50 protein-coding genes and 1 pseudogene (2 of these 51 running past the window's edge) are annotated in these 57,215 nt (G+C 65.2%); 23 read left to right on the top strand and 28 right to left on the bottom strand.

Going from position 1 to position 57,215, the window contains the following annotated elements:
* On the bottom strand, positions 1 to 686 hold the 5' end (the start) of the coding sequence (lepA, locus tag HZZ13_RS13735; RefSeq protein ID WP_036014191.1) for a translation elongation factor 4. The gene continues 1,126 nt to the left of window position 1, outside the view; 686 of the gene's 1,812 nt are visible here — the first part of the coding sequence; it begins with the start codon at positions 684 to 686; the stop codon falls past the left edge of the window.
* A gap of 132 nt (positions 687 to 818) precedes the next feature.
* On the opposite strand from lepA, the gene HZZ13_RS13730 reads away from it, so the two are divergent.
* From HZZ13_RS13730 to HZZ13_RS13720, 3 genes are all read left to right on the top strand, one after another.
* Positions 819 to 2,177, top strand: coding sequence for a caspase family protein (locus tag HZZ13_RS13730; protein ID WP_197960101.1), 1,359 nt, complete (start codon positions 819 to 821; stop codon positions 2,175 to 2,177).
* The gene (locus HZZ13_RS13725) at positions 2,087 to 2,944 is read left to right on the top strand and encodes a M15 family metallopeptidase (protein ID WP_311972635.1); all 858 of its coding nucleotides are present in this window, start codon (positions 2,087 to 2,089) and stop codon (positions 2,942 to 2,944) included. Before HZZ13_RS13730 ends, HZZ13_RS13725 begins: the two co-directional genes overlap by 91 nt.
* An 85-nt stretch (positions 2,945 to 3,029) precedes the next feature.
* Positions 3,030 to 4,655 (top strand): glycosyltransferase family 39 protein, encoded by a 1,626-nt coding sequence (locus tag HZZ13_RS13720; RefSeq protein WP_197960100.1) that lies wholly within the window; start codon positions 3,030 to 3,032, stop codon positions 4,653 to 4,655.
* 145 nt (positions 4,656 to 4,800) lie between these two features.
* Here the strand turns inward: HZZ13_RS13720 and HZZ13_RS13715 are convergent, their stop codons facing one another.
* From HZZ13_RS13715 to HZZ13_RS13695, 5 genes are all read right to left on the bottom strand, one after another.
* A complete protein-coding gene (locus HZZ13_RS13715) occupies positions 4,801 to 5,118 on the bottom strand; it encodes an HPr family phosphocarrier protein (RefSeq protein WP_025032552.1) in 318 nt (105 codons plus the stop codon).
* Positions 5,115 to 5,516: a PTS sugar transporter subunit IIA gene (locus HZZ13_RS13710; protein WP_024339151.1), complete on the bottom strand. Its 402-nt coding sequence runs from the start codon at positions 5,514 to 5,516 to the stop codon at positions 5,115 to 5,117. The genes HZZ13_RS13715 and HZZ13_RS13710 overlap by 4 nt, the downstream gene beginning before the upstream one ends.
* Positions 5,517 to 5,693: 177 nt before the next feature.
* Positions 5,694 to 6,188 carry an HPr kinase/phosphorylase gene (locus HZZ13_RS13705; RefSeq protein ID WP_246504403.1) on the bottom strand — a complete coding sequence of 165 codons (495 nt, stop codon included), beginning with the start codon at positions 6,186 to 6,188 and terminating at the stop codon, positions 5,694 to 5,696.
* Positions 6,185 to 7,981, bottom strand: a complete 1,797-nt coding sequence (locus HZZ13_RS13700; RefSeq protein ID WP_197960099.1) for a sensor histidine kinase — start codon at positions 7,979 to 7,981, stop codon at positions 6,185 to 6,187. The genes HZZ13_RS13705 and HZZ13_RS13700 overlap by 4 nt, the downstream gene beginning before the upstream one ends.
* Positions 7,982 to 8,093: 112 nt before the next feature.
* Positions 8,094 to 8,795, bottom strand: a complete 702-nt coding sequence (locus HZZ13_RS13695; protein ID WP_008542552.1) for a response regulator transcription factor — start codon at positions 8,793 to 8,795, stop codon at positions 8,094 to 8,096.
* A 240-nt stretch (positions 8,796 to 9,035) separates the two neighbouring features.
* On the opposite strand from HZZ13_RS13695, the gene HZZ13_RS13690 reads away from it, so the two are divergent.
* From HZZ13_RS13690 to HZZ13_RS13680, 3 genes are all read left to right on the top strand, one after another.
* Positions 9,036 to 9,785, top strand: coding sequence for a HugZ family pyridoxamine 5'-phosphate oxidase (locus HZZ13_RS13690; RefSeq protein WP_197960098.1), 750 nt, complete (start codon positions 9,036 to 9,038; stop codon positions 9,783 to 9,785).
* A 63-nt stretch (positions 9,786 to 9,848) separates the two neighbouring features.
* Positions 9,849 to 12,443 carry a CHAT domain-containing tetratricopeptide repeat protein gene (locus HZZ13_RS13685; RefSeq protein ID WP_197960097.1) on the top strand — a complete coding sequence of 865 codons (2,595 nt, stop codon included), beginning with the start codon at positions 9,849 to 9,851 and terminating at the stop codon, positions 12,441 to 12,443.
* Between the two features lie 284 nt (positions 12,444 to 12,727).
* Positions 12,728 to 14,344 carry a phosphoenolpyruvate carboxykinase gene (locus HZZ13_RS13680; protein ID WP_197960096.1) on the top strand — a complete coding sequence of 539 codons (1,617 nt, stop codon included), beginning with the start codon at positions 12,728 to 12,730 and terminating at the stop codon, positions 14,342 to 14,344.
* Positions 14,345 to 14,606: 262 nt separating this feature from the next.
* Here HZZ13_RS13680 and HZZ13_RS13675 read toward each other — a convergent pair whose 3' ends face one another.
* Positions 14,607 to 15,422, bottom strand: a complete 816-nt coding sequence (locus HZZ13_RS13675; protein WP_197960095.1) for an acyl-CoA thioesterase — start codon at positions 15,420 to 15,422, stop codon at positions 14,607 to 14,609.
* A 190-nt stretch (positions 15,423 to 15,612) separates the two neighbouring features.
* A complete protein-coding gene (locus HZZ13_RS13670) occupies positions 15,613 to 18,129 on the bottom strand; it encodes a glycogen/starch/alpha-glucan phosphorylase (RefSeq protein WP_197960094.1) in 2,517 nt (838 codons plus the stop codon).
* Positions 18,130 to 18,334: 205 nt separating this feature from the next.
* Between HZZ13_RS13670 and HZZ13_RS13665 the strand changes: the two genes are divergently transcribed.
* On the top strand, positions 18,335 to 18,568 hold the full coding sequence (locus tag HZZ13_RS13665; protein ID WP_197960093.1) for a hypothetical protein: 234 nt from the start codon (positions 18,335 to 18,337) through the stop codon (positions 18,566 to 18,568).
* Between the two features lie 23 nt (positions 18,569 to 18,591).
* On the opposite strand, the gene HZZ13_RS13660 is transcribed toward HZZ13_RS13665, so the two are convergent.
* The gene (locus tag HZZ13_RS13660; protein ID WP_197960092.1) at positions 18,592 to 19,455 is read right to left on the bottom strand and encodes a LysR family transcriptional regulator; all 864 of its coding nucleotides are present in this window, start codon (positions 19,453 to 19,455) and stop codon (positions 18,592 to 18,594) included.
* A 112-nt stretch (positions 19,456 to 19,567) separates the two neighbouring features.
* On the opposite strand from HZZ13_RS13660, the gene HZZ13_RS13655 reads away from it, so the two are divergent.
* Entirely contained in the window at positions 19,568 to 20,479 is a 912-nt protein-coding gene (locus tag HZZ13_RS13655; protein ID WP_197960091.1) for a DMT family transporter, read from the top strand.
* A gap of 12 nt (positions 20,480 to 20,491) precedes the next feature.
* A complete protein-coding gene (locus tag HZZ13_RS13650) occupies positions 20,492 to 21,265 on the top strand; it encodes an MBL fold metallo-hydrolase (RefSeq protein WP_197960090.1) in 774 nt (257 codons plus the stop codon).
* A 114-nt stretch (positions 21,266 to 21,379) separates the two neighbouring features.
* Here the strand turns inward: HZZ13_RS13650 and HZZ13_RS13645 are convergent, their stop codons facing one another.
* From HZZ13_RS13645 to HZZ13_RS13620, 6 genes are all read right to left on the bottom strand, one after another.
* The gene (locus HZZ13_RS13645; RefSeq protein ID WP_197960089.1) at positions 21,380 to 22,150 is read right to left on the bottom strand and encodes a TIGR02186 family protein; all 771 of its coding nucleotides are present in this window, start codon (positions 22,148 to 22,150) and stop codon (positions 21,380 to 21,382) included.
* Entirely contained in the window at positions 22,147 to 23,064 is a 918-nt protein-coding gene (locus HZZ13_RS13640) for a sulfite exporter TauE/SafE family protein (RefSeq protein WP_197960088.1), read from the bottom strand. Before HZZ13_RS13640 ends, HZZ13_RS13645 begins: the two co-directional genes overlap by 4 nt.
* A 180-nt stretch (positions 23,065 to 23,244) precedes the next feature.
* The gene (locus HZZ13_RS13635; RefSeq protein ID WP_197960087.1) at positions 23,245 to 24,180 is read right to left on the bottom strand and encodes an ABC transporter substrate-binding protein; all 936 of its coding nucleotides are present in this window, start codon (positions 24,178 to 24,180) and stop codon (positions 23,245 to 23,247) included.
* 208 nt (positions 24,181 to 24,388) lie between these two features.
* The gene (locus tag HZZ13_RS13630) at positions 24,389 to 24,979 is read right to left on the bottom strand and encodes an SCO family protein (RefSeq protein WP_197960086.1); all 591 of its coding nucleotides are present in this window, start codon (positions 24,977 to 24,979) and stop codon (positions 24,389 to 24,391) included.
* Between the two features lie 24 nt (positions 24,980 to 25,003).
* On the bottom strand, positions 25,004 to 25,198 hold the full coding sequence (locus tag HZZ13_RS13625) for a hypothetical protein (protein WP_197960085.1): 195 nt from the start codon (positions 25,196 to 25,198) through the stop codon (positions 25,004 to 25,006).
* Positions 25,199 to 25,307: 109 nt separating this feature from the next.
* Complete coding sequence (locus tag HZZ13_RS13620; RefSeq protein ID WP_197960084.1) at positions 25,308 to 25,829, bottom strand: Clp protease/crotonase-like domain-containing protein; 522 nt, start codon at positions 25,827 to 25,829, stop codon at positions 25,308 to 25,310.
* Between the two features lie 264 nt (positions 25,830 to 26,093).
* On the opposite strand from HZZ13_RS13620, the gene HZZ13_RS13615 reads away from it, so the two are divergent.
* Positions 26,094 to 27,752 carry an FAD-binding dehydrogenase gene (locus HZZ13_RS13615; RefSeq protein WP_197960083.1) on the top strand — a complete coding sequence of 553 codons (1,659 nt, stop codon included), beginning with the start codon at positions 26,094 to 26,096 and terminating at the stop codon, positions 27,750 to 27,752.
* A gap of 37 nt (positions 27,753 to 27,789) precedes the next feature.
* On the opposite strand, the gene HZZ13_RS13610 is transcribed toward HZZ13_RS13615, so the two are convergent.
* On the bottom strand, positions 27,790 to 29,895 hold the full coding sequence (locus HZZ13_RS13610; protein WP_197960082.1) for a HAMP domain-containing methyl-accepting chemotaxis protein: 2,106 nt from the start codon (positions 29,893 to 29,895) through the stop codon (positions 27,790 to 27,792).
* 429 nt (positions 29,896 to 30,324) lie between these two features.
* Positions 30,325 to 31,332: a PAS domain-containing protein gene (locus HZZ13_RS13600; protein WP_197960080.1), complete on the bottom strand. Its 1,008-nt coding sequence runs from the start codon at positions 31,330 to 31,332 to the stop codon at positions 30,325 to 30,327.
* Here HZZ13_RS13600 and HZZ13_RS13595 point away from each other — a divergent pair.
* The 6 genes and pseudogenes from HZZ13_RS13595 to HZZ13_RS13570 all read left to right on the top strand — a co-directional run bounded on the left by HZZ13_RS13595 (position 31,318) and on the right by HZZ13_RS13570 (position 36,967).
* Entirely contained in the window at positions 31,318 to 31,503 is a 186-nt protein-coding gene (locus HZZ13_RS13595; protein WP_197960079.1) for a hypothetical protein, read from the top strand. The genes HZZ13_RS13600 and HZZ13_RS13595 overlap by 15 nt on opposite strands.
* A gap of 325 nt (positions 31,504 to 31,828) precedes the next feature.
* A complete protein-coding gene (locus tag HZZ13_RS13590; protein ID WP_197960078.1) occupies positions 31,829 to 32,179 on the top strand; it encodes a RidA family protein in 351 nt (116 codons plus the stop codon).
* Positions 32,180 to 32,334: 155 nt separating this feature from the next.
* Positions 32,335 to 32,701, top strand: a pseudogene (locus tag HZZ13_RS13585) (nuclear transport factor 2 family protein).
* 313 nt (positions 32,702 to 33,014) lie between these two features.
* Positions 33,015 to 35,603, top strand: coding sequence for a ligase-associated DNA damage response DEXH box helicase (locus HZZ13_RS13580; RefSeq protein WP_197960077.1), 2,589 nt, complete (start codon positions 33,015 to 33,017; stop codon positions 35,601 to 35,603).
* Between the two features lie 116 nt (positions 35,604 to 35,719).
* Entirely contained in the window at positions 35,720 to 36,418 is a 699-nt protein-coding gene (gene pdeM, locus HZZ13_RS13575) for a ligase-associated DNA damage response endonuclease PdeM (protein WP_197960076.1), read from the top strand.
* A 117-nt stretch (positions 36,419 to 36,535) separates the two neighbouring features.
* Positions 36,536 to 36,967, top strand: coding sequence for a hypothetical protein (locus tag HZZ13_RS13570; RefSeq protein ID WP_197960075.1), 432 nt, complete (start codon positions 36,536 to 36,538; stop codon positions 36,965 to 36,967).
* Between the two features lie 130 nt (positions 36,968 to 37,097).
* Here HZZ13_RS13570 and HZZ13_RS13565 read toward each other — a convergent pair whose 3' ends face one another.
* Together HZZ13_RS13565 and pyrE are read right to left on the bottom strand one after the other, a co-directional pair.
* Positions 37,098 to 37,874, bottom strand: coding sequence for a DUF2865 domain-containing protein (locus HZZ13_RS13565; RefSeq protein ID WP_197960074.1), 777 nt, complete (start codon positions 37,872 to 37,874; stop codon positions 37,098 to 37,100).
* Between the two features lie 248 nt (positions 37,875 to 38,122).
* Positions 38,123 to 38,686, bottom strand: a complete 564-nt coding sequence (gene pyrE / locus HZZ13_RS13560; RefSeq protein ID WP_036014130.1) for an orotate phosphoribosyltransferase — start codon at positions 38,684 to 38,686, stop codon at positions 38,123 to 38,125.
* Between the two features lie 172 nt (positions 38,687 to 38,858).
* Between pyrE and HZZ13_RS13555 the strand changes: the two genes are divergently transcribed.
* Entirely contained in the window at positions 38,859 to 39,485 is a 627-nt protein-coding gene (locus HZZ13_RS13555; RefSeq protein ID WP_197960073.1) for a glutathione S-transferase family protein, read from the top strand.
* A 177-nt stretch (positions 39,486 to 39,662) separates the two neighbouring features.
* Here the strand turns inward: HZZ13_RS13555 and HZZ13_RS13550 are convergent, their stop codons facing one another.
* The 3 genes from HZZ13_RS13550 to HZZ13_RS13540 all read right to left on the bottom strand — a co-directional run bounded on the left by HZZ13_RS13550 (position 39,663) and on the right by HZZ13_RS13540 (position 44,952).
* Positions 39,663 to 40,298, bottom strand: coding sequence for a LysE family translocator (locus HZZ13_RS13550; RefSeq protein WP_197960072.1), 636 nt, complete (start codon positions 40,296 to 40,298; stop codon positions 39,663 to 39,665).
* A gap of 246 nt (positions 40,299 to 40,544) precedes the next feature.
* The gene (polA, locus tag HZZ13_RS13545; protein WP_197960071.1) at positions 40,545 to 43,637 is read right to left on the bottom strand and encodes a DNA polymerase I; all 3,093 of its coding nucleotides are present in this window, start codon (positions 43,635 to 43,637) and stop codon (positions 40,545 to 40,547) included.
* Positions 43,638 to 43,884: 247 nt separating this feature from the next.
* The gene (locus HZZ13_RS13540) at positions 43,885 to 44,952 is read right to left on the bottom strand and encodes an acyltransferase family protein (protein WP_197960070.1); all 1,068 of its coding nucleotides are present in this window, start codon (positions 44,950 to 44,952) and stop codon (positions 43,885 to 43,887) included.
* Between the two features lie 203 nt (positions 44,953 to 45,155).
* On the opposite strand from HZZ13_RS13540, the gene HZZ13_RS13535 reads away from it, so the two are divergent.
* From HZZ13_RS13535 to HZZ13_RS13520, 4 genes are all read left to right on the top strand, one after another.
* Positions 45,156 to 46,472 (top strand): UDP-glucose dehydrogenase family protein, encoded by a 1,317-nt coding sequence (locus HZZ13_RS13535; RefSeq protein ID WP_197960069.1) that lies wholly within the window; start codon positions 45,156 to 45,158, stop codon positions 46,470 to 46,472.
* A 168-nt stretch (positions 46,473 to 46,640) separates the two neighbouring features.
* Positions 46,641 to 49,115, top strand: a complete 2,475-nt coding sequence (hrpB, locus tag HZZ13_RS13530) for an ATP-dependent helicase HrpB (RefSeq protein ID WP_197960068.1) — start codon at positions 46,641 to 46,643, stop codon at positions 49,113 to 49,115.
* 127 nt (positions 49,116 to 49,242) lie between these two features.
* A complete protein-coding gene (locus HZZ13_RS13525; RefSeq protein ID WP_197960067.1) occupies positions 49,243 to 49,752 on the top strand; it encodes a TIGR02281 family clan AA aspartic protease in 510 nt (169 codons plus the stop codon).
* 195 nt (positions 49,753 to 49,947) lie between these two features.
* The gene (locus HZZ13_RS13520; protein WP_197960066.1) at positions 49,948 to 51,447 is read left to right on the top strand and encodes a phosphomannomutase/phosphoglucomutase; all 1,500 of its coding nucleotides are present in this window, start codon (positions 49,948 to 49,950) and stop codon (positions 51,445 to 51,447) included.
* Positions 51,448 to 51,459: 12 nt separating this feature from the next.
* Here HZZ13_RS13520 and HZZ13_RS13515 read toward each other — a convergent pair whose 3' ends face one another.
* The 3 genes from HZZ13_RS13515 to HZZ13_RS13505 form a co-directional block, all read right to left on the bottom strand.
* Positions 51,460 to 52,299, bottom strand: a complete 840-nt coding sequence (locus HZZ13_RS13515; protein WP_197960065.1) for a sterol desaturase family protein — start codon at positions 52,297 to 52,299, stop codon at positions 51,460 to 51,462.
* A gap of 9 nt (positions 52,300 to 52,308) precedes the next feature.
* On the bottom strand, positions 52,309 to 52,614 hold the full coding sequence (locus HZZ13_RS13510; RefSeq protein ID WP_197960064.1) for a cysteine rich repeat-containing protein: 306 nt from the start codon (positions 52,612 to 52,614) through the stop codon (positions 52,309 to 52,311).
* A 69-nt stretch (positions 52,615 to 52,683) separates the two neighbouring features.
* Positions 52,684 to 52,905 carry a hypothetical protein gene (locus HZZ13_RS13505; protein ID WP_197960063.1) on the bottom strand — a complete coding sequence of 74 codons (222 nt, stop codon included), beginning with the start codon at positions 52,903 to 52,905 and terminating at the stop codon, positions 52,684 to 52,686.
* 183 nt (positions 52,906 to 53,088) lie between these two features.
* Between HZZ13_RS13505 and HZZ13_RS13500 the strand changes: the two genes are divergently transcribed.
* Both HZZ13_RS13500 and HZZ13_RS13495 read left to right on the top strand, forming a co-directional pair.
* Complete coding sequence (locus tag HZZ13_RS13500) at positions 53,089 to 53,811, top strand: response regulator (RefSeq protein ID WP_197960062.1); 723 nt, start codon at positions 53,089 to 53,091, stop codon at positions 53,809 to 53,811.
* Positions 53,811 to 55,160 carry a sensor histidine kinase gene (locus tag HZZ13_RS13495; protein ID WP_197960061.1) on the top strand — a complete coding sequence of 450 codons (1,350 nt, stop codon included), beginning with the start codon at positions 53,811 to 53,813 and terminating at the stop codon, positions 55,158 to 55,160. The genes HZZ13_RS13500 and HZZ13_RS13495 overlap by 1 nt, the downstream gene beginning before the upstream one ends.
* 64 nt (positions 55,161 to 55,224) lie before the next feature.
* Here the strand turns inward: HZZ13_RS13495 and HZZ13_RS13490 are convergent, their stop codons facing one another.
* The 3 genes from HZZ13_RS13490 to nudC form a co-directional block, all read right to left on the bottom strand.
* On the bottom strand, positions 55,225 to 55,734 hold the full coding sequence (locus HZZ13_RS13490) for an Lrp/AsnC family transcriptional regulator (protein ID WP_197960060.1): 510 nt from the start codon (positions 55,732 to 55,734) through the stop codon (positions 55,225 to 55,227).
* Between the two features lie 97 nt (positions 55,735 to 55,831).
* Positions 55,832 to 56,749, bottom strand: coding sequence for a sugar kinase (locus tag HZZ13_RS13485; RefSeq protein WP_197960059.1), 918 nt, complete (start codon positions 56,747 to 56,749; stop codon positions 55,832 to 55,834).
* Between the two features lie 13 nt (positions 56,750 to 56,762).
* Positions 56,763 to 57,215, bottom strand: the final stretch of a protein-coding gene (nudC, locus tag HZZ13_RS13480; protein WP_197960058.1) for an NAD(+) diphosphatase. The gene runs 492 nt beyond the window's last position; the window shows 453 of its 945 coding nt (coding positions 493-945); its start codon lies beyond the right edge, outside the window — the gene reads right to left on this strand; the stop codon is at positions 56,763 to 56,765.

Genomic DNA, 57,215 nt, shown 5'->3' with positions numbered 1-57,215 from the left:
CGCTGGCCCTTCTTCATGGTGCCGTCGACGATGCGCACCAGCACGACGACGCCGAGATAGACGTCGTACCAGCTATCGACCAAGAGCGCCTTCAGCGTCGCATCGCGATCGCCCTTCGGCGGCGGCAGGCGGGTGACGATGGCCTCCAGCACGTCCGGCACCCCGAGACCGGTCTTGGCCGAGATCATCACCGCGTCGGAGGCGTCGATGCCGATGACGTCCTCGATCTGCTGCTTGACCTTCTCGGGCTCGGCCGCGGGCAGGTCGACCTTGTTCAGGACCGGGACGATCTCGTGATTGTTGTCAAGCGCCTGATAGACGTTGGCGAGCGTCTGCGCCTCGACGCCCTGGCTGGCATCGACCACCAGCAGGGAACCTTCGCAGGCCGCCAGCGACCGCGACACTTCGTAGGCGAAGTCGACATGGCCGGGCGTGTCCATCAGGTTGAAGATGTAGTCCTTGCCGTCCTTGGCGCGGTAGGCGAGGCGCACCGTCTGCGCCTTGATCGTGATGCCGCGCTCGCGCTCGATGTCCATGGAATCGAGCACCTGCTCCTTGCCCGCCATCTCGCGGTCGGAGAGGCCGCCGGTCATCTGGATCAGGCGGTCGGCCAGCGTCGATTTGCCATGGTCGATATGGGCGACGATGGAGAAATTGCGGATGTTGGAAATGGGGACGGTCGTCATGGGCGCGGGATACCACTCACGCCGCGGTGCGGCAACCATTCCCTTACCCTCCCACGTGGACAGGGGGCTCCCGCCATCGATTTCGGAGAGGGCCTCTGCTAGTTTTCCGGTTTTCTGTCATGGAAACGGGCGATGCGCTGGAAGCTTCTTTCCGCCTTGTTGTTTGCAGCATGTTTTGCCTTCCCGGCAGCCGCCGAGAGGCGCATCGCGCTCGTCATCGGCAATTCCGCCTACCAGAGCGTCTCTCGGCTGGAAAATCCCCGGAATGACGCGCTGCTGGTGGCCGAGACGTTGCAGAAGCTCGGCTTCACGCTGGTCGGTGGCGGCGCCCAGGTCGAGCTGGACAAGGCGAGCTTCGACGCCGCGGTCCAGCGCTTCGGCAACCAGTTGATCGGCGCGGACGTCGCCCTGTTCTATTACGCCGGCCACGGCATCCAGGTCCGCGGCACCAATTACCTCGTGCCGATCAGCGCGAACCCGACGCGCGAGACCGACGTCGATTTCCAGATGGTCGATGCCGCTTTGGTGCTTCGGCAGATGGACGGTGCAGGAACCAAGCTGAACATCGTCATTCTCGATGCGTGCAGGAACAACCCGTTTGGCGGACGGGGGTTGCGCGCCTCCGATGGCGGCCTGGCGCAGATCCGGGCGCCAGAGGGAACGCTGCTCTCCTATGCCACGCAGCCCGGCAACGTCGCGCTCGACGGGGCCGACGGTCATAGTCCTTACACGAGGGCACTGGTCGAGACGATGCAGCGCCCCGGTCTGGACGTGCTCCAGACGTTCAATCAGGTGGGACTCGCCGTCAAGCGCGCGACCGGTAGCAACCAGCAGCCCTGGGTTTCCAGTTCACCTATCGATGGATCGTTCTACTTTGCAGGCGCGCCAGCAGGGCAGGTCGCGACAGTCAACGTGCCCGCACCGGTCACGGCGCCTCCTGCGAATCTGCCGCCACCCGCAGCTCCGGTTGCGAGAACCCAATCGGACTTCCTGTTTCCGGATTCGGATAGCCGGCTGCTTGCCGATGCTGATCTGAGGGCGCTGGGCAAAGACGATCTGCGCCTTGCGCGCAACGAGATCTTTGCGCGGCGAGGGCGCTACTTCAACTCGCCCGATCTGACCGCGAGGTTCAGCAAGTTCGCCTGGTACGCGCCCCACACCTGGGACCCCCAGCTGAACGCCGTCGAGAAGGCGAATGTCGCCTTGATCGATCGTTATGAAGCCGGCGGGCCGGCGCAAAGCGGCTTCATCTTTCCCGATTCGGATCGGCGGCTGCTGACGATCGCAGACCTGCGCGGGCTTTCCAAAGACGATCTCCGTATCGCGCGGAACGAGATATTCGCGCGGCGCGGACGATATTTCGAGGCGGCGGATCTCAAGGCCCGTTTCGAACGTTTCTCGTGGTATTCGCCGAATTCATGGAATCCAAAGCTCAATTCGATCGAGGAGGCGAACGTCGCGCTGCTCGATCAGGCTGGCAAGCGTCGATGACGATTGCGTCGCGGGCAGCACAAGCTATCGTCGTTTTAGTGGCTGTGTCCGTCCCGGCGGGCGCCCAGACCCGGACCGAGCTTCTCGACCGGCTGGTACGTGCCTATCCCGATTTCCTCTCAAGCCACGACGGCAAGCAGATCTTTTGGCGCGACGGCACCGCGATGCCGGTAGATGATGGCATCGACGACAAATCGTTTGATCAGCGGCTGCGCGATGCCTCGATTCTCGACCAGCTCCGCTTGCCCTATTCTGTCGGCGCCTCCGCGCCGCCCGCAGTGAACGCCGATCCCGGAAGATTCCGGAACGAAGCGTTCTTCAAGAAGATGTATGGCGACTGCCGCAACGGAGCGGTACAGCGCAATCTCGTGACCATCACCTGGCTGCCGCGGTCATGGGGGAAGGCGGTCCAGGTGACGCGGACCAATGGTGTGGCCGACCGGCTCAAGGAGGTGTCCGCGGAGATCGACAAGCTCGATCCGGCGTTGAGGGCCGCGGCCTTTCCGATCGCCGGTGTGCTGTCGTGCCGGCCTGTTGCGGATACCGGCAAGATGAGCATGCATGGCTATGCCGCCGCGATCGACCTGAACCTGAAATATTCCGACTATTGGCTATGGGCGGGCCGCGGAAAATCCATCCCCTACAAGAACAGGATGCCGCAGGAGATCGTCGACATCTTCGAGCGCCACGGCTTCATCTGGGGTGGGAAATGGTATCACTACGACACGATGCATTTTGAATATCGCCCGGAACTGCTGATCCGGTGATCCGCATTGTTTCCGTGCGCTGGGCGGTCACTCATTCACGCCAAGCTGATTTCACTCAGGCACAAAACGCGCTACGCAAGCGCCCATGTCCACGCCTTCGATCTCTTCTTCCCGACCGCGCGCAAAGACCCGCCTGAGCTTTGACCGCTTCCGGGCCTTCCTGGTTGCCTGCGCGACCCGCCCCGAGGCACGATTGTGGCTGGTGATCCAATTCGCCATCCTGCACGCGGTGCTGTGGACCTTCATCCTGATCAATCTGAAGGCGGCGCAGGACGTTCACATGGACGTCGCAGAAGCCTGGGGCTGGGGCCAGAAATTCCTCTGGGGCTATGGCAAGCACCCGCCGCTGTCGGGCTGGGTGGCCGGCCTCTGGTTCAAGGCGTTCCCGGCCGCGGACTGGGCGACCTATGCGCTGGCGATGGCAATCGTGAGCGTCGGCATGGTGATCTGCTGGCTGATCGCCTTGCGCGTGGTCGATGCACGCCGCGCGTTCCTGGTCGTGGTGATGATCGCGCTCTACCCGATCTTCAATTTCAAGGGCTTCAAGTACAACCCGGACCTCCTCCAGCTCGTCACGCTGCCGCTCCTGGTGCTCGCTTATCTCAACGCCTTCGAGAAGCGGAGCTGGCAATCCGGAATCCTGCTCGGGCTTGCCGGCGCGCTGGCGCTGATGACCAAGTATTGGGTGCTCACCATGATCGGTGCGATTGGCCTCGCCGCGCTGATCCATCCCGACCGGTTGCGATTCCTGTCGTCGCCGGCGCCATGGGTGGCGATCGCTACGATGGTCGCGGCGATGATCCCACACCTCGTCTGGCTGGCGGATGCGCATTTCGTGCCGCTGACTTATGCCGGCGATACCTACAGCCTTCAGGACAAGGCCCAGCTGCATCAGCTCGTCGCGGGCTATGTGCTGCATAATTTCGCGCTGCTGGCCTTGCCGGTGGCGCTCGCGGCGCTGGCCATGGCGCTGGTACCGCCATGGGTCAAATTGCTGCTAAGTGCGCCGTTGCGCATCGTCACGCGCGCCTGGGCGCGCGGCGCCAATGCAGGGGTCAATGTCTCGCAGGCGCTGAATGTCTGGATCGTCCAGGTCATCGTCGCAGTCGGCCCGCCGCTCGGCGCGCTCGCCTTCAGCATCTACATGAAAACGGATTGGGGCATCTCGCTGTTCTTCCTGGTGCCGCTCGCACTGGTCGCGATCCCGACGCTGCGCGTGCAGAACGCCGCGCTGTTCAACATCGCCGCGATCTGGCTCGTGCTCAGCGCCGCGACCCTCGCCGCTTCGCCCTGGATCGCTGCGCGCGAGATGGCGGCCAATGCCGGCAATGCACAGATCTATGGCGCGCGCTCGGAGCTCGCGCGCGAATTGACCAAGGCCTGGCACACCCGCTTCGGCTCGCGCTGGGCCGTCGTTGCCGGCACGATGGAGCAGATCCAGCCGCTGGTGTTCTACAGCCCGGATCATCCGGCCGCGCTGCTGCCGCTGGAGGCCTGGGATTCCGGACTGACCTCGCGCGACGACGCCAAGGCGTACGGTTTCATCGGCGTGTTCGATCCGACCGACGAACGCCTGCCCAAGTTCGAGAGGTGGGTGTCTGAGGTCGCGCCCAACGCCGAGCGCATCGTGATGACCACGCGCCGCTTCACCAACGGCAAGGCCGGCCCGTCGATGAGCTGGAACATCTACATCGCGCCGCCGGGGAAGTAGTGGTTCAACCTTGCGAGCGTTCCACGGACAAAGCGCATCGCGTAGCGGTGCGCTGCTGATCCGGGGTCCAGTTCGGTGATGTATGGGTCCCGGCTCGGCGGCGCATCGCTACGCGCTGCACTGCGTCCGGGACACGAGAGAAGGCCTAAACCCCTTCCTCGTTGAACTTGCTCTCCACGAGCTCCGTAATTGCCGCCAGCGCGGCTTCGGCGTCGGTCCCTGCCGCCGCTACCGTGATCGTCGTGCCGGGCCCCGCGGCGAGCATCATCAGGCCCATGATCGAAGTGCCGCCGACGGTCTCGCCGCCGCGCGTCACCCACACCTGCGCGTCGAAGCGCTCGACCGCCTGGACGAATTTCGCCGAGGCGCGCGCATGCAGGCCGCGCTTGTTGATGATCAGAAGATCCTTGGAGATCGCGCCCGCGGGCACGCCGGTCCCGGCTTGGGGCGCCTCCTCGCTCATTTGCCGGCGAGCACGCGGCTGGCGATGGTGACGTATTTGCGGCCGGCTTCCTGCGCCATCGCGATCGCGTCGGGCAGCGATCGCTCCTCGCGCACCTTGGCGAGCTTGACCAGCATGGGCAGGTTAATGCCCGCGAGCACTTCGACCTTGGGCCGGCTCATGCAGGATATCGCGAGGTTCGACGGCGTGCCGCCGAACATGTCGGTGAGGATCGCAACGCCGTCGCCGGAATCGACGCGGTTGACCGCTTCGATGATGTCGCTTCGGCAGAGATCGGAATCATCCTCGGCGCCGATCGTGATCGCTTCGATTTGCTTTTGTGGGCCCATGACATGCTCAAGCGCCGCCTTGAATTCGTCGGCAAGGCGCCCGTGGGTCACAAGTACTAGACCAATCATCGGAAAACTCCTCGCGGGCGCTTTTGGTGCACCGCACGAACGCGCCACTTTGACCATCCAGAGCCCCCGCGCAAGAGGGGATGTTGCGTATCTCCCTGAATCTAGACGGATGGATGAGGGGAGCTGCGCCGGTCTATTCGGTCGCGATAGTGGGGTTCATATGGTTACCATTTCCCTTCAAACAATCGCCGAAGAGTTAACGGAAGGTGAACTCTTGGTAGTGGTCAAGGCCGCAACAACCAAGGGGAGGGGCGAATAGTCGCGGGGGACCGGGATTCGCGGTATTTCGACACCAGAAATGCTGGTTTTTAGGGATTCCGCCGCAGGCAGGCGCTCCGCATCCGCGGCGTGCAGATCGACCACGAGGCCGACGGTCGCATGCTCCACGAAGTCGCAGCGGCGGATTCCGAGGCCCCGGATCTCGATCAGCCCCGCCAGGCGAGGCGCGGGGCGGACCTCAATTTCATCGCCGAGTGTCGCCAGATGGACACGGTCATCACCGACCAGAACGGCCCTTTCCACAACGCCCGAGCGTCCCGCCATGATCAAATCAAAGGCAAGGCGCGACTTGCCGGAGCCCGAGGGCCCGCGGATCAGCACAGCAAAAGTCCCGACCTTGACGGCGGAGGCGTGAGCGCTGGACCCACCTTCGTTCAAACTACCTTGGCTCATAGCGCCGGCAGCCTCACCACGAAGCGCGCACCGGCAATCGTCGGAGCGCCGTCGGCGTCCGGCGGGCCTGGACGGTTCTCCGCCCAGATCCGTCCGCCATGGGCGTCGACGATCTGCTTGGAGATCGACAGGCCGAGGCCGGAGTTCTGGCCAAAGCCCTGATGCGGACGGTCGGTGTAGAAGCGCTCGAAGATGCGCTCCAGCGCGTCCTCGCGAATGCCGGGCCCGTCGTCGTCGACCACGATCTCGATTTCGGAGCGGATGCGGCGGCAGGTGAGACGCACCTTGCTGCCGCGTTCGGAGAAGGATTGCGCGTTGGAGAGCAGGTTGGAGATGACCTGTCCGAGCCGGGAATCGTGGCCGCTCACGGCGAATGTGTCGGTCGGGCTGCGGCCCTCGAAGCGCGTCTCGACCGCGACGTCGTGACCGAGCTTGGTTTCGTTGGCGACGGAGGCCAGCGTCGTCAGCAGCCGGCGCAAATCGACCGGGATCGCATCCTGGCGCTGCAGTTCGGCATCGAGGCGGCTGGCATCGGAGATGTCGGAGATCAGCCGGTCGAGCCGCTTGACGTCGTGCTCGATCACCTCGAGCAGGCGCGCGCGGCTGTTCTCGTTGCGCGCCAGCGGCAGCGTCTCGACCGCCGAGCGCAGCGAGGTCAGCGGGTTCTTCAATTCATGGGCAACGTCGGCGGCGAACATCTCGATCGCCTCGATGCGGCTGTAGAGCGCGCTGGTCATGTCGCGCAGCGCGCCGGAGAGGTGGCCGATCTCGTCGCGGCGGCGGGTGAAATCGGGAATCTCGATGCGGGCCTTGATGCGGCGGCGGACGCGTTCGGCGCTGTCGGCGAGCCGGCGCACCGGACCTGCGATCGTGCTCGCCAGCAGCAGTGACAGCATGATCATGACGGCGGCGGCGACGCCGCCGACCTTCAGGATGGCGAGGCGCTCGGCAGTGACCATCTGGTCGATGTCGTCGCCTTGCGTCGACAGCATCAAGGCCCCGTGGATCGCGCGCGAGCGCAGCACGGGGACCGCGACCGAGACGATCACCTCGCCGCGTGCATTGACCCGCACCATCGAGCGTTTCTGGCCCTGGAGGGCGTCGCCCACTTCGGCATAGCCGTTGCCGTTCTCGGGCCCGAGCTCGCGATAGAGCGGCAGGTCGCCGCGGTTCAGCCAGGTGCGCACCGCGACCTTGCCGCGCTCGATGATGCCGGGTTTCTCGGCCGGCGGCGGCAGCGGAAAGCGCAGCACGTTTTCGAGGTTGCGGCTGTCGAGCAGCAGGCTGCCGTTCGGATCGTAGATTCGGGCGCGCGTCTTGGTCGGCGAGATCAAGGTGCGCAGCACCGGCGCGACGCGCTCCGGATTGATCGGGAAGTCCAGCGGCGAATACTCGTCCGAGCCGCCATAGGTCTCGCCCGGCTTGAGGTCGAGCAGCCGCTCGGGATCGATGGTGATGGCGTTGGTCTGCACCGTGGCAGAGGCCGCGATCGCGCCGGCGATGATCTCGGCCTGCACCAGCAGGCTCTGAGCGCGGGCGTCGATCAGGCCGGCGCGGAATTGCGACAGGTACAGGATGCTCGCCACCAGCGCGACGAGGCCGGCTAGGTTGAGCGAGACGATGCGGCGGGTCAGGCTCGAGAAGGACAGCGCGAAGAAGAACTGCCCGGCGCGTTTCAGCCAGTTCAGCGGCCGGAAGCCCTGCGGCTTGTCGTCGGCAACGTGCTCCCGAACGCCGTCGGATGCGAGATCCCCGGCGTTCTGGTTAGGGTCAGGCTGCGTTCGGTCAAGCAATGCTTACGCCCGCGTTAGGACGGCCCGTGCGAAGGTTCCCCGCATCCTAGAGCGATCCTCGTCCCGATGGAACGAGAACCGGAGATGCTCTCGATCGCCGTGGAGGAGCGCCTCAGGCTTCCTTGAAACGGTAGCCCACGCCGTAGAGCGTCTCGATCATCTCGAACTCGTTGTCGACCACCTTGAACTTCTTGCGCAGCCGCTTGATGTGGCTGTCGATAGTGCGGTCGTCGACGTAGACCTGGTCGTCATAGGCGGCGTCCATCAGCGCGTTGCGGCTCTTCACCACGCCGGGCCGGGTCGCGAGCGCCTGCAGGATCAGGAATTCGGTCACGGTGAGCGTCACCGGCTCGTTCTTCCAGGTGCAGGTATGGCGCTCGGGGTCCATGCGCAGCAGGCCGCGGTCCAGCGCCTTGGCGTCGTTCTCCTTCGGCGCGACGGTCGGGTCCTTCGGCGCCGAGCGCCGCAGCACCGCCTTGACGCGCTCGACCAGCAGACGCTGCGAGAACGGTTTGCGGATGAAGTCGTCGGCGCCCATCTTGAGGCCGAACAGCTCGTCGATCTCCTCGTCCTTGGAGGTCAGGAAAATCACCGGCAGGTCGGACTTCTGCCGCAGACGGCGCAGCGTCTCCATGCCGTCCATGCGCGGCATCTTGATGTCGAGGATGGCGAGATCGGGCTGGGTGGTGCGGAAACCGTCAAGCGCGGAGGCACCGTCGGTGTACGTCATGATACGGTAGCCTTCGGCTTCCAGCGCGATCGAGACGGATGTGAGAATGTTGCGGTCGTCGTCGACCAAAGCGATTGTGGGCATGAGCCTCTCTGCTTTCTGCTTTCCGTTTGGGTCGTGGCTTGAAACGGCGAGCAATCAGTGATGCGCCGCATACATGGGTGCCGACGTGGCGTTCGAACCTTGTCACCGAGCAATGCAAGCTGGGCTGAAGTGTGACCAAGTTCCACGAAACACGGCAGATTCGCCGCGTCTCGACCCATAACCGGGCCCCGTTTACCCGAAAAAAGGCCCTCCTTGCAACCGCCTGAGCCGAGAAAGCCGATGCAACCGACCCCCGATTTCGACCCCGCAAAGCTCGCCAAATCACTGCTGAGGCGCTCCCGACAAGGGGCCCTGGCGACGCTGATGGCCGGCAGCGGCGATCCCTATTGTTCCCTGGTTAATCTGGCCAGCCATCCCGACGGCTCGCCGATCCTGTTGATCTCGCGCCTTGCCGTGCACACAAGGAACATCCTCGCGGACAGCCGGGTCTCGCTGATGCTGGACGAGCGGGCGGCGGGCGATCCGCTGGAAGGCGCCCGGATCATGCTGTCCGGCCGGGCCGAGGAGGCCGATTCCGAGAAGGATCTGCTCCAGCGACGGTATCTCAGTGCCCATCCCTCAGCAGAGGGCTTTGTTTCCTTTAAGGATTTCTCCTTCTTCCGGATCCAGCCCACGGGAACCCATCTGGTCGCCGGCTTCGGCCGGATCGTCGACCTCAAGCCCGAGCAATTCCTGACGGATCTCACCGGCGCCGAGGACCTGCTGGCAACGGAGGCGAGCGCCGTCGAGCACATGAACGCCGACCATCGCGATGCCATGAATCTCTATGCAACGAAGCTGCTCGGCGCCGCCGAGGGCGACTGGCGCTGCACCGGCTGTGACCCTGAAGGCCTCGACATGCAGGTCGGTCAGGCCGCGTTGCGGCTGGACTTTCCGGAGCGGGTGACGGATGGCACGGCGCTTCGCAAGATGCTGGTCCGCCTCGCTGGCGAAGCGCGCACGAAGGTGGACCAGGGCGCAACCGCTTGAACGCGGCTACCGATCGCCGCGACCCATGACCGTGATGGTATTTGGGCTCGCAGCGAGAGGGTCATGACGCGTCAACGTTTGGCATGGACGGCGGGTCTGGCGCTCGCCATCACCACCTTGCTGGCCACACCGGCCCTCGCGCAGAAAGGCGATCTCGCCGCACAGGGGGCGCGGATCAACGCGCTCAACCAGGCCGGCAAATATGCGGAAGCGCTGCCCCTGGCGCAGGCCATGGTCGCAAGCCTGGAGAAGGGCAATGATGGGCGCGAGCTCTCGGCCGCGCTCAACAATCTCGGCCAGGTCTATGCCGGGCAGGGCCGCGACGATCTGGCCGAGCCGGTCTACAAGCGCGCGATCGCGCTGATGGAAAAGTCGCTCGGCCTCGACACCGCCCTGATCGCACCCGAGCTGAGCAATCTGGCCGCGCTGTATCAGCGGCAGGGCCGCTTCACTGAAGCCGAGCCGCTGTTCAAGCGCGCGCTCACCGTCAGCGAAAAGAGCCTGTCGCGCGAGCATCCCGATGTCGGCCGTGCCCTCAACAACCTCGCCACGCTCTATGTGAAGCAGGAGCGCTTTGCCGAGGCCGAGCCACTGTTCCGCCGTGCGCTCGCGATTTATCAGAAAGCCGCCGGGCCCGAGCATCCCGCGGTTGCCACGGTCCTGAACAACATCGGACAGGTCGAGCGCGACCTCAATCGCGACGCCGATGCCGAGGCGCCGATCAAGCGCTCCCTCGCGATCCGTGAAAAGGTGCTGGGGCCTGAACATCCCGATGTCGCGCGCTCGCTCAACAATCTCGCCGGGCTCTATCAGCACCAGCAGCGTTATGCCGATGCCGAGCTGCTCTATCGCCGCGCGCTGGTGATCCGCGAACGTGCGCTCGGGCCCGATCACCCTGATGTCGCGACCTCGACCAGCAATCTCGCCGATTTCCTGCAGGCGGCGGGACGGACGGCGGACGCCCTGCCGTTCGCGCAGAAGACGCTCGCGGCCAATCGTGCGCAGCTGCGTGTCGTGCTGCCGATCCTGTTCGCGGCACGGCAGCAATCGCTGCTGGCGAGCGAAAAGGCTCTCGACGATGCGCTCGGTGCGATCCAGCGCGGCACGCAATCCTCTGCCGCTTCTGCCGTGAACAAGCTTGCGGTGCGGCTCGCCGCCGGCAGCGACCGGCTCGCCGAGCTCGTGCGCAAGGATCAGGATCTTGCGGCAGAGTCCGAAGCGCTCGACAAGGCGATCATCGCCGCGGTGTCGAAGCCATCGGCCCAGCGCGACGTCGCGGCCGAGCAGCGCAGCCGCGCGCGGATCGCGGCGATCACGAGCGCGCGCAACGGATTACAGAAGACACTCGCGGTCGAGTTTCCCGACTATTCCTCGCTCTCCAACCCGCTGCCGCTGACCGTGAAGGACATCCAGCCGCTGCTGGCGTCCGACGAGGCGATGGTGATCTATTCCGTCGTCGACAGGCGGAGCTATGTCGTCGCGATCACGCGCGAGAGCGTCGATTGGAAGGAGATTCCGCTCGACGCGGACGCGGTCACACAGAAGGTCACGGCCTTCCGCAGGGGGCTCGATGTCGGCAAGGCGCGCGATGCATCCGGCAAATCGGGATTGTTCGACCTTGGCCTTGCCAACGAGCTCTATGTCGCGCTGCTCGGCCCGGTCGAGGCGCTGACGAAGGACAAGCGCAACCTGCTGGTCGTGCCGTCGGCGGCGTTGACCGCATTGCCGTTTCATCTCTTGGTCACGGAGAAGCCGCAGGCGGCGATCCCGGACAACCTCGAAGGCTATCGCAGTGCTGCCTGGCTGCTGCGGCGCCAGGCGATCTCGGTGCTGCCGTCGGTGATCAGCCTGAAATCGCTGCGCGCTTTTGCGCGCAAGGATCAAAGCATCAAGCCGATGACCGGTTTCGGCGATCCCGTGTTCAACCCTGCCGCCGAAGGGCCTGCCGATCGGCGCGCCGCGAGCGGCAAGGTCGCCGCACGCAGCATCGCGACGATCGCCTATGCCGACTTCTGGCGCGGGGCAGGCGTTGATCGTGCGCGCCTGGCGCAGGCACTGCCGCAGCTGCCCGATACCGCCGATGAGTTGAACGCGGTGGCGAGGGACGTCGGCGCTGCCGAGGCCGACATCCATCTCGGCCGCGACGCCAGCGAAACGACGCTCAAGCGTGCAGCGCTTGCCCAATACGGCATCATCTACTTTGCCACTCACGGCCTCGTTGCCGGCGATGTCAAGGGGTTGGGGGAGCCCTCGCTTGCGCTCTCCATCCCCGACCAGGCGACGGAACTCGACGATGGTCTTCTCACCGCGAGCGAAGTGGCCCAGCTCAAGCTCAATGCCGATTGGGTTGTGCTGTCCGCCTGCAACACCATCGCCGGCGACAAGCCCGGTGCCGAGGCGTTGTCGGGATTGGCGCGCTCGTTCTTCTACGCAGGTGCCCGCGCGCTGTTGGTGTCGCATTGGGCGGTGGATTCGGAGGCTGCGACCCGCTTGACCACATCGACGTTCGAGCTGCTCAAGAACGAACCGAAGCTCGGTCGTGCCGAAGCCTTGCGCCGCGCGATGTTAACCTATCTCGATGACACCTCGTCGCCACGCAACGCTTATCCCGCGATGTGGGGACCGTTCGCGCTGATCGGCGAGGGTGAGGTAAGATAGGGCGTTGGCGCAGCGATTGTGCGACGCAATAACCTGACATAACGCGCAAACGTGCATTTGGTTGCGCGATCATCCGCACTTTCTCGATGCAGTCATTCAGAGCTGACATGCGCGACGTTTGGCGCGGTCCTTGAATAAACCAAATCCTGCGGGATCAGCTTGGCAACGCCAGCGTTCATCAGTATTAGGTCGTTCAGCTGAGGCCGAACGGCCCATATTGATGGTGATCGCGACGGCGCCAAACTTGGCCGCGCTTGATGTCGCGGGTTCTAGGAGGATTTTTCGTGCAAGAGACGGGCGTGCGCAACGGTGCCTTCGGCGCCGACAAATTCGGCTTAAAGAATCTCAATCAGGTTCACTGGAACCTGGGTGCGCCGCAACTCTATCAATACTCGCTCGCAGCGGGCGAGGCGGTGCTCTCCGCCGATGGCGCGCTCTGTGCCGACACCGGCGAGTTCACCGGGCGCAGCCCCAAGGACAAGTTCACGGTGCGCGACGCCGCCACCGACAAGAAGATGTGGTGGGCCGGCAACCAGTCGATCACCGCAGAGCAGTTCGAGACGCTCTACCAGGATTTCCTCAAGCACGCCGAAGGCAAGCGCCTGTTCGCGCAGGATCTCTATGGCGGCGCCGATCCGGCGTACCGGATCAAGACGCGCGTCTTCACCGAGCTCGCTTGGCACTCGCTCTTCATCCGCACCCTGCTGATCCGCCCCGAGGCGATCGAGCTGTCGACCTTCGTGCCGGAGCTTACCATCATCGATATGCCGAGCTTCCGCGCCGACCCTAAACGCCATGGCTGCCGCTCGGAGAACGTGGTTGCGATCGATTTCGCCCGCAAGATCGTCCTGATCGGCGGGTCTTATTATGCCGGCGAGATGAAGAAGTCGGTCTTCACCACGCTGAACTATTATCTGCCCGAGCGCGGCGTGATGCCGATGCACTGCTCGGCGAACGTCGGCCCCAAGGGTGACACCGCGATCTTCTTCGGCCTGTCGGGCACCGGCAAGACCACACTGTCGGCCGATCCCAACCGTACTTTGATCGGCGACGACGAGCACGGCTGGGGCCCGAACGGCGTCTTCAATTTCGAAGGCGGCTGCTACGCCAAGTGCATCAAGCTCTCGAAGGAAGCCGAGCCCGAGATCTATGCCGCCTCGACCCGCTTCGGCGCGGTGCTCGAGAACTGCGTGCTCGACGAGGACACCCGCGTCGTCGATTTCGACGACGGCTCCAAGACCGAGAACACGCGTTCGGCCTATCCGCTCGACTTCATCCCCAACGCCTCGCGCACCGGCCGCGCGCCGCAGCCGAAGAACGTGGTGATGCTGGCGGCCGACGCCTTCGGCGTGCTGCCGCCGATCGCCAAGCTCTCGCCGGCGCAGGCGATGTATCACTTCCTCTCCGGCTACACCGCCAAAGTCGCCGGCACCGAGCGCGGCCTCGGCAACGAGCCGCAGCCGGAATTTTCGACCTGCTTCGGCTCGCCCTTCCTCCCGCTCGATCCATCCGTCTACGGCAACATGCTGCGCGGCCTCATCGCCCAGCACAATGTCGATTGCTGGCTGGTCAACACGGGCTGGACCGGCGGCAAGTATGGTGTCGGCTCGCGCATGCCGATCAAGGTGACGCGCGCGCTGCTCACCGCCGCGCTCGACGGCTCGCTTCGCAACGTCGAATTCCGCACCGACAAGTATTTCGGCTTTGCGGTCCCGACCGCGCTGCCCGGCATGCCCAGCGAAATCCTCAACCCGGTCAACACCTGGAAGGACAAGGACGAGTTCGACAAGACCGCCCGCGCGCTGGTCGGCATGTTCCAGAAGAACTTCGCCAAGTTCGAAGCCCAGGTCGACGCCGAGGTCCGCGCCGCCGCGCCGGACGTGAAGCTCGCGGCGGAGTAAGGTCCTTCGTATGAAATGCAAAAGGGCGGCCGAAAGGCCGCCCTTTTTGTTTTTTCCTTCTCCCCTTGCGGGAGAAGGTGGCGCGAAGCGCCGGATGAGGGGTTCTATCCGCGAGTTCAGTTGTAAGAGAGGTGCGCGCGGAGAGAACCCCTCACCCGTCTCGTCGCTTCGCCATAGCCGATGCAAAACATCGGCGTTCTTAAGAACGGCGGCCAAAGGCCGCCTATGCCACCCTCTCCCACAAGGGGAGAGGGAAGAGCAGCTACGCCTTGAAATACGCGATCTGCGTCGTGGTCGCGAGCAGACGGCCGTTCGGCGACCACAGCTCGCCATTCTGGTCGGCGTAGCTCTTGTGCATGATCTTCGAATCCGCCGTCGCCAGCACGCGCGTGATGTCTTCAGCCGCGAGCTCCTCGGCGTCGGTGTGGAAATAGGTCGTCAGCGACACCGTGCCGAACGGCACCAGCTCGCGCCGGGCGTGGAAGATGCGGCCGAAGAAGGCGTCCGACATCGACATCAACGACAGCATGTCGAGCTTGCGCGGCGTGCGGTCGCTGATCCAGATCTTCGAGTAAGTGCTGGCGGGCTCGGCCTGCGGCGGGCCGACCCGCATCTCGCCCTCGACGAAGCGGAATTCGTATTGGTTGGCCCACGACGCTGAGATTTTTGGGAACGGCAGCGTCTCCTCGAACGGCTTTGCATCCGGGTATTGCGCCACCCGGTGCTCCCAGGACAGGCGCCGCTCGGCGAATACCGCGGTGGCGAGCGTTGCGACCTCGCCGCCGCCCTGGCTGAGCTCGACACTCCAGTGCTGGCTGGAGCGGTTGGCTTTGACCAGCCGCACGTCGAGATCGAACGGACCCTTGGTGATCGGCGCGCAGAAATTGACGGTCAGCGCCAGCGGATCGCCGGCGGCTTGCGGATGCTCGATCAACGCGCGCAGAATCGTCGCGGCGGTGGCGCCGCCGAACGGGCCGACAAAGGCCCAGTAATCGTCGCTGGTGTGTCCCTGCCAGCTGGAGTCACCGGCGGTGACGCGCGTGGCTTCGTCGAAGGGATGCGGGAGCTTGGCGTGCATTTGCGTTTCCGTCTGTCGTTCCGGGGCGATGCGACGGGACCGCGTAGCGCGTCCCAGAGCAGCGAACCCGGAAGCTCGAGATTCCGGGTTCGGCTCTGCGAGCCGCCCCGGAATGACGGTCGTCATATCACAGCCGTTGCCTGTCAGTGCAATAACCTCGCAGGTAACGCCGCTTCCACCTCGCGGAAAATCAGCCCGCGGCGTCGCGCAGGTTCGGCAGCAGCGGCGTGGTCGGATTGACCGGCACGTTCCAGATCTCCTCGGCATATTCGCGGATGGTGCGGTCCGAGGAGAACCAGGCCATCCGCGCCACGTTGAGGATCGAGGCGCGCGTCCAGGCCGGCGTCACCTGCCAGCGCGCATCGACCGCGCGTTGCGTCTCGTAATAGGAATCGAAATCAGCGCTGACCATGTAGTGGTCGAGATAACGCAGCGCGTGCGCGATGGATTCGAAGCGGCCGGGATCGCCGGGCGAGAACTCGCCGGCGCCGATCGCGTTGATGGCGCGCTGCAGCTTCGGCGACTTGCGGATCACGTCCGAGGCATCCAGCCCCTGCTTGCGGCGGATCATCACGTCGCCGGCCTCCATGCCGAAGATCGCGATGTTCTCCGCGCCGACATGGTCGCGGATCTCGATATTGGCGCCGTCGAGCGTGCCAATGGTGACGGCGCCGTTCAGCGCCAGCTTCATGTTGCCGGTGCCGGAGGCTTCCATGCCGGCAGTCGAGATCTGCTCGGACAGGTCGGCGGCGGGAATGATCACCTCGGCGAGGCTGACATTGTAGTCGGGCAGGAACACGACCTTGAGCTTGCCGCCGATCGCGGGATCGTTGTTGACGATGTCGGCGACGTCGTTGATCAGCTTGATGATCAGCTTGGCGTAGCGATAGCTCGCCGCCGCCTTGCCGGCGAAGATCTTCACCCGCGGCACCCAATCGCCGTTGGGCTCGTCCTTGATCGCCTGGTACAGCGCGACCGTCTCGATGATGTTGAGCAGCTGGCGCTTGTACTCGTGGATGCGCTTGATCTGGACGTCGAACAATGCGCTCGGGTCGACCCTGATGCCGAGCCGTTCGCCGATCAGGCGGGCGAGCTGGGTCTTGTTGTGGTGCTTGACGCTGCGGAACTTCTTCTGGAATTCGACGTCGCTGGCGCGCGCTTCGATCAGCGAGAGCTGGGTCGGATCGTCCAGCACGGCATCGCCGCAGGTCTCGCGCAACAAATCGGTCAGCTTCGGGTTCGCCAGCATCAGCCAGCGCCGGAAGGTGATGCCGTTGGTCTTGTTGGTGATGCGGCCGGGATAGAGATGGTTGAGGTCATGGAACACGGTCTCGCGCATCAGGTCCGAATGCATCGCCGAGACCCCGTTGATGCGGTGCGAGCCGACGAAGGCGAGCTGGCCCATGCGCACGCGGCGGCCGCTCTTCTCGTCGATCAGCGAGACCGAGGCGCGGAAGTCGATGTCGCCGGGGCAGCGCGCTTCGGCGAGCGCCAGATGCTGCACGTTGATGCGGTAGATGATCTCCAGATGCCGCGGCAACAGCCGCTCGAACAGCTCGACCGGCCAGGTCTCCAGCGCCTCCGGCAGCAGCGTGTGGTTGGTGTAGGAGAGGGTGGCGACCGTGATCTTCCAGGCCTCGTCCCAGCGGAAATTGTGGAGGTCGACCAGGATGCGCATCAGCTCGGTGACGGCAAGGCTCGGATGGGTGTCGTTGAGCTGCACCGCGACCTTGTTCGACAGGCTGCGCAGCTGGCCGTCAGACGACAGATGCCGCTTGACCAGATCCTGGAGCGAGGCCGAGACGAAGAAATATTCCTGGCGCAGCCGCAGCTCGCGGCCCGCCGGGCTTTCATCATTGGGATAGAGGAATTTGCAGATCGCCTCCGCGCGCGCCTGCTCGGCGCTGGCGCTGACGTAGTCGCCGTTGTTGAAGGCGTCGAGCTTGAGCGGATCGGGCGAGCGCGCCGACCACAGCCGCAGCGCATTGACGTGCTGGCCGCGCCAGCCGACGATCGGCGTGTCATAGGCGATCGCCTGCACGGTCTCAGCAGGATGCCAGATCGCGCGGTCGCGGCCCTTGTCGTCGACATGCTCGACGCCGCCGCCGAAATAGACGTCGTAGATCACCTCGGGCCGCTGCAATTCCCAGGGATTGCCGAAGCTCAGCCATTCGTCGGGATATTCCTGCTGCCAGCCCTGATTGATGATCTGGCGGAACAGGCCGTAATCGTAGCGGATGCCGTAGCCGATTGCGGGGATCGACAGCGTCGCCATGCTCTCCATGAAGCAGGCGGCAAGCCGGCCGAGGCCGCCATTGCCGAGCGCCGCATCCGGCTCGCATTTGCGCAGCTCCGGCAGCGAGACGCCGAGATCGCCGAGCGCGACCTCGAAGATCTTGAGCAGGCCCATGTTGTTGAGCGCGTCGGTGAAGAGCCGGCCGATCAGGAATTCGAGCGAGAGATAATAGACGCGCTTGCGCCCCGCATCGTAGCTGTGCTTCTCGGCCGTGAGCCAGCGATGCACGATGCGGTCGCGCAGCGCGAGCGCCGCGGCCTGGTACCAGTCGTGTCTGGTGGCCATGCCGGCGTCCTTGCCGATGGCAAGGCGCAGCTTTGCCAGGATCGCGCCCTTGATCTCGGCCAGCGCGAGTTCGTCGATGGGCTGCCCGGGGGCCGGAAAACTGGGCTGGAACGATGAATCCTGCAAAGCCGTCACTTCCTAGGTCGAAGAGCTCTCACCACTCTACGCGTCCTGCCCTTGCACCGGAACCGTCGCCCGTGTGGCCGTGCACGGCGCTGGCGCGAATTTATGCAAGGAATGGGCCGAGTTGGGAACCCGGACGAGCACGGAGAAACCCGGATTCGGTGCTAGATTACGAAAGATTCAGCCATCAGTGTGGAGGAGAGCACCCGTGAGACTGCTGATCGAAATCGCCACTGCGGCCCTGCTCGTCACCTGCATCAGCGCCACCAGCGCGGCGTTTGCCGCCGGCAAAACCGGTCGCAGCGCCGACGGCCTCGTTTGTGGCTTCACGGTGCCGCAGAATGCGTCGCCCGCATCCCGCTGCGCTGCGATCAAGCGCCAATGCGGCGGCAAGTTCTACGCAAGCGCGTGCGGTGCCAAATTGATGTCCGCAACAAATTGAGAGCCGTCCGAGCTCCGGCGAGCTCAAGCCGCCTTGCTCTGCACCGCATCGCAAAACTCCGCGAGACGGTCCGCAAGCCGCAGCGTCGCCGGGCTCGCATCCGGCGAAGCCATCAGTGCGACCTCGGTCCTGTTGATCGGCGCAAAGCCGTCCTTTGCCGTCAGCACGCGGTGGTCGGACTGGATCGACATCTCCGACAGGATGCTGAGGCCCATGCCGGCCGCGACCGCGGCCTGGATGCCGGCGAGGCTCGATGAGGTGTAGGCGGTGTGCCAGGCGCGGCCCGCACTTTCCAGCGCATGGATGGCCCCGGCGCGATAGATGCAGCCGAGCGGAAAGCCGATCAGCGGCACCGACGGCACGTTCACGTCGACCGGATGGCTCTTGCTGGTGACCCAGTGCACCCGCTCGGGCCACACCGCGATCGCGTCCTTCGCGCCGGCTTCGCGCTTGTAGAGCGCAAGATCGAGCTCGCCGCGTTCGAGATCGCGGGCGAGATGCTTGCTCTGGTCGGCGCGCACGTCCAGCCGCAACCCCGGATGCGAGCGCGAGAATGCGCCCAGCAGTTTTGCCAAGCGGTAGGCCGCAAAATCCTCGGGGATGCCGAGCCGGATCGCGCCTTCGCTGCCCGGCTGGCGCAACACGTCGCGCGCCTCCTCGGCGAGCGTGAGCAACCGCCGCGCATAGGACAGCAGCCGCTCGCCGGCCTCGGTCGGACGCACGTCCTTGCCGTCGCGGTGCAGCAGCACCTGACCGATATCCTCCTCCAGCCGCTTGATTTGCTGGCTCACGGTCGATTGCGTGCGGTGGACGCGCTCGCCGGCGCGGGTGAAGCCGCCGGCCTCGACCACCGAGACGAAGCTGCGCAGGAGCTCCAGATCGAGCATGGCCGCCTCCATTCGAAAATCCACTTGTATGGAGTTAATCATTTAATTTCCAAATGACAAGCGTCCTACCCTAGATCGAGGGCAGAACAGAAAACATCCGAGAATGCCCCTCATGTCGCTCGCCAGCTCGCTTCCCGCCCCGCGCAGCCGCTTCAATACATTGCCGCTCGCGATCGGCCTGTTCTGCCTGCTCTGGAGCTACGCCTTCGTCGCCGGCAAGATCGGCGTGACCCATTGCCCGCCGCTGATCCTGCTCGCGGCGCGCTTCTCGCTCGCGGGCATCCTGATCCTGGGTGCCACGTTGATCCGCGGCGAAGCCTGGTCGTTGTCGTGGCGCGATGCCGCGATCTTCTCGGTGCTCGGCATCGCCAACAACGCGCTTTATCTCGGGCTCGGCTATACCGGCCTGCAATCGGTCTCGGCCGGCCTCGGTGGCCTGATCGTCTCCGCCAATCCCGTGTTCACGGCGGCGCTCGCCGCGCTTCTGCTCGGCGAAGGCATGACCTGGCGCAAGGCGAGCGGCCTCTTGCTCGGCATCATCGGCGTGACCGCAATCGTCTGGCATCGCCTGTCGGTCGGCACCGATTCCCTGCATGGCATCGTCTTCACGCTGGCCTCGCTCGCTTCCATCGTTTCAGGCACCATCCTGTTCAAGCTGCTGGCGCCGAAGGGATCCCTGTGGATCGGCAATGGCGTGCAGAACCTCGCTGCCGGCATCGTGCTGGCGCCGGTCGCGCTCATCTTCGCCGATGTCGACGCGATCGACTATACGCCGAGCCTGATCGGCGCCTTTGCCTTTCTCGTGCTCGGCGGCTCGATCCTCGCTTATTGGCTCTGGTTTCATCTCCTGAAGGTGTGTGGCGCCAGCGCCGCCAGCGCCTATCATTTCCTGATGCCGCCGCTCGGCATGCTGTTCGCGTTCCTCGTGCTCGGCGAGCACATCGAGGCGCGCGACCTGCTCGGCATCATTCCGGTCGCGCTCGGCATCTATCTGGTGACGCGGCCGGCAAAGCCTGCCTCATAACAGGAGTACATCATGTCCGTTTCCATCACACTGATCGGCGGCCCCACCGCGCTGATCGAGATCGATGGCTTCCGCCTGCTCACCGATCCGACCTTCGATGCGCCCGGTGCCTATCAACTCCCGCATGTGAAGCTGGAGAAGACGATCGGGCCTGCCATGAGGCCTGATGCGATCGGCCCGGTCGATGCAGTGCTGCTCAGCCACGACCAGCACTCCGACAATCTGGATAATTCCGGCCGCGACTATCTCTTCAAGGTCAAGCGCGTGCTGACGACCGAGGCGGGCGCAAAGCGCCTTGGCGGACATGTCGAGGGCCTTGCGCCCTGGGCCAGTGCCCGTCTTGACGATGGCAAGGGCAACATCCTCACGATCACCGCGACGCCAGCGCGCCACGGACCGGCCGGTATCGAGCCGCTGTCAGGCGATGTCATCGGCTTCGTGGTGTCGTCGAGCCGCAAGGATACGCGTCCGGTCTATATCAGCGGGGACACCACGTGGTTTGACGGCGTCGCCGAGGTCGCGCGCCGCTTCAAGTGCGGCGTGGTGCTGCCCTTCGCGGGCGCGGCGCAAACGCGCGGGCCATTCCATCTCACCATGGACACCAACGACACCATCGAGACCGCGCGCGCCTTTCCCGATGCCATGATCGTGCCGCTGCATACCGAAGGCTGGGCGCATTTCCGCCAGAACAGCGAGGATTTGCGCAAGACCTTCGACGCGCTCGGCTTCGGCCCGCGGCTGCGCCTGCTGGAGCCAGGCGTGCGGACGGTGATCGAGGCGACGTAGCCCTGCCGTCATTCCGGGGCGACGCGAAGCGTCGAGCCCGGAATCCATCGGGCCACCAACTCTGCGGAGAGATGGATTCCGGCTCGCGCTGCGCGCGCCCCGGAATGACAGCCGCTAGTCCTTCCTGAACACGATCGAGGCCATCCACCCCGTCATCAGCGCCATTGCCGCGGTGGCGAGGCCGTAGATCAGGCCGTTCTGCCGCGCGGTGGTCGCGACGAACTGCTCGAAGCCGACCTTGACGATCTCGAACGCGGTCTCGGTCTTGCCGATGAACGCACCGTTCGCGAACAGCTTGATCTCGATCTCATAGGTGCCGATCGGCACCTCCGCGGGGAGCGGAATGCCGGTGCGGAACAGCGTCGGCGTCAGGAACGTGACCGCGCTTGCGTCTTCGCGATAGAGCCCGCGCTGGGTGCGCAGGCGAATGAAGGCCGAGCGAAACGCGTCGTTCGGCACCACGTCGGCAAAGTCGCCGCTGACCCGCTGGGTCAGCAGCACGTTGTTGAGTCCGATCTGCTGCCGCCGCGCGATCTCGGGCGAGGTGATGGCGTCGAACGGGCGGTTGGCGAACAGCGCGAGATAGCTCGGCACCTGCAGGAACTGCCGGTAGTCGGTGTTGATCCAGATGCCGAAGGTGCGCTCCTTGCGCCGCGTCACCATGTCGGCGCGCGGGCCCATCACGGTGACGACGAGATCGTAGGCCGTGCGGTCTGCGGGCGTCGTCGTATCCTTCTCCACCGAGCCGAACAGCACCAGCTCCTCGCCGGAATAGTTCGGCGTCACCGTGACGCGGTGGTTCGAGACCGACACGATCAGCCGCTCGGCTCGCGCAACGCCGCCGAGCAGCAGGACGAGAACGATGGCGAGAAGCGTGCGCCTCATCCGCTCACTCCGAGCTCGCGGATGGTGAAGAGGTCTGCGGGCTGGATCACCAGCTCGATCGCGAAGCGGACACCGACCGAGAGGATGAGCAAGCCCAGCAGCAGCCGCAGCTGCTCGCCGCGGATCTTCTGGCCGGCACGGGCGCCGAACTGCGCGCCGCTGACGCCGCCGACCATCAGGATCAGTGCCAGCACGGCATCGACCAGGTGATTGGTCACCGCATGCAGCATGGTCGCGAACAGCATTGTGACGAGGGTGAGGACCATCGAGGTCCCGATCACCGTCGAGGTCGGCACCCTCAAGAGATAGATCATGATCGGCACCAGGATGAAGCCGCCGCCGATACCCATGATGGCGCCGATGAAACCGATCACGGTGCCGACAATCACCACGGGGATGACGGAGAGATAGATCTTCGAGCGCTTGAACCGCATCTTCAGCGGCAGGCCGTGGATCCAGTTGTGGGTGCGGCGCGCCGGCAGCGCCCCGCGCCGGGTCCGCATCAAGGCGCGCAATCCTTCCGAGAACATCAGGCTGCCGACCGTGGTGAGCAGCACCACGTAGGACAGCGCGATCATCAGGTCGAGCTGGCCGAGCGCGCGCAGCTGGGTGAAGGTCCAGACACCGAGCGTCGTGCCGGTCACGCCGCCGCATAACAAGACGCTCGCCAGTGCCGGATCGATCGCGCGCCGCCGCCAATAGGAGAGGGCGCCGGAAAAGGACGACGCCGCGATGTGGCTCGCCACGGAGGCCACCGCGACCGCCGGCGTGATGCCGATGAAGATCAGGAGCGGCGTCATCAGAAAGCCGCCGCCGATGCCGAACATGCCGGAGACGAAGCCGACCGCCGCGCCCATGGCGAGCACCAGGAAGACGTTGACCGGAAGATCGGCGATCGGGAGGTAAAGCTGCATTGAACCTGCGCACCGGCGAGACGGGTCGACGAACGCGGAATGCTCGCGGGAAAGGACGGAACGATTGCCGCGTCCCTCAATAGCGGAATTCGCCGGCGGGCGGGACCGGGAATTTCGAGCGTGGTGAATGGGCGTGAGAAGCGCATCCCCTCTCACCTGCCGCAGGGGGGAAGCGAAAGGTCAGAACGGACTGACCGAGAAATAACGCAGCCAGAGATCGGTATAGCGGCCTTTTTCCCAGATGCGGAACATCGCCCAGTTCAAGGCCTGGCGCAGCACGTCGTTGCCCTTGCGCACGGCGATGCCGATGCCCTCGCCGAAGAATCGGCTCTCGACGAACGGACCGCCGGAGAAGGCGCAGCAATCGGCCGAATCCGTGCCGTTGATCCAGAATGCCAGCGAGATGGCGTCGCCGAAGATGAAGTCGACCTCGCCTCTGCGCAGAGCTGCGCGCATCGCATCGTCACCGGGATAGGCGTGCAGCTCGGCGTCTGTGAACATCGCCTTGAGATACGCCTCGTGCGCGGAGCCGGCGATGACGCCGACCTTCTTGCCTTCGAGATATTCGGGGCGGATCTCCGGCATCACCGCATCCTTGCGCGAGACGAAGCGCGCCGGCACGCGGTAATAGGGATCGGTGAAGTCGACGCGGGCGCGCAGCTGCGGGCTCACCGCCATTGAGGCGATGATGGCATCGCCCCGGTTGGAGGTAAGCGCATCGACCAGCGTCTCGAAACGCCGCATCTGCACCGTGCAGGTGACCTTGATCTCCTCGCAGAGCGCGCGGGCAAGGTCGACGTTGAAGCCGGCCGGATTGCCGTCGGCCCCGGTGAAGTTGAACGGCGGATAATCGGTCTCGGTCAGGAAGCGGATCACGGTGAGGCGCGACAGGTCCGGCCGTTCCGGGCGCCGCCTCGGGTCCCAGAACCCGGGCACGGCCTGCGGGGCAGCCTGGGGCGCGGCCTGAGGGGTGGTCTGTGGCGCTGCCGGAGGCCGCTTGGCGGGGGCTTGCGCGTTCGCCTCGGTGAGGCCGCCGAGCAGGCACAAACCGGCTGCCAGCCCTGCCAGCAAGCCACGGACAGATTTGAGCGATTTCGCCTGTTGCGATGGAGCCATCGGCCGAAGGAATGAATTTCGTCGAGATCAGAAGGCCTTATAGACCATCCGCCCGGGAACGCGAGCGCCGATTGCGGGCTCGGTATCTCAGACGTCATGCCCGGGCTTGTCCCGGGCATCCACGAACTTTTTCGCCCGCCCAAGAACGTGGATGGCCGGGACAAGCCCGGCCATGACGATGTGGAAGCAGCCGCGCCCGGCGAGGCTCTCAAAAATACTTCTTCAAATCAACCGCCGCCTCTTCCGGCGTCCGCTTCAGATTGAACGGCGAGACGAACCTGCCGTCGCGGTCCATCAGGTAGACCAGCGCGGTGTGGTCCATGGTGTAGTCGCCGTCCTTGGTCGGGACCTTCTTGGCATAGACCCGGTAGGAGGTGATGACCTTGGCGGTCTCGGCGGGGTCGCCGGACAGGCCCTGGAGGTGCGGATCGAAGCTCGACAGGTAATCCTTCATCGCTGCCGGCGTGTCGCGCTCGGGATCGACCGAGATGAAGATGGCATTGACCTTGTCGGCGTCCTTGCCCAGCGCGCGCAGCACTTCCGAGATCTCGAACAGCGAGGTAGGGCAGACGTCGGGGCAATGGGTGTAGCCGAAGAAGATCAGGGTCGGCTTGCCCTTCAGGCTCTTGTCGGTGACGGCCTTGCCGTTCTGGTCGGTCAGCTGAAACGGACCGCCGATCGCGGCCGGCTGTGCCACCTTGCCGACCCCGCCCATGGCCCAGAACATGATCAGGAGCCCGACAACGAGGCTTGCGGCAAAGGCGGTCGCGATCACCAGCGGACGGGTGGCGGAGCTCATGGGCGGAAAACTTCCTGTCGCAGGTCAGAAGCAGGCGGCAAAGCCGGTCCTGATCATTTCGAAGAACACCTGGCTGCCGTAGTGGAACCAGAGCGCCAGCGCGCCGGTCACGGCCAGACCGCCGATTGTCGCGCCAGCCCACAGCAGCACGGATGGCATCCGCCCGGCAGTGGGCGAATTGTCCGATAGCTGATGGGTTGGGTGCAGCGGTTGGGCCATGACAACGATCGGGACGAAGGCCCCGGTTCCATGGCTTTCAGATAGGCTTTGCGCCGGCTGCGGGCAAGACGCCGCGCCGGCGCCAAAGGACGCCGTCAGGCTGCGGATGTCAGTGGAGGAGCTGGCCTCGAGCGGATTCGAGCGGCTCCGGTTGCGGGAGCGACCGGCGCGACGGCCTGCTCGTCGAGGCCTGCGCATCCAGGTAGCAGGGCTTGTACATGGCCTGGAGCTGCTTGCCCCTCAGGAAGAGCATCCGCGGGGTCAGGCCGCCCCGCTGGCCGATCCAGCGCCTCACCTGCGAGGGATACATCGCATAGAGCATCTGGGTTGCTTCGGGATTGGTAATGGCGCGGCCATTGGCACCGAAATCCCAAGCGGCGTGGAAGCCGAGCGTCGCGTGCGAGGTCACGCAGATTCGGTCGTGCGGGATGGCGCCGAGAACGATGGTGCAGGCCGACGCACAGAGGCCGTCGATGATGACCGTCTCGCCCGATTGCCTGAGGTCCTGGTATCTGTCGACGTAGGTTCCAATCCGGCCGCCGCGGTCATCCGCGATCCGGACCACCGCGTGAGAAGCCCCCATGCCCGCGATCAAGAGAACCGCCGCAAGCAACCCCGTCAGAAACTTCATTGTCCCCCGCCCCAGTCGAATTCGAATCTGCGTGTCAGGTGGTGATGCACGGCTAGCGTCGGTCGTAACCAAGGTTTTGTCTAGGCAGGCCTGCTGGCCCAAAACAAATTCAAATCCAGTGTTGCGTCGGCGCTGCACCCGGCCGGTCTCTATCCCAAAGTGGAACAAGTTAACGAGGTCTTACGCGCCATACCCTTGATCTCAGTTGCAACCGCTGGCTTCAATCCGGGCAAATACAGGGGGAACTTATGGAGGGGGAATCGCATGGCTGAAGAAACGGACGTCATCGTCGTCGGCGCCGGACTGTCGGGACTCGTTGCCGCCACCGAGATCGCCGACGCAGGCAAGCGCGTGATGGTCGTCGACCAGGAAGGCGAGCAGTCGCTCGGCGGCCAGGCGTTCTGGTCGTTCGGCGGATTGTTCCTGGTCGATTCGCCGGAGCAGCGCCGGCTCGGCATCAAGGACTCCTACGAGCTCGCCATGCAGGACTGGCTCGGCACCGCCGGCTTCGACCGCGACGAGGACTTCTGGCCGCGGCAATGGGCCGAAGCCTATGTGGCCTTCGCGGCCGGCGAGAAGCGCGGCTGGCTGCGCGCGATGGGTCATCGCTTCTTTCCCGTGGTCGGCTGGGCCGAGCGCGGCGGCTATGATGCGATGGGACACGGCAATTCGGTGCCGCGCTTCCACGTCACCTGGGGCACCGGCCCGGGCATCGTCGAGCCGTTCGAGCGCCGCGCGCGCGAGGCGATGAAGACCGGCCGATTGATCTTCAGATTCCGCCATCGCGTCGATGCACTCTCCGTCACCAATCGCACGGTGGATGGCGTTAGCGGCGTCGTTCTTGCACCTGATGATGCAGAGCGCGGCAAGAGCTCCTCGCGCAACGTGGTCGGCGACTTCGCACTGAAGGCGCAGGCCGTGATCGTCGCCTCCGGCGGCATCGGCGGCAACCACGAGCTGGTGCGGCAGAACTGGCCGAAGCGGCTCGGCGAGCCCCCGAAGTTCATGATCTCCGGCGTGCCCGAGCATGTCGACGGGCGCATGATCGGCATCACGGAAAAGACCGGCGCGCGGCTGATCAACCGCGACCGCATGTGGCATTACGTCGAGGGCATCCAGAACTGGAACCCGATCTGGCCGCGCCACGGCATCCGCATCCTGCCAGGTCCTTCCTCGATGTGGTTCGATGCCACGGGCACGCGGCTGCCGGCACCGCTGTTCCCCGGCTCCGACACGCTCGGCCAGCTCAAATACATCACGTCGACCGGCTATGATTATTCCTGGTTCATCCTGACCCAGAGCATCATCAAGAAAGAATTTGCGCTGTCGGGCTCGGAGCAGAACCCGGACCTGACCGGCAAGAGCTGGCGCATGACGCTTCGCCGCGCCACCAACAAGGGGGCGCCGGCGCCGGTGGAGGCGTTCAAGAGCCATGGTGTCGACTTCATTGTCCGCGACAAGCTCGATGAGCTCGTTGCGGCCATGAACAAGCTCGCCGGCAGCGATCTCCTCAAGCTCGAGCACATCAGGATACAGATCGAGGCGCGCGACCGCGAGATCGCCAATCCTTACGTCAAGGATGCGCAGGTCATGAACATCCACAATGCGCGCCGCTATATCGGCGACAAGTTGATCCGCACCGCTTCCCCGCACCGCATCCTCGACCCCGCGCATGGGCCGCTGATCGCGGTCAAGCTCAACATCCTCACCCGCAAGACGCTGGGCGGCTTCGAGACCGATCTTGACTCCCGCGTGTTCGGGGAGGAGGGCAGCATCATCCCGGGCCTCTACGCCGTCGGCGAGGCCGCCGGCTTCGGTGGCGGCGGCGTGCATGGCTATCGCTCGCTGGAGGGCACCTTTCTGGGCGGCTGCCTGTTCTCGGGCCGCAATGCGGGCCGCGCCGCGGCGAAGGCGGTGGGGTAACCGCCTCTGCCGGTAAGCGAGGGGACTGCGAAAGTCCTCAGGCGGCGCGGACGGTGGTCAGGAAATTGTCGACCTCCGCCTTCAGCCTTGCACTGTCGGTGGAGAGCATCTGGGCCGAGGCAAGCACCTGCGTGGAAGCCGAGCCGGTTTCCGAGGCACCGCGCTTCACCTCGGTGATGTTGACCGCGACCTGGTCCGTGCCTTGCGCCGCCTGCTGGATGTTGCGGGCAATCTCCTGCGTCGCCGCGCCCTGCTCTTCGACGGCGGAGGCGATCGTCGATGAGATCTCGGAGATCCGGCCGATCGTTCCGCTGATCGCCTTGATCGCAGTCACCGAGTCCTGCGTGGCGGACTGGATGCCGGCGATCTGATGGCCGATCTCTCCGGTCGCCTTCGCCGTCTGCTCGGCGAGCGCCTTGACCTCGGAGGCGACCACGGCGAAGCCGCGACCGGCTTCGCCGGCACGCGCCGCCTCGATCGTCGCGTTCAGGGCCAACAGGTTGGTCTGGCCCGCGATCGTGTTGATCAGCTCGACCACGTCGCCGATACGAGCGGCGGCTTGCGACAGCTTGTTGACCTGATCGTTGGTCTGCTGCGCCTGCTCGACGGCTGCGCCGGCGATCCTGGCTGCATCCTGAACCTGCCGGCTGATCTCGTTGACCGACGAACTCATCTCCTCGGTGGCGGAGGCGACCGATTGAACGTTGGTCGAGGCTTCCTCGGATGCGGCGGAGACCATGCCGGACAATTCCTGGGTCGTCTCAGCCGTCTTGCTCAGGGTCCTCGCCGCGGCCTCGAGCTCGGTCGAGGAGGATGAGAGCGTCCGTACGATCTCACCGATCGTCTCCTCGAACTGCCCGGCGAGCTTGTGCATGTCAGCTTTCCGCCGCATTGTGGCACGCGCCTCCGCCTGTGCCTGTTCGGCGCGCAGGCGGTCGGCGTCGATCATGTTCTCCTTGAAGACCTGGACGGCGCCCGCCATCTCCCCGACCTCGTCGGCACGGCCGACACCCGGGATGGCAACGGACATGTCGGCCGCGGCGAGCTTGCCCATGGCCGAGGTCATGTCCTGGATTGGACCTGCGATCGAGCGCGAGGTGAACAGTGCGATGACGACGCCGAGGGCGAGTCCGGCCGCGAGCAGACCCCACAGCACCTGCTTCAGCAACGCAATCTCCGCCTGCACTTCGCCGGCTTCGTGGATCAGCATCTTCTTCTGGTTGGTCTTGATCCCGCCCGAGCGCGTACCATCGGCGGCCTTCGGCCCGTCGAGCAGGTCGAGCAGCTTGGCCGCACGGGGCGCAGCCTCGGTCACCAGCAGATGGACCGGTGCATTCCAGCCCGGCGACTCGCGAAGCGCGAAGATCTTCTCGATCAGCGGGGCGAACTCGCTCTTCGCTTTCGTGATCCTGTCGAAGGCAGCCTGCTGCGAGTTCGTCAGCAGCTCCTTGCGTGAGTGGACGGCGGCATAGCCCTTCTCGAACGCCTCCCACGGCCTCGAAAATTTCTCCTTCTCGGCAATCTCGCCTGAGAGTAGGTACATACGCAGCTGCGCCGCGGCCGCCGCGAAATTGCCGCGCGTATCGGCCATCGCCTTGAGCAATTTCTTGCGTTCTGCGGTGGCCTCCAGCGCTTCCTCCTCGTTGATCATCTTGGTGATGTCCGCGAACATCGCCTCGGCACGCGGACCCGCCTCGGTGGCCAGGAGCTTGGTCGCCGGATAGGCATCGGGCGTGAATGCGATGGCTTCGGCCCGGTCCTGCGCAGCGCGAAACTCGGCGAGCAGCGCCTTGGCTTCCTGCCATTTCCGCTTGTTCTCGGGATTGGTGAACTGACCGGCCTTGTCATCGAACGCGGCGATCGTTGCATCCATCTCCTTCCACATGGCCGCGCGATCGAGCTTGCCCTGCGGATTTCCTGTCAGCAGGTATCCCCGCAGGGTGGCCAGCGTGGAATAGAGATTGCCGACGAGCTCGGTGCTCGCGAGCGCGACCGGCATGCGCAGGTTCGCCATGCGATCGACGGTCACGGCAACTCCGCCGACAGCAAGGACAGTGTAGCCCACCGAAAGCGCGATGATGGAACAGACTGCCGCAAATCCCGCGATCAATCTGCCGCGAATACGAAACTGGAAAATCGACATTTGAAGTATCCCCTGAATATGTAGTCTTCCCGGATCACGCGCCGACCGGCCGCGGAGGGACCATCACGGGATCAGTGCGCACCGTCGCAGCTGATGGAGTCGCCCGACCTCGCGGCCAAGCCAGTCAATTCCGCCACTGCGATGCTACCGCCGGCCTAAGGTCATCCGCGCCCCGCCTTTTGCGTGTGGGAATAGTGGAAAAGAATGCTTATTGCGGGATTAAGAAGATTTTGCCGGCAACATCTGGCGAACGCGCAAAAATTGCGATTTCGCTCGCGCCAATCTCGATGCCGGATGCATGAGCGGGAATTCCTGCTGCTCCTCGACAATCTCGATGTGCCACATCATCCCAAAAAACTGCGGCCTCATGGCTTGAGCTCATATCGAGACATGAGAAAGATTCGAATGGACCCACAAATATTTCTCCGATCATCGCGGCCGAACGCCGGGCTGTCCAACCGCCGGAAACATGAACTCGACGCCTGCGGCCGAAAGCGTGTCGCGAAGCTGCTGGATGGTCGCCTCGGGCATCCGCAGGAGGCCGTTCTGCTCCTCGAGCCGCCTGACCACAGCAGTAGAGAGTCCTGTTCGCGAGGCAAGCTCCTTCACGGACCAGTTCAGCATGCCGCGAGCGGCGCGCAATTGCGCGCCTGTCAGCATCGAGGTCGCCGCATGGCGGGAGAAGAGCTTTTCGTGATGAACATCCACGGAGATGCCCAGCCACTCCCGAATGCGCCCGTTCGGCTCGGTGACAGGCAGCGCCTTACAGCGATACCACCGATAGGATCCGTCGGGCTGACGCAGCCGGTGCTCGACATCGTAAGGTCGCCCGGTCGTCGCCGAAGCCGTCCAGTTCTTCAGCGCGCCTTCGCGCTCCTCTTCAGGAAGGAGGTCAATCCAGCCCGTGCCAAGGAGTTGGCGGGCTTCCGGCCTAGCCTCCGCATTCAGAACGGTTGTAATCCGGCCATCCTCACTGCCAACCCACAGCACGCCATCGGCGATCCCGGTCAGCGCGAGGTAACGCCCAGCATCGATCTGCAGAGGCTGCAGCAACCTGCGTTGTTCGGTGATGTCGATCGCGAGGCCGAGCACAGACTCCTTGGCGCCGGCCCGGTCCAACAAGACTTCCGACCGGACACGAATCCAGCGCAACGCTCCATTCGGCCGCACGATGCGAAACTCGCCATCGAGCAAGGACCGGTCGAACATCAACTCGCGCACATCGCGTTTCGGCCGGCGGTCGTCCGGATGAATTCTTTTCTCGATTTCCACGTAGGAGGGCGTGATGGCGTGCGGATCCAACCCGAGCAGGCTGTAAAAGCCGCGAGACCAGAGCATCCGGCCCTCGGCATCATAGCGCCAGAGACCGGTTCCGAGCTTGTCCTCAAAAAAACGAAGTATTTCCCAAGGGTCGAGATGATCTTGGAACTGGAGCAAATCGGCGCCCCCCAATTGCAATGGCCAATTTCAACTCCTAATTGCTACGAAACACAATTCTGGTCTTTGCCGGAAACCAACTCGCGGAAGACGAAGAATATTGTGTCAGCAACCTTCCGCGCCTGCAAGCCTTTGAAGCTGCTGAATATCCTGATCGGCCGCGCGGCCTAACGCCTCCCGCAATGGTGCCGGTCATGGCCTTCCCACGGCCAGGTTGGCAATTTCTCCTGCTTTACCTGACCATGATCTCAACGATGAAGCCGCTGTCCCCTGCCATCCGTCGCGGCCGCTCCGGATGTTGCTCATGACCGAGACCCCCGATCCGCTGGTCCCTTACGAGGGCGGGCGCGGATCGACGGCGCCGAAACGATCTGGACGTTTTTCAGTCAGTTTCCGTGAACGGCGCATGCGTGCCAGGCAACGCATGCGTGCCAAGGGTGGCACGCCGCAAATCGCTGGGTTAGACAGGGCCGCCATTCCAGTCAGGAGATCCCAGATGAGCATTCAGCGTTTTGAAACCGGCCCGCGCATGAGTCAGGCCGTCGTGCACGGCAACACCGTCTATCTCGCCGGTGTCGTCGCCAACAACGCGGCCGGCGAAAGCGTGACCAAGCAGACCCAGGACATCCTGAAGACGATCGACGGCCACCTCGCCAAGGCCGGTACCGACAAGTCGAAGCTGCTCTCGGCCACGATCTACCTCACCGACATAAAGACCTTCGGCGAGATGAACGCGGTGTGGGACGCCTGGGTCTCGCCCGGCAATACGCCGGCGCGCGCCACCGTCGAAGCCAAGCTGGCTGCCCCGCAATACACCGTCGAGATCATGGTGACGGCGGCGAAGTAACCTTCCAGCAAGACAGCTGCGACAAAGCGCGATGAGGCCATCATCGCGCTTTGTTTTTGCGCACGCCGATGACCTCCGAGGTAATCGATTGGCGCGCGCGGACCTTCGATAGTCACGGTCAGCCGAACACCACGGCACCATCGAAGGAGAGAACCATGACCGACCCCGTCACCATCGCCCGCCGCTACATCGAGCTCTGGAACGAGCGCACCGCCGGCCGCCGCCGCGAGCTGCTGAGCGAAAGCTGGACGACGGACGCGAGCTACGTCGATCCCGTGATGAAGGGCGACGGGCAGGACGGCATCGAGGCGCTGATCGCAGGCGTGCAGCAGCGCTTTCCCGATTTCAAATTCCACCTGATCGGCGAGCCCAATGGCTATGGCGATCACGTCCGCTTCTCGTGGGGACTTGGTCCCGATGGCGCCGACAGGCCCGATCAAGGGCACGGATTTCGCCGTGCTGAAGGACGGCCGGATCAGGAGCGTGACCGGATTTCTCGATCAGGTGCCGGCGGGGGCGTGAGAGATCTGGACCTCGTCGCGCAGGCGGGACAAGCCCGGCCATGACGACGGCGAGGTTAGCATGCGCATATGGAGCGATCTCGCCTGTGGCCATCCTTCGAGACGCCCGCCGTTGGCGGGCCCTCAGGATGAGGATCGAGGGCGTTGAGCCAGTTTCGACAGGCTCCGATGCTGCTTAGCCTCATGCTGAGGGGACCGCGAAGCGGTCGTCTCGAAGGACGAGGCGCGCGCTCAGCTCGCGCTAAGGGCCATACGCGATACCCCCTACATAGCCCCTCTCGACGAACCCGTCCGCACGGCTTACCTGTCATGCCGTGCCGCCCCGTATCCTCCAAACATCGGCCGAGCCGGCCGCGCTGCTGCCGGATCGCTTCCAGGCCTGGTTCGCAGCTCGCGGCTGGTCGCCGCGCGCGCATCAATTGGCACTGCTGCAGAAGGCGCGCGAGGACCGCTCGGCCCTGCTGATTGCGCCAACCGGTGCCGGCAAGACGCTGGCGGGATTTCTGCCGACGCTGGTGGAGCTGTCGACGCAGCCGCTGACACGCGACGCCGGCGCGAAGAAGAGCCTCATCTCCACCGGCCGCAGCGTGGAGCGCAGCGGCGGTCTGCACACGCTCTACATCTCGCCACTCAAGGCACTCGCCGTCGACATCGCGCGCAACCTCGAGCGTCCCATCGCGGAGATGGGCTTGCCCATCAAGGTCGAGACCCGCACCGGCGATACGCCGGTCTCGCGCCGTCAGCGGCAGCGGCGCTATCCGCCTGATGTGTTGCTGACGACGCCCGAGCAGCTCGCGCTGCTGCTCTCCTCCGACGACGCGCCGTTTCTGTTTTCTGCCCTGAAGCGCATCGTGCTCGACGAGCTGCATGCGCTGGTCACGTCCAAGCGCGGCGATCTGCTCTCGCTCGGGCTGGCGCGGCTCTGGCGCCTCGCGCCGCAGATGCGCGCGATCGGCCTATCGGCGACGGTGGCCGAGCCGGAGCAGCTCGCGCGCTTCCTGGTGCCGCAGCCCGACGGCAGGGAGCGCGCAGCCGACATCGTCCTCGCCGGCGGTGCGGCGCCGCCCGTGGTCGAGATGCTCGACACGCGCGAGCGCCTACCCTGGGCCGGCCACAGCGCGCGTCACGCGCTCTCCGAGATCTACGAGCTGATCAAGGCCAACAAGACCACGCTGGTCTTCGTCAACACCCGCAGCCAGGCCGAGATGCTGTTCCAGAATCTCTGGAGCATGAACGACGACGGCCTTGCCATCGCGCTGCATCACGGCTCGCTCGACGTCGCGCAACGCCGCAAGGTCGAGGACGCCATGTCGGCGGGCCGGCTGCGCGGCGTGGTCTGCACCTCCTCGCTCGACCTCGGCGTCGATTGGGGCGACGTCGACCTCGTCGTCAATATCGGCGCGCCAAAAGGCTCTTCGCGCCTGATGCAGCGGATCGGGCGCGCCAACCATCGCCTCGATGAAGCTTCGCGCGCGGTGCTGGTGCCGGCCAACCGTTTCGAAGTGCTGGAGTGCCGCGTCGCCATCGACGCCATCGCCGAGAATGCGCAGGACACGCCGCCCTTGCGCACGGGCGCCCTCGACGTGTTGGCCCAGCATGTGCTCGGCTGCGCGTGCGGCGAGCCGTTTTTCAGCGACGAGCTCTATGCCGAGGTCCGCACCGCCGCGCCCTACGCAAGCCTGTCGCGACCGGATTTCGACGACGTCGTCGATTTCGTCGCTTCCGGTGGTTACGCGCTGAAGACCTATGAGCGCTTCGCCCGCATCAGGCAGGACAAGGAGGGACGCTGGCGCGTCGCCAATCCCAAAGTGCGGCAGAGCTACCGCATGAATGTCGGCACCATCGTCGAGGACGACATGCTGAAGGTGCGGCTGGTGCGCTCGCGCGGCGGCGGGCAAGGAAAAGCAGGCGGATCGACAGGCGTGATCGCGCGTGGCGGCCGGCTGCTCGGCGAGATCGAGGAAGCCTTCATCGAGGGCCTCTCCCCCGGCGACACCTTTGTGTTCTCCGGCGAGGTGGTGCGCTACGAGACCCTGGTCGAGGATCAGGTCTATGTCTCGCGCGCGCATGACAAGGACCCCAAGGTGCCGTCCTATATGGGCGGCAAGTTTCCGCTGTCGACCTATCTCGCCGAGCGCGTGCGCCGGCTGCTCGACGACGGGCGCGCCTGGGGCGGCCTGCCGGAGCAGGTGCGCGACTGGCTGTTGCTGCAGAAGGACGTCTCCCGCGTGCCCGCGGTGCGCGAGCTCCTGGTCGAGAGCTTTCCACGTGCCAACAAACATTATCTCGTCTGCTACCCCTTCGAGGGACGTCTCGCGCATCAGACCCTCGGCATGCTGCTGACGCGGCGGCTGGAGCGCGTCCGCGCGCGGCCGCTCGGCTTCGTCGCCAATGAATATGCGGTGGCGATCTGGGGACTCGGCGACCTCTCCTTCATGATCCGTCAGGGCCGGATCGACCTCAACGCGCTGTTCGACCCTGACATGCTCGGCGATGATCTCGAAGCGTGGCTCGCCGAATCCGCCCTGATGAAGCGCACCTTCCGCAACTGCGCGATCATCTCCGGCCTGATCGCGCGCCGGCACACCGGCGAAGAGAAGAGCCGCCGCCAGGTGCTGTTCTCGACCGATCTCGTCTACGACGTGCTGCGCAAGCACCAGGCCGATCACGTCCTGCTCCGCGCCGCGCGCGCAGATGCCGCCACCGGCCTGCTCGATCTGCGCCGCCTCGGCGACATGCTGATGCGCATCCACGGCCGCATCACGCACCGGGAACTCGACCACGTCTCCCCGCTCGCGGTGCCCGTGATGCTGGAAATCGGCCGCGAGTCAGTTTATGGCGAAGCTGCAGACGAATTGTTGGCGGAAGCCGCCGACGAACTCGTCAAAGAGGCGATGTCGTAGAGAATTTTGCCAGTGGCGCGCGCTAATACATCCACACCGTCATGCCCGGGCTTGACCCGGGCATCCACGTCTTACTCGCCGCAGCAAGAACGTGGATGGCCGGGACAAGCCCGGCTATGACGGAAATCGTTGCGCTATCCACCTCTTCGACACGGAGTTTGGATGTCGCCGGCATCTCGCTCCACGCCGATCTCTCCGGCGCGCTGTTCTGGGAAGAGCAGCGCCTGCTCGTCGTCTCCGACCTGCATCTGGAAAAGGGGTCGAGCTTCGCGACGCGCGGCGTACTGCTGCCGCCTTACGACACCATCGCGACGCTCGGCCGGCTCGCTGCTGTCATCTCCCGCCATGATCCGCGAACCGTCATCGCGCTCGGTGACAGTTTTCACGACCGCAGCGCGCATGAGCGTCTGTCCCCCGCGGACCGCGACGCGGTGGCCGCACTCCAGACCGGCCGCGACTGGATCTGGATCTCGGGCAATCATGATCCCATGCTGCCGCGCGATCTCGGCGGCACCATCGCGGACGAAGTCGCGATCGGCCCGATCACCTTCCGCCACGAGCCGACCGGCGCCCACGGCGAGATCGCCGGCCATCTGCATCCGAAGGCGCGCGTCTCGGCGCGCGGCCGTTTCATGGAGCGCCGCTGCTTTGCCAGCGACGGGATGCGGGCGGTGATGCCCGCGTTCGGCGCCTATGCCGGCGGCCTCAGCATCCGCGATGCAGCCTTCGCCAGGATCTTTCCGGCGAATGGCTTTGTGGCCCATCTGCTCGGCGACCGCCGCGTCCACGCCATTGCGGCGTCACGCTGTTCCTGAGATTCAGCGGCGCGTCGGAACAAATTAAGAACACTTTAGCAAGTCTTTGATATATCATTGTGATTCGGCGCCTAGCCGATACAATATCTAGCGTCTGTCCGACTTTGCGAGGACTACATGTCCACCATTGCCTTCGACCAGTTTGCCCTCACCCGGATTGCCGATTTCGCGCGCTCGCTGTCACGGCTGCATCAGACAGCTCTGCGCCATGCCGTCGATGACGACCAGTTCGACCGCGAGTTCAATGCGGTGTGCCAGTCGATCTGGGGCTACACCATCGACGACGTCAGCGACGATCTGTTCTCGCCCGAGGATCATCTGTTTCTCGACACGCTGGACGAAGCGCATGCGCGCATCTTCGCGGCCGAGCAGGGCTATGACCTCGTCGGCGATCAGGGCATGCTGACGGATTGGTGGGGCTTCTGCTGGATGATCCTGGCCGAGAAGCGCGGTCTCCTGACGCCGGAGAACCGCGCCGCCGCGCGTGCGGCGATCGAGGAGAAATATCTGGCCGCGCCCAACGTGATCGGGGTGATCATCGGGAGGTGACGGCTTGCTAGCGAGCCGTCATTCCGGGGCATCGCGCAGCGATGAACTATGGTGCGCAATTGCGCACCTGAGAATCTCGAGATTCCGGGTTCGATGCTGACGCATCGCCCCGGAATGACGACTCATTCGCCTAATCCAACCCCGCGCGCTTCGCCGGCTTCGCGGCCGTCTTCGGCACCGACACATCCGGCAGCGGCTCGCGCACGATCTCGTTTGATGCCGGCGTATCTGTCGACACCGTCTCAGCCCGCACCGGTGCCACCTTCATCTCGCCGAGCCGCGCGCGAACCTGCGCGGTGAGACCGGGATAGGAGGCCACCGGGGTGAAATCCGCAGCCTGGTCGTTGCCGACGCGGACGCCGGTATAGGCGACGAGGCCGTCCGTGGTGGCGATCACGTCGCCGGCCTTCAGCGAGGAATCCAGCGCAAGGTCGACCGGGGCAAGACCGACCGGCTCACGGCCGTTGCAGGTGCAATCGGCGCGCAGCGCCTTGCGGTAGGCGAACGCGTTCTCGCTGTCGGCGTAGCGCTCGCCGGTCTGTGAATAGGCGCCGTCGATCGACGAGCCGAAATAGACCTTGGTCGCGCTGGCAGGGCAGAACGCCTGACACATCTGCGCGGGTGAGGCGAGGCCGCGCATCAGCGGAAAGTATTTCCCGTCGCAACTGCGCACGCAGAAGGCCGGGCCCGAGCCGCCGGCCGCAGCCGAGCGGGTTGGCGGCACATATTGCGGCGTGGCGCCATTCTGCTGGCTGCTGAAGGGATCGACGTAAGAGCTCGCCTGCGGCACCTCGCGCTGCGGCCGCTGCTGCTGCATTCCGCCGAAGAGGAAATCGAACAGGCCTTCGGCCGAAACCGGGGCCGGAGCTGCGAGCAGCGGCGCTGCGAGCATGGCGGTCACAAGCATCGCGCGACGCCGCCGGCGCGCATGGGACGAGATTGTACACAAACGCCTACTCCACCCAACGCTACTGAACCGGCTGGGACCGAGAGATCTCAGCACACGATTCACCATAAAGCGGGATGGTAAATGAGCAGTTGAGCGGAGGCGGTTTCAAGACGAGGCGGTGGCCTCTTTGAGGCCGGGTCCAGCTTTGGACAGATAGTTGCTACCGGGGCACACTGAGGCATGACAGCGGAGAAACTTCCGCCACTTCACCCCTTCAAGAATTCCGACGCCTTGTACAGCGAGCGGAACGGCAGGCCGGCCGCACCGAACGTGTCGGTGGCGCCTTCCTCGCGATCGACCATGGTCAGCACCAGCACGACATTGGCCCCGGCCTCGCGCACCGATTCCACCGCCTTCATCGCCGAGCCGCCGGTGGTGGTGACGTCCTCGACGATCACGACGCGCTTGCCGGCCAACGTCTCGCCCTTGGGCAGGCCCTCGATCGCGAGCTTCGCACCGTGCTCCTTCGGCTTCTTGCGCACGAAGAACGCCGCGATCGGATGACCCTTGATCCAGGAGATCTGCGCCAGCGCGCCGGCGAGCGGCACCGCGCCCATCTCGAGCCCGCCGATGAAATCGAGCTGGTCGTCCTTGAGCGCCTCGTAAGTCAGCTCGGCGAGCAGCGTCGCGCCCTCGGGGTCGAGCATGGTCGGCTTGAGGTTGAAGTAGAAATCGCTCTTGCGGCCCGACGCGAGCGTCACCTCGCCGCGGCCGAACGAGCGCCGGCGGATGATCTCGAACAGGCGGGCGCGGGAGGCTGATTTCGACACGGCGGTCCCTCGAACAGCGTTTTTGGAGGAGGCGGAATTTATCCGCGACGGAGGCGACATTCCAGAGGGAGCGTCTCCCGTCAACAGGGATCGGCCATCCCGGTCCGCCGGTTGTGACGGCGCAACCTTCTGGAGTAGGTGAGGGAGCACGCCTCTTGGGGAAGGATACTGAATGACCATCGAGCTCTATACCTGGAACACGCCGAACGGCCGCAAGATCTCGGTCGCGCTGGAGGAGATGGAGCTGCCCTACAAGGTGATCCCGGTGAACATCACCAAGGGCGAGCAGATGGCGCCCGAGTTCCTCAAGCTCTCGCCCAACAACAAGATCCCTGCGATCGTCGATCCCGACGGGCCCGACGGCAAGCCCGTCAGCATCTTCGAATCCGGTGCGATCCTGCTCTATCTCGGTGAAAAGACCGGCAGATTCCTGCCGAAATCGCTAAGCGAGCGCATCCCGGTCTACGAATGGCTGATGTGGCAGATGGGCGGGTTCGGCCCGATGCCCGGCCAGGTGCACCATTTCATCGCACTCGAGAACGAGCAGGACCGGGCCTACGGCCTGAAGCGCTTCATGGCCGAGACGCGCCGGCTCTATGGCGTGCTCGAGCGCCGCCTGGAGGGCCGCGACTTCGTCGCCGGCGAGCTCTCGGTTGCCGATTTTGCCATCCTCGGCTGGGCCTGGCGCCATCCTCGCCACAAGGTTGATCTCGCCGACTTCCCCAATGTCAAGCGCTGGTACGAGGTCCTGATGGCGCGCCCGGCCGTGCAGCGCGGCATGGACGCGAAGCTGGATTGAGCTTCGCTTACCCTCCCCTGGAGGGGGAGGGTCGATCGCGCGTAGCGCGAGCGGGGTGGGGTGACGGTCTCTCCGCAACGAACACTGCCCGTGTGGAGAGATCACCCCACCCCGCTACGCATTCCGCTTCGCTGCATGCGTAGCGACCCTCCCCCTCCAGGGGAGGGTAAAAAGCCCTCACACCTTCTTCGCTTCGACCGCCATCCGCACCGCGAGCCCGGCCAGCACGGTGCCCATCAGCCAGCGCTGCACCAGCATCCAGCTCGGCCGCCTAGCCAGGAACAGCGCGATCGAGCCGGCGGCGAGCGCGATCATCGCGTTGACGCTGACGCTGATCGCGATCTGGATCGCGCCCAGCACCACCGACTGCGTCAGCACGCTGCCGGCGGTCGGATCGATGAACTGCGGCAGCAGCGCCAGATACAGCATGGCGATTTTCGGGTTGAGCAGGTTGGTGACGAAGCCCATCGCGAACAATTTGCGCGGGCTGTCGATGGCGAGCTTTCTCACCTGGAACGGCGAACGCCCGCCCGGCTTCACCGCCTGCCAGGCGAGCCACAGCAAATAGCCGGCGCCGGCGAAACGCAGCGCGTCATAGGCAAAGGGAATGGCGAGCAGGAGCGCCGTGATGCCAAACGCCGCACACAGCATGTAGAACACGAAGCCGAGCGCGACGCCGCCGAGCGAGACGATGCCGGCCGCGGGCCCTTGCGTGATCGAACGCGAGATCAGGTAGATCATGTTCGGTCCCGGCGTGAGCACGAGACCGAGGCAGACCAGGGCGAAGCCGAGCAGGGCGGAGGTGTGGGGCATGGGTGAACCAGTGCGGGAGATGCAAAGGTTCTAATATGCGCGGGATCGTGGAGCCATCGCGCAATTGCTCGGAGGACAATTGAGGTCTCGCGCCGGTGCGCTCCCTCGCCCCGCTCTTGCGGGGAGAGGGTTGGGGTGAGGGGCCTCTCTCCCCACGTGAGATTGCCGTGAGACCTGTACCCCCTCACCCGGATCGCAAGAGCGATCCGACCTCTCCCCGCAGGCGGGGAGAGGTGAAAGAAGACCTCAATGCGCCTCGTCCCAATTGTTCGCGGCGCGCGCATCGACATGCAGCGGCACCGAGAGCAGCACGGCCGGGAACGGGGCGTCCTGCATCACCTTCTGCACGACGGGCAGCGTTGCCTCGACCTCGTCGTCCGGCACCTCGAAGATCAACTCGTCGTGCACCTGGAGCAGCATCTGCGCCGAGAGCTTCTTCGCAGCCAGCGCATCCTCCACGCGCGTCATGGCGCGGCGGATGATGTCGGCGGCGGTGCCCTGGAGCCGGGCGTTGATCGCGGCGCGCTCGTTGAAGGCCCGCACCGAGGCATTCGAGGCCTTGATGTCGGGGTAGTGACACTTGCGGCCGAACAGCGTGGTGACGTAGCCGTGGTTGCGGCAGAAATCGCGCGTCTCGTCCATATAGGCGCGGATGCCGGGAAAACGCTCGAAATATTTCTTGATGTAGGCGGAGGCTTCCTCGCGCGCGATGCCGAGCTGGTTGGCGAGGCCGAACGCGGAGATGCCGTAGATGATGCCGAAATTGATCGCCTTCGCGCGGCGGCGGATCTCGCTCGGCATGCCCTTGATCGGCACGCCGAACATTTCCGATGCCGTCATGGCGTGAATGTCGAGCCCGTCGCGGAACGCCTGCTTCAGCACGGGAATGTCGGCGATCTCGGCCAGCAGCCGCAGCTCGATCTGTGAATAATCGGCCGAGACCAGCTTGTGTCCGGGCGTGGCGATGAAGGCGCGGCGGATCTTGCGGCCGTCCTCGGTGCGCACCGGAATGTTCTGCAGGTTCGGCTCGTTCGAGGACAAGCGCCCCGTCGTGGTCGCAGCCAGCGCGTAGGTGGTGTGCACGCGGTGGGTCTGCGGATTGACGTAGGTCGGCAGCGCGTCGGTGTAGGTCGATTTCAGCTTGGAGACCTGGCGCCACTCCAAAATCTTCTTCGGGAAGTCGTGGCCCTGCTCGGCGAGCTCGTCCAGCACCTGCGCGGTGGTCGACCACGCGCCGGTCTTGGTCTTGGTGCCCCCGGGCAATCCCATCTTGCCGAACAGGATGTCGCCGATCTGCTTGGGGCTGCCGACATTGACCGGCTCGCCCGCGATCTCCTGGATCTCGGCCTCGACGCGGGCTGCGGTCTGGGCGAAGTCGCCGGACAGACGCGACAGCACCTGGCGGTCGATCGAGATGCCGCGCCGCTCCATGCGCGCAAGCACCGATACCAGCGGCCGCTCCAGCGTCTCGTAGACTGCGCTCATGTGCTCGGAAACGAGGCGCGGCTTCAGCACGCGCCAGACCCGCAAGGCGATGTCGACGCTTTCCGCGGACAGCAGTGCGGCCTTGTCGATCGGCACCTGGTCGAAGGTGATCTTGCCCTTGCCGCTGCCGAGCAGCTCGCTTTCCTTCAGCATGGCATGACCGAACCAGCGCTCCGACAGCTGCTCCAGCGCATGCGAGCCGCGGCCGGCGTCGAGCACGTAGGAGATCAGCAGCGCATCGTCGATGTTGCGCAGGGTGATGCCGTGCTGCGCCAGTATCACGGCCGCGAACTTGACGTCGAAGCCGATCTTGAGGATGCCCGCCGATTCCAGCACCGGCCGCAGCGCTTGCAGCGCGTCGTCGTGCTTGACCTGGTCCGGCGCGAGGCCGGCATCGAACAGGCCGGCGCCACCGCCGGATTGCTTATGCGCCAGCGGCACGTAGCAGGCCTCGTTCGGCGCCAGCGCCAGCGCGATGCCGCAGAGATCGGCCTGCATCGGATCGATCGAGTTCGCTCTCGTCCCGATCGCGACATGGCCGGCATCATGGATGCGCGCGATGAAGGCCTCGAGTTCCTTGAGGGTCTTGATGGTCTGGTATTTGCCGCGATCGACGGGGAGCTTGCGCAGCGCCTCTTCGCGTGCGGCGGCGAGCGAGATCGGCGCACCCTTCGGGCTCGCAGCCTTGTCCTCCTTGCCCGCCGCCTTGTTGGGCTGGTTCGGCCGGGCCGGCGCCGGAATTGCCGTGCCTGGTGCCGGCACGACGTCCGAGGGCGGCAGCGTCGTGAACACGCTGGCGCCGCTGGCATAGCCTGGATCGGCATCGACATTGGCAGGATCGATCTGCGCATATTCGGCGACGCGCCGCGTCAGCGTCGTGAATTCCATGGCCTTGAGGAAGGCGATCAGCTTGCGCGCGTCGGGCTCGTGGACGGCGAGGTCGTCCAGCGGCACCTCGAGGTCGACCTTGTCATCGAGCAGCACGAGCTGCCGCGAGATGCGCGCCTTTTCGGCGTTCTCGAGCAGCGCCTCACGCCGCTTGGGCTGCTTGATCTCGCCGGCGCGGAACAACAATTGATCGAGATCGCCATATTCGGTGATCAGCTGCGCCGCGGTCTTGATGCCGATGCCGGGCACGCCCGGCACGTTGTCGGTGGAATCGCCCGCGAGCGCCTGCACCTCGACCACCTTGTTCGGCGGCACGCCGAACTTCTCGATCACCTCCGATATGCCGATGCGGCGGTCCTTCATGGTGTCGTACATGGTGACGCAATCGGTGACGAGCTGCATCAGGTCCTTGTCGGACGACACGATGGTGGCGCTGGCGCCGCGCTCGCAGGCCTGGCGCACATAGGTCGCAATGAGATCGTCGGCTTCGAAGCCGGTCTGTTCCAGGCAGGGCAGGTCGAAAGCGCGCACGGCCTCGCGGATCAGCGCGAATTGCGGAATGAGATCGTCGGGGGCCGGCGGCCGATGCGCCTTGTAGTCCGGATAGATCTTGTTGCGGAAGGTGATCTCCGACTTGTCGAACACGATGGCGAGATGCGTGGGCCGGTTGTCCTCGGGCATCTCGCGCAGCAGCTTCCACAGCATGTTGCAGAAGCCGAGCACGGCGTTGACCTGCAGCCCGTCGGACTTGCGGTTCAGCGGCGGCAATGCGTGATAGGCGCGGAAGATGTAGGAGGAACCGTCGACCAGGAAGACATGGTCGCCCTTGCCGGCCGCCTTCGCCGCAACCGGTTTGGCAGCAGCTGTCGCGGGTGCCGTCTTGGCAGCAGCGGGCTTGGTATCGGCAGCTTTCGGCGCGGCCTTGGTGTCAGCTTTGGCGGTGGTCTTCGGAGATGTCTTGGGCATGGCCGCAATGTATGAATTTTTGCGGGCTTTGACAGCCTTGGGAGGCGGATTTTTGAGGCGATTCCCACACCTCTCGTCGTCCCGGGCAAGCGCGCCTCAAGCGCGCGCCGATCCGGGACCCATAGCCACAGGATGTAGTTTTGCGAAGACTCGTGGTTGCCATCTCCCGCCATAACCGCTTCCTGGGGTTATGGGTCCCCGCCCCGTGCGCGTTGCGCACTAGGCGAGGACGACACCGAGCATGGTGCTACTCCGCCGCCTGCAACACCGCTCCCGTTTTTCTCGGAGCAATCCAGAATGCCTCCGGCCGCTCGAACAGGAAGCGCGCACCAAGCCGCAGCGCCAACCGCCAGATCGCCAGCGCACCGAGCACGCCGGCGATAGTGACGAGCAGCGACACTGTGCCGATATCGGCAATGACGCCCGTGCGCAGCAGCAGCGTCCGCGTCGCCGCCATCGGCAGGAAGAAGGCGAGATAGATCACGATCGAATGCTCGCCGCAGAAGCGGAGGACATTGAGCCAGTGCGCCCGCGCGAGCAGCGTGCCCGCCGCGATGATGGCGCAGGCGCCGGCGAAGCCGAGCGCGAGCGAGACGATCGCCCACTCGCTCATCCCCGATGCGACGAGGCCGGCATTGACCAGCACCCAGGCCGCGAGCGCTGCAAGCGCCAGCGCCGGATGCTTCCGCGCGCGATCCGACAGGGCGAACACGTAAGGCGCGAACAAATAGCCCGAATAGAAATAGACGAAGCGTGCGCAGAATTCGTCGATGGCGGTCCAGCCGGTGGTGATGCGCGCGGTCTCCAGCGCGGCGGCGACCAGCCAGATCGCGAGCGGGGGGACCTTGCGTGTCAGTTTCGTGACGACGAAGAAGACCGGCAACAGATAGATGAACCACAGCGTGCCGAACGGCTCGACGAAGGATTCGAGATAGAGCAGGCCAACGTGCTGCCAGCTGGTCTCGGCCGCGAAGGCCGGCGCCTTGAAGCCGAATTGGATTGTCACCCAGATGACATAGAAATAGGCGAAATGCACCACCTTGCGGTCGAGATAGGTTCGCCAGTCCCGATCGATCACCAGAGACAGGAACAAGCCCGAAATCAGAAAGAAATCCGGCATCCGGAACGGCTTTGCGAAGGCCACGACGGCATGCATGAACCCGGTCTGCCCGGCGGCAAGCTCCACCCCCAGCACCGAATGCATCATCACGACCATGACGATGCAGATGCCCTTGGCGTAATCGACCCAGTCGATACGCGCGGCCGAAGCGGCCGTGGAAGGGCTGGCCGCCGCGATTGTGCCTGATCGTGCCATGGTGTCCCTTTTCGAGGCGCGTTCCGCCCGTCCCTGTGTGGGCGTGGGGCAGTTTGGAGCCCAGTGGTTTCCGACTTCTTTACCGGTTCAAATCGCGGGCCGGTTTTTGCATGCGGACTGTTCCATGACCTCGGGAAAATGCTAAACCGCCCCGGATTGGGCTGAGTTGGACGTCCGTTAACCAAGCTGGAACAGGATTTTTCATGCGAATTGCGATGATCGGCACGGGCTATGTGGGATTGGTGTCCGGCGCCTGCTTTGCGGATTTCGGCCACGACGTCACCTGCGTCGACAAGGACGAGAGGAAGATCGCGGCGCTGCATCGCGGCGAGATCCCGATCTACGAGCCTGGCCTCGACGAGCTGGTCGCGAACAACGTGAAAGCCAAGCGGCTCGACTTCACCACCGATCTGAAGCAGCCGGTTGCAGATGCCGACGCCGTGTTCATCGCGGTCGGCACGCCCTCGCGCCGCGGTGACGGTCACGCGGACCTGTCTTACGTCTACGCCGCTGCGAAAGAGATCGCGCAGTCGCTGCAGGGCTTCACCGTGGTGGTGACGAAATCGACCGTGCCGGTCGGCACCGGCGACGAGGTCGAGCGCATCATTCGCGAGGCCAATCCATCGGCCGATGTCGTCGTCGCCTCGAACCCCGAATTCCTGCGCGAGGGCGCGGCGATCCGCGATTTCAAATTCCCCGACCGCATCGTGGTCGGCACCTCCGACGAGCGCGGCCGCAAGGTGATGGGCGACATCTACCGGCCGCTGTCGCTGAACCAGGCGCCGCTGATGTTCACCGCGCGTCGCACCGCCGAGATGATCAAATACGCCGCCAACGCGTTCCTGGCGACCAAGATCACCTTCATCAACGAGATCGCCGATCTCTCTGAAAAGGCCGGCGCCAACGTGCAGGAGGTCGCGCGCGGCATCGGGCTCGACAACCGCATCGGGACCAAGTTCCTGCATGCCGGTCCCGGTTTCGGCGGCTCGTGCTTCCCGAAGGACACCAAGGCCCTGATCAAGATCGCGCAGGACTATGACGTCTCCTTGCGCATCGTCGAATCCGTGCTGGCGGTCAACGAGAACCGCAAGCGCGCGATGGCGCGGAAAGTGAGCCAGGCGCTCGGCGGCAATTTGCGTGGCAAGACCGTCGCCGTGCTCGGCCTCACCTTCAAGCCCGACACCGACGACATGCGCGATGCGCCGTCGATTCCGCTGGTGACCGGCCTGATCGACATGGGCGCGAAGGTGAAGGCGTTCGATCCCGTCGGCATGGAGCAGGCCAAGGCCGAATTGCCCGACATCACCTATTGCGAGGACGCCTATGTCTGCGCGCAAGGCGCCGACGCGCTCGTCATCGTCACCGAATGGGTGCAGTTCCGCGCGCTCGATCTCGACCGGCTGAAGGCGACCATGGCGCAGCCGGTCGTCGTCGACCTCCGCAACATCTATCGCCCCGAGGACATGGAAGCCGCCGGCTTCGTCTACGAGAGCGTCGGCCGTCCGCCGGTGCAGGGCTGATAGCTGCACATTCTTGTTGAACGAAACCGTCATGGCCGGGCTTGTCCCGGCCATCCACGTCCTGTTCACTCACGCCTGAAAGAACGTGGATGCCCGGGCCTTCGCCTCGCCGAAGCGGCTTCGGCCGCGCAGGCGGGACAAGGCCGGGCATGACGACCGGATGCTTCCTTGCCCCGCAGCTTCGACACGCCTCTCCCGATCGATGCCGTGCTCGACGATTTGTCGCGCACGCTGGAGGCCAATAACGCCGCCGTCCTGGTCGCGCCGCCGGGCGCCGGCAAGACCACGCGGGTGCCGCTGGCCTTGCTCGATGCGCCCTGGGCCAAGGACAAGAAGATCATCGTGCTGGAGCCGCGCCGTATCGCGGCGCGCGCGAGCGCCGACCGCATGGCCAAATCCCTCGGCGAGCGCGCCGGCGAAACCGTCGGGTACCGCGTCCGCTTCGGTTCGAAGATCTCGCGCGCCACACGCATCGAGGTGGTGACCGAGGGCATCTTCACCCGCCAGATCCTCGACGATCCCGAACTCTCCGGCGTTGCCGCGATCCTGTTCGACGAATTCCACGAACGCTCGCTTGATGCCGATCTCGGCCTCGCGCTGGCGCGCGATGCGCAGACCGGCTTGCGCGAAGACCTGCGCATCCTGGTGATGTCGGCGACGCTCGACGGTGCGCGGGTGGCAAGGCTGCTCGGCGATGCCCCCGTCGTCGAAAGCGAGGGCCGTGCGTTTCCGGTCGAGACGCGCTATCTCGGCCGCAAGGCGGACGCGCCGATCGAACGGCAGATGGCGGATGCGATCGCGTCCGCGCTGCGCGCCGACAGCGGCTCGGTGCTGGCGTTCCTGCCCGGTGCCGCCGAGATCCGCCGCACCCAGAATTTTTTGGCTGAGCGCGTGCAGGACGCCTCCGTCGAGATCGTGCCACTGTTCGGCGCGCTCGATGCCGCCGTGCAGGATCGCGCGATCGCGCCGGCCCCCAAGGGCACGCGCAAGGTGGTGCTGGCGACCTCGATCGCGGAGACCTCGCTCACCATCGAGGGGGTGCGCATCGTCGTCGATTCCGGTCTCGCCCGCGTGCCGCGCTACGAGCCCGACATCGGCCTGACGCGGCTCGAGACCGTGCGCGCCTCGCGCGCGGCGGTGGACCAGCGCCGTGGCCGCGCCGGCCGCACCGAGCCCGGCGTCTGCTACCGGCTCTGGGACGAGCCGCAGACCACCTCGCTCGCGCCGTACACTCAGCCGGAAATCCTCAGTGCCGACCTGTCCTCGCTGGTGCTCGATCTTGCGCAATGGGGTGTCAGCGATCCCGCGGCCCTGGCGTTCCTCGATCAGCCGCCGCAGCCGGCCTGGAAGGAAGCCAAGAGCCTGCTGGCCGAGCTCAACGCGCTCGACGGCGACGGCCGCATCACCGCGGAAGGCAAGAGCCTGCGCGCGCTGGCGCTGCCGCCGCGGCTGGCACGCATGATCGTGGATTCGCATCGCGCCGGCGAGGGCGAGGCCGCCGCCGAGATCGCGGCCATCATCACCGAGCGCGGCCTTGGCGGCGATAGCGTCGATCTCGAGCACCGGCGCGACCAGTTCCGCCGCGACCGCTCGCCGCGCGCGGCAAGCGCGCGCGATCTCGCGCGCCGCTGGGCTTCGCAGGTCGCTGCGTCGGAGAAGGTGGCGCAGCAGGAGGAGCTTTCAACCGGCCTGATGCTCGCCTATGCATTCCCGGACCGCGTCGCGCGCAATCGCGGCAATGGCAGCTTCGTGCTGGCCAACGGGCGCGGCGCCTCTGTCGAGCAGACCTCCTCGCTCGCCCGCGCGTCTTACATCGCGGTCGGCGAGATGACCGGGACGGCGGCGAGCGGACGCATCCTGCTCGCTGCACAAATCACCGAGGATGAGATCGAGCGGCATTTCGCCGACCATATCGAGACCGCCGACGAGATCTCGTTCGATCGCGGCGCGATGGCGCTGCGCGCGCGGCGCAAGCGCGTGCTGCACGCGATTACGCTGTCCGAGGCAACGCTTTCAGTGTCGCCCTCGGAGGACACCGCGCGCATCTTCGCAGATGGCCTGATCGCAGCGGGCCTCGACCGGCTGCCCTGGTCGAAGGCTGCCAAGCAATGGCGCGACCGCGTGATGTTTCTGCGCAAGGCCGAAGGCGACAGCTGGCCCGATCTGTCCGACGACGGCCTGATCGCGCGGCGCGACGGCTGGCTCGTGCCGGCGCTCTACGACAAGATCGCGCTCAAGGACATCTCCGCGGGCGATCTCTCCGATGCCCTGATGGCGCTATTGCCGTGGCAGATGCGCGCGCGGCTCGATCGCGAGGCGCCGACCCATTTCGAGGCGCCGACCGGCACCATGCTCGCGATCGATTACGAGGCCGAGCAGGGGCCGACCATCGCGGTCCGGCTGCAGGAATTGTTCGGCCTCAACACCCATCCCTCGATCGCCGCCGGCAAGGTGCCGCTGGTTCTGGAATTGCTGTCGCCGGCCCAGCGTCCGGTGCAGGTGACACGCGATCTGCCCGGCTTCTGGCGCGGCAGCTACGCCGCCGTCCGCTCCGACCTGCGCGGCCGCTATCCGCGTCACCCCTGGCCCGACGATCCCGCGAGCGCCGTGCCGACAAGGCGGGCGAAGCCGCGCGGGACGTGAGAACTCGCGACCGGCATTAACCCTCCGCTCATCCTTTTCGTCAAAATGACAGTCGCCACGGCGTGCCCTCGCTCGCGGTCGGCCTTGTCGCGTGATGAAATCGAGCTCTCGGCTCGGAAGTGGTGTGATGCGTAACATTATGATCATCGCGGCCGTCATGATCGGCCTCGGCACCTTCATGGCGCAGATGGCTGACAAGATGAGCTCGGCTTCCGCCACGTCAGTGCCGCGCACGACGGTCGCAGTCGCGGCCACAGCGCCGGCCGGCCGTAGCCTGGCCATCTCCCGCGACGGTCGCGGTCATTTCCAGACCGAGGGCCGCATTGACGGCCAGCGCATCGGCTTCATGATCGATACCGGCGCGTCCGTCGTTGCGCTCAACGAGACCTCGGCCGCCCGCTTTGGTCTCCGTCCCTCGCGCGGCGACTACAACGCCACCGTCTCGACCGCCAACGGCACCATCAAGGCCGCGCGCACCCGCATCGCCATGCTCGAGGTCGGCGGCCTCATCGTGCGCGACGTCGATGCCATGGTGCTGCCGGACGAGGCGCTGTCGGAGAACCTGCTCGGCCTCTCCTTCCTGTCCCGCCTAAAGCGTTTTGAGTACGCGAACGGGCAGATGGTGCTGGAGCAGTAAAGGCACGCCCGCGTGATCCCGCGGTCGATTTCAAGGGAATAATATCATTGCTCTGGCCGCCCCGGCGGTAACGTTTCTTCGTTACCAAACTGCCGCAATTATCGGCCATAAGCCTTCATTCCCGCCTTTCGCTGTGGTTTGGCATTCGCTAAGCCTGCAGCAAATCCTGCCCCCTTTTTTCACGAGACAGTCGCAATGTTCCCGAAGCCGAAATCCGTATTGTTGCCCAACACCTACGCCTTCGAATCCGAGCCGATGGTGAAGCCGACGGGCTTTCGCGAATACGACGCGCGCTGGTTGTTCCAGAAGGAAATCAACCTGATGGGTGTGCAGGCGCTCGGCATGGGGCTGGGCGCGCTGATCGCCGAGCTCGGCGTCCGTCAGGAGATCGTCACCGGCCACGATTTCCGCGGCTACTCGGCCTCGATCAAATACGCGCTGATCTCCGGCCTGATGGCGGCGGGCTGCAAGGTGCACGACATCGGCCTTGCGGTGACGCCGATGGCCTATTTCGCGCAGTTCGATCTCGACGTGCCCGCTGTCGCGATGGTCACGGCCTCGCACAACGACAATGGCTGGACCGGCGTGAAGATGGGCGCCAACCGCCCGCTGACCTTCGGCCCCGACGAGATGACGCGGCTGAAGGAGATCGTTCTGAACGCGGAATTCAAAAACAAGGCCGGCGGCTCCTACCAGTTCCACGAGAATTATCCGGCGCGCTACATCGCCGACCTCACCTCTCGTCCGAAGCTGACGCGCAAGCTCAAGGTGGTCGCGGCCTGCGGCAACGGCACTGCCGGCGCCTTCGCGCCGCAGGTACTGGAAGCGATCGGTTGCGAGGTGATCCCGCTCGACACCGAGCTCGACCACACCTTCCCGAAATACAACCCGAATCCGGAAGACATGGAGATGCTGCACGCGATCCGGGACGCGGTGCTGCATCACAAGGCCGATGTCGGCCTCGGCTTCGACGGTGACGGCGACCGCTGCGGCGTCGTCGACAACACCGGCGAGGAGATCTTTGCCGACAAGGTCGGCGTGATGCTGGCGCGCGACATGTCGGCGATCCACAAGGACGCGCAGTTCATCGTCGACGTGAAATCGACCGGCCTGTTCGTCACCGATCCCGTGCTGCAGAAGCAGGGCGCGAAGACCGCCTATTGGAAGACCGGTCATTCCTACATGAAGCGCCGCACCAACGAGACCGGCGCTCTCGCGGGCTTCGAGAAGTCCGGCCACTTCTTCTTCAATAAGCCCTATGGCCGCGGCTATGACGACGGCCTGGTCTCGGCGATCGCGATCTGCGACATGCTCGACCGCGCACCGGGCAAGTCGATGGCCGATTTGAAGAACGCGCTGCCGAAGACCTGGTCGTCGCCGACGATGTCGCCGCACTGCGCCGACGAGGTCAAATACGGCGTCATCGACAAGGTGGTGAAGCACTTCGAGGGCTTGCAGGCGGAGGGTGCGAAGATCGGCGGCCAGGCGATCCGCGATCTCGTCACCGTCAACGGCGTGCGCGTCACGGTGGAGGACGGCAGCTGGGGCCTGGTGCGGGCTTCCTCGAACAAGCCCGAGCTCGTCGTCGTGGTCGAGAGTCCGGTCTCCGAGCAGCGCATGCACGACATGTTCGAGATGGTGAACAGCGTGCTGCGCACGCATCCCGAAGTCGGCGAGTACAATCAGAAGATCTGAGCGCCAACGCGCTCAGCCTCCCGGCGGACCGAACAGCGCGCGGAGCTTCGCGCCCGCGCCGCGCGCCCGCCAGGCGTCGCCCGGCATCGCGATCCATTCGCCAAGCGCGATCCGGATCGGGTTGACGGACGGTGTGCGGCCGACAAGGCCGAAGCGCAGCGGCTGATCGCTGGGCTGTTCGGCAAACGTGCCGAACAGGCGGTCGAATACGATCAGGATGCCGCCGTAATTCTTGTCGAGGCATGGCGCGTTGCAGGCATGATGCACGCGATGATGGCTCGGCGTGTTGAGCACCCATTCGAGCATGCCCAGCCGGGGCGCGAAGTTGCTGTGGATGAAGAACTGGTAGAGCAGGTTGGTCCCGAGCATCGTCACGATCGCCAGCGGATGGAAGCCGATCAGCGCCAGCGGCAGGAAGAACAGAAAGTTGCCCGAGATGTTGCCGGTCCAGCCGAGCCGGATCGCCGCCGTCAGATTCAGCCGGGTCGTCGAGTGATGCACCGCATGGGTCGCCCACATCCAGCGGATCCGATGTGAGGCGCGATGTTGCCAATAGTACAGAAACTCGCTGCCCAGGAATAATCCCGCCAGCGCGAGCGGGCCGGTCTGTGCAAAGTCGAACAGCCGGTGTTCGTACAGGAATGCGAACGGCAGCGCGAGAGTTCCGGCCTCGACCGCGCGCAGCAGATTCTGTCCGAAAGCTACGCCGAACGATGCGGCGCTCTCGCGCCAGTCGTGAGTGTCGTGATGCGCAAGCCGGCCGATGCCGTATTCGAGCAGCATCAGGCCGATCGCCGTGACCAGGATGATGCGCCGTAGCGTCGGATCGAGCAGCAGAGAGGCATAAGCCATGACGCCCTCCTATTTCGGAGCGACGGCACTGTTCCTCAGCGTCTGCGCACGGGGCAGCGCTCGTGCACAGGCCGAGGTGAGCTGGCCGGCGTGAGATTGCAGGCAGGCCAGGATGCGCCCGCCACCCGGCGCGACACCGCTGCAGAGGCTTTCATGGTCGGTGCGGCAGGCCTGCATGACGCTGCGCGCTTCGCTGCGCATTTGCGGCGTGATCTGCGTTTGCAGCTGGCTTTGGGCGAGGGCGGGCGTCGAGGCGCCGAGGGCGGCGACGGTCGCGGCTCGCGTCAGGACACGGAAAAAAATCGGGAGGGCCATGTTGATCCTTTCTGATTCGACGAGATCGCCGTCGCCGCGCGGGGCGAACGCGGCGACGGCTGCGCGGCGTCAGCGCGAGACCGTGCCGGTGCGGGTGTAGGTGTTGCCGGCCGGGCCCGTGCGGGTGACGCTGCGCGTGCAGCTTCCGTTGGCGCAGCTTCCCATCGCGGTGACATGGGACGTACCGCGCGGCCCGGTCGCCGTCGCCCATCGCGTCCAGGCATTGGCGTCGGCCGCAGCGGCAACCGACAGAGTGCCGAGGACGAGGGAGGTGAGGAAGAACTTGGTCATGGTCGTCATCTCCTTTTGGCGGGCTGCCGTGAGCGGAGCCATGGGGAGGAGACTGGGGCCGCAGCGTCAGCGTCGCATTGCCGGGACGAAACGATTGTTATGGCTTTGTCGGCGCCGTGTAACACTATGTAACAACGACGCCGCTGCCCTTGCGCGGCACAAGCGATCGTCCACAATGCGGCGATGAACCCACATTCGGCCACGATTCTCATGGTGGAGGACGATCCCGAGATCAGCCGTCTCGTCGCCGACTTCATGCAACGCGAGGGGTTCGAGGTCGTCTGCGTCGCCGACGGCAAGGCAATGGATTCTGTGCTCCAGCGCCTGCGGCCCGACCTCGTCATCCTCGACTTGATGCTGCCGGGTGAGGACGGGCTTTCGATCTGCCGCCGCTTGCGCGCCGATGATTCCATCCCGATCCTGATGCTCACGGCCAAGAGCGACGAGATCGATCGCGTGGTCGGCCTCGAGATGGGGGCGGACGATTACCTGACGAAGCCGTTCGGGCCGCGCGAGCTGCTTGCGCGCGTTCGCGCCATTCTGCGCCGCGCCAGCGGGGTGCCGGCCAAGCCGCTGGTCCGGCGTTTTGCGTTCGACCGCTTCGTGATCGATCTCGATGCGCGCAGTGTCGCGACGACGGAGGCCGAGGCGCCGGAGCTGCAATTGACCAGCGCCGAGTTCGATCTGCTCGGCTGCTTCGTCCAGCGGCCGCGACGGGTGCTCACGCGCGACCAGATTCTCGACTGGACCCGCGGACGTTCCGCCGAGCCGTTCGACCGCACCGTCGACATGCTGATCTCGCGGCTGCGCCGCAAGCTCGATGCAGCCAGCCCCGGATCCAACCTGATCAGCACGGTGCGCAACGGTGGCTATCTGTTCACCGCGTCGGTCAAGCAGGTGTCGTGATGCTGCGCGTGACGCTGGCCGCGCGGCTCGCCCTGATCGGACTGGTGGGATTTATCCTCGTGAGTACGGTGGCGGTCGCGATCTTCTATCGGACGACCCTCCGCGAAAACGAGCTGACACGACCTTCGCCCGCGCGTCTCGATGCGCTGGCCGGCCTTCTGGAGCGAACGGACGCCGGTTCACGGCAGGCTGTGCTCGATGCGGTGTCTTCGCCGCAATTCATGGTGCGCATCCTGCCTTCGGGCACGCCGGTCGACGGAGAAACCCCGCACCAGCAGCAGGAACTGCGCGACACCTACGCAGCCGGCCTTGCCGGCCGCCCCATTGAGATCGTGCCGCCACCCGGTCATCGGGGCGCCCGGGTATTTCCCCGCCTCGCGCGGCTGATGGCCAATGCGGTCGAATTCCGGATCGGCCTGCGCAGCGGAGAGTTGCTGATCATCGATGCCTACACCCGCCTGCCGGTCACTCCGTTCGGCCTGCCCGTCGGCTTCGGCGCAGGCCTGTTCGGGTCGGTCGTGGCGCTGCTGGCGCTGCTCGTCATGCAGCGCGAGACGCGGCCGCTGGCTCGGCTGGCCGCCGCCGTCGATCGCGTCGACCTGTCGGCCGATCCGCCGCCGCTGCCGCAGGCGCGCCGCAGCGCGCCGGAGATCCGTGCCGTCATCGCCGCATTCAACCGCCTCCAGGGCCGGCTTGCCGAGATGCTGCGCGCGCGCATGACGCTGGTTGGCGGCATCGCCCACGACGTCAGAACGTTTGCGACACGGCTGCGGCTGCGGGTCGAACACATCCCCGATGACGCCGAGCGGCGACGGGCGATTGCCGATATCGATGACATGATCCGGCTGCTCGACGATGCATTGCTGTCGACGCGTGCGGGCGCCGGTGGATTGTCCCGGGAAATGGTCGAGCTCGCCGCGCTGCTGGAGGGCGATGTTCACGACCGCCGCGTTCAGGGCGCCGCGGTCGATCTGGTCGTGGACGAGCCTGCGCGCAATCTCGTCGTCCTCGGCGACCGGCTCGCCCTGCGGCGGGTCTTCGCCAACATCATCGACAATGCGCTCGCCTATGGCCATGCCGCGCATGTGCGTGCGGCCGAGAAGGACGGTGCCATCCTGGTGTCGATCGACGATGAGGGGCCAGGCATTGCCTTGGATCAGCGTCAGACCGTGCTGGAGCCGTTCCACCGGGTGGAGAAGTCGCGCAATCGTGCAACTGGCGGGGCCGGCCTTGGTCTCGCGGTGGTTCGTAACCTGGTCGAGGCCCACGGCGGAACGATCGAGATCGTCGCGGCCCCGGGCGGAGGCACGCGCGTCAACGTCACTCTGCCCGTCTTCCAGCCGGCTTGAAGTGTGTGCCTGCGAACTGAAGACCGCTTCGCGCGACGAAAATGCGTCAGAGCAGCATCCGGCCTCAACCCGCCACCACCGCCGGAATCGGCAGGGCGGTGACCGATTTGATCTTCTCCATCGCGAAACGCGAGGTGACGTTCTTCAGCGGCACGGCGCTGATCAGCTTCTTGTAAAACACGTCATAGGCCTGCATGTCCGCGACCACGACGCGCAGCATGTAGTCGACGTCGCCGGCCATGCGATAGAACTCCATCACCTCCGGCATGGCGCTGACGGCCTCCGCGAACCGCTTCAGCCAGGCATCCGAATGGTCGGAGCTCTCGACCGACACGAACACGGAGATGCCGAGCCCGATCTTGTTCTGGTCGACGAGGGCGACGCGCTTGATGATCACACCGTCGGCCTCCAGGCGCTGGATGCGCTTCCAGCAGGGGGTCGAGGACAGGCCGACACGATCGCCGATCTCGGCAACGGAGAGGGAGGCGTCCTCCTGGAGGACCATCAGGATCTTGCGGTCGATGGCGTCGAGGCGGCGGCTGGTCTCGGGGATCTGGACGACGACATCAGTCATTTGAAGAACTTTGTTCCATTTCAGGGGCTGATTTCCCTGATATAGAGAAAATCCTTCCACGGCAAGCCCATAATCTTGGCGCCGCAGTGGCATAGCTCTACCGGCGCTCGCGCAAAAACTCTTCCACTTCAATGCGTTGCGGGGCGGCCAGGCCGCCGCCATGGCGGGTGCATTTCAGCGCTGCGGCGGCTGCGGCGAATCGCATCGCCTCCCTTACGTCCTTGCCCTCGGCGAGGCCGAGCGCGAACGCGCCATGGAAGACGTCGCCGGCACCCAGCGTATCGACCGCCTGGACCGGGAACGCCGGCGCCTCTTCCAGCGCGCCCGCCGGGTTCAGCCAGATCGTGCCGCGCGGGCCCCGGGTGGCCGCGAGGAAGGCGGGCGTCAGCTCGGCGAGGCGCTTCAACGCCGCGCCGTCGTCGGCGATGCCAGCCGTCTCCTGCAGCTGGGCGCTGGCGAACAGCAGATGCGAAGCGGCCGTGAGCAGGCCGTCCTGCTGCGTCATCGCGCGGTCGACGCCGACGATGACGGGAACGCCGCGCCGGCGAGCCTCGGCGCAAAGCGAGGTTGCGAACGCCGCGCAGCGGCTTTCGACCAGCACCGCCCGACAATCGGCCAGCAAAGCGTCGGCCTCGGGCAGCTTCACGGTCCACAAGGCGGGATCGCGATAGATGGTGAGCGTCCGCTCGCCCGAGGGCTCGATCATGATCGCCGAAACCGGCGTGGTCAGGCCCGGCATGCGCAGGATGTGCGTGGTGTCGATGCCCTCCTGCGCCATCTGCGCGAGGATGAAAGCGCTCGACGTCTCCCGCACATCGCCCATGGGACCTGCGAACGCGATGCGGCCGCCAAGTCGCGCTATCGCTATGGCAGCGTTGAGCGCATTGCCGCCGCAGATCTCGGCGAGATGGCTGGCGTTCGCCTTGCTGCCGCGTTCGGGAAGGGCCTCGACGCGCAGGATGAGGTCGCGCACCGGCATGCCGATGCAGAGGATGCGCGGCACGATCCCGGTCATCGTCGGCCTCGGCTCAGCCGCTGCTCTTGTCGTGCACCCAGCGGCCGAGCAGATGATGAGCGATGGCGAAGGGATGCGGACCGGCGAGCCCGTCCGGATGCGTCCGCGTCAGCATCAGGGCTGCCTCATCGCGCGTGAACCAGCGCGCGTCCTCGAGCTCGGCGCGATCGACCACGATGTCCTCGCTCACGGCCTGCGCGCTGCAGCCGATCATCAGCGACGACGGATACGGCCAGGGCTGGGTCATGTAATATTGCACGTCGGTGCAGCGAATACCCGATTCTTCCAGGATCTCGCGGCGCACCGCGTCCTCGATGGTCTCGGCCGCCTCGACGAAGCCGGCGAGGCAGGAATACATCCCCGCCGGAAACTGCTTCTGGCGTCCGAGCAGGCACTTGTCGCCGGAGGCGACCAGCATGATCACGACCGGATCGGTGCGCGGAAAATGCTCGGCCTTGCAGGCCGG

This window comes from Bradyrhizobium agreste (assembly GCF_016031625.1).
In the GTDB taxonomy this organism is placed as follows: Bacteria; Pseudomonadota; Alphaproteobacteria; order Rhizobiales; family Xanthobacteraceae; genus Bradyrhizobium; species Bradyrhizobium agreste.
Note: the sequence above shows the minus strand (reverse complement) of the source record. Positions and strands in the feature narration are given on the sequence as shown.

Coding starts and splice junctions, on each gene's coding strand:
- HZZ13_RS13690 (WP_197960098.1), top strand. CDS start 9,036: ATGCAACCGACCCCCGATTTCGACCCCGCAAAGCTCGCCAAATCACTG.
- HZZ13_RS13555 (WP_197960073.1), top strand. CDS start 38,859: ATGACCATCGAGCTCTATACCTGGAACACGCCGAACGGCCGCAAGATC.
- HZZ13_RS13650 (WP_197960090.1), top strand. CDS start 20,492: ATGTCCGTTTCCATCACACTGATCGGCGGCCCCACCGCGCTGATCGAG.
- HZZ13_RS13625 (WP_197960085.1), bottom strand. CDS start 25,198: ATGGCCCAACCGCTGCACCCAACCCATCAGCTATCGGACAATTCGCCC.
- HZZ13_RS13620 (WP_197960084.1), bottom strand. CDS start 25,829: ATGAAGTTTCTGACGGGGTTGCTTGCGGCGGTTCTCTTGATCGCGGGC.
- HZZ13_RS13505 (WP_197960063.1), bottom strand. CDS start 52,905: ATGACCAAGTTCTTCCTCACCTCCCTCGTCCTCGGCACTCTGTCGGTT.
- HZZ13_RS13630 (WP_197960086.1), bottom strand. CDS start 24,979: ATGAGCTCCGCCACCCGTCCGCTGGTGATCGCGACCGCCTTTGCCGCA.
- HZZ13_RS13520 (WP_197960066.1), top strand. CDS start 49,948: ATGTTCCCGAAGCCGAAATCCGTATTGTTGCCCAACACCTACGCCTTC.
- polA (WP_197960071.1), bottom strand. CDS start 43,637: ATGCCCAAGACATCTCCGAAGACCACCGCCAAAGCTGACACCAAGGCC.
- HZZ13_RS13525 (WP_197960067.1), top strand. CDS start 49,243: ATGCGTAACATTATGATCATCGCGGCCGTCATGATCGGCCTCGGCACC.
- HZZ13_RS13710 (WP_024339151.1), bottom strand. CDS start 5,516: ATGATTGGTCTAGTACTTGTGACCCACGGGCGCCTTGCCGACGAATTC.
- pdeM (WP_197960076.1), top strand. CDS start 35,720: ATGACGGAAATCGTTGCGCTATCCACCTCTTCGACACGGAGTTTGGAT.
- HZZ13_RS13695 (WP_008542552.1), bottom strand. CDS start 8,795: ATGCCCACAATCGCTTTGGTCGACGACGACCGCAACATTCTCACATCC.
- HZZ13_RS13590 (WP_197960078.1), top strand. CDS start 31,829: ATGAGCATTCAGCGTTTTGAAACCGGCCCGCGCATGAGTCAGGCCGTC.
- HZZ13_RS13675 (WP_197960095.1), bottom strand. CDS start 15,422: ATGCACGCCAAGCTCCCGCATCCCTTCGACGAAGCCACGCGCGTCACC.
- HZZ13_RS13485 (WP_197960059.1), bottom strand. CDS start 56,749: ATGACCGGGATCGTGCCGCGCATCCTCTGCATCGGCATGCCGGTGCGC.
- HZZ13_RS13705 (WP_246504403.1), bottom strand. CDS start 6,188: ATGAGCCAAGGTAGTTTGAACGAAGGTGGGTCCAGCGCTCACGCCTCC.
- HZZ13_RS13640 (WP_197960088.1), bottom strand. CDS start 23,064: ATGCAGCTTTACCTCCCGATCGCCGATCTTCCGGTCAACGTCTTCCTG.
- HZZ13_RS13550 (WP_197960072.1), bottom strand. CDS start 40,298: ATGCCCCACACCTCCGCCCTGCTCGGCTTCGCCCTGGTCTGCCTCGGT.
- HZZ13_RS13615 (WP_197960083.1), top strand. CDS start 26,094: ATGGCTGAAGAAACGGACGTCATCGTCGTCGGCGCCGGACTGTCGGGA.
- HZZ13_RS13510 (WP_197960064.1), bottom strand. CDS start 52,614: ATGGCCCTCCCGATTTTTTTCCGTGTCCTGACGCGAGCCGCGACCGTC.
- HZZ13_RS13535 (WP_197960069.1), top strand. CDS start 45,156: ATGCGAATTGCGATGATCGGCACGGGCTATGTGGGATTGGTGTCCGGC.
- HZZ13_RS13635 (WP_197960087.1), bottom strand. CDS start 24,180: ATGGCTCCATCGCAACAGGCGAAATCGCTCAAATCTGTCCGTGGCTTG.
- HZZ13_RS13500 (WP_197960062.1), top strand. CDS start 53,089: ATGAACCCACATTCGGCCACGATTCTCATGGTGGAGGACGATCCCGAG.
- HZZ13_RS13610 (WP_197960082.1), bottom strand. CDS start 29,895: ATGTCGATTTTCCAGTTTCGTATTCGCGGCAGATTGATCGCGGGATTT.
- HZZ13_RS13515 (WP_197960065.1), bottom strand. CDS start 52,299: ATGGCTTATGCCTCTCTGCTGCTCGATCCGACGCTACGGCGCATCATC.
- HZZ13_RS13730 (WP_197960101.1), top strand. CDS start 819: ATGCGCTGGAAGCTTCTTTCCGCCTTGTTGTTTGCAGCATGTTTTGCC.
- HZZ13_RS13645 (WP_197960089.1), bottom strand. CDS start 22,150: ATGAGGCGCACGCTTCTCGCCATCGTTCTCGTCCTGCTGCTCGGCGGC.
- HZZ13_RS13540 (WP_197960070.1), bottom strand. CDS start 44,952: ATGGCACGATCAGGCACAATCGCGGCGGCCAGCCCTTCCACGGCCGCT.
- HZZ13_RS13685 (WP_197960097.1), top strand. CDS start 9,849: ATGACGCGTCAACGTTTGGCATGGACGGCGGGTCTGGCGCTCGCCATC.
- HZZ13_RS13720 (WP_197960100.1), top strand. CDS start 3,030: ATGTCCACGCCTTCGATCTCTTCTTCCCGACCGCGCGCAAAGACCCGC.
- HZZ13_RS13490 (WP_197960060.1), bottom strand. CDS start 55,734: ATGACTGATGTCGTCGTCCAGATCCCCGAGACCAGCCGCCGCCTCGAC.
- HZZ13_RS13660 (WP_197960092.1), bottom strand. CDS start 19,455: ATGCTCGATCTGGAGCTCCTGCGCAGCTTCGTCTCGGTGGTCGAGGCC.
- HZZ13_RS13495 (WP_197960061.1), top strand. CDS start 53,811: ATGCTGCGCGTGACGCTGGCCGCGCGGCTCGCCCTGATCGGACTGGTG.
- HZZ13_RS13565 (WP_197960074.1), bottom strand. CDS start 37,874: ATGCTTGTGACCGCCATGCTCGCAGCGCCGCTGCTCGCAGCTCCGGCC.
- HZZ13_RS13655 (WP_197960091.1), top strand. CDS start 19,568: ATGTCGCTCGCCAGCTCGCTTCCCGCCCCGCGCAGCCGCTTCAATACA.
- HZZ13_RS13715 (WP_025032552.1), bottom strand. CDS start 5,118: ATGAGCGAGGAGGCGCCCCAAGCCGGGACCGGCGTGCCCGCGGGCGCG.
- HZZ13_RS13570 (WP_197960075.1), top strand. CDS start 36,536: ATGTCCACCATTGCCTTCGACCAGTTTGCCCTCACCCGGATTGCCGAT.